Annotated in this window: 50 protein-coding genes (2 of these 50 running past the window's edge); 24 read left to right on the top strand and 26 right to left on the bottom strand. The window is 39.8% G+C overall.

Annotation, left to right across the window (positions count from 1 at the left end):
- From ACQK2H_RS06725 to ACQK2H_RS06655, 15 genes are all read right to left on the bottom strand, one after another.
- A protein-coding gene (locus ACQK2H_RS06725; protein ID WP_425390688.1) for an acyltransferase family protein crosses the window boundary here: on the bottom strand, nt 1–689 show its 5' portion. It extends 466 nt beyond the left edge of the window; only the first 689 of its 1155 coding nucleotides appear in the window; its start codon is at nt 687–689; its stop codon lies beyond the left edge, outside the window.
- Nucleotides 686–1849, bottom strand: coding sequence for a glycosyltransferase family 4 protein (locus tag ACQK2H_RS06720; protein WP_425390687.1), 1164 nt, complete (start codon nt 1847–1849; stop codon nt 686–688). Before ACQK2H_RS06720 ends, ACQK2H_RS06725 begins: the two co-directional genes overlap by 4 nt.
- Entirely contained in the window at nt 1846–3012 is a 1167-nt protein-coding gene (locus tag ACQK2H_RS06715; protein WP_425390686.1) for a glycosyltransferase, read from the bottom strand. The genes ACQK2H_RS06720 and ACQK2H_RS06715 overlap by 4 nt, the downstream gene beginning before the upstream one ends.
- Nucleotides 3009–3950 (bottom strand): sulfotransferase family protein, encoded by a 942-nt coding sequence (locus ACQK2H_RS06710; RefSeq protein ID WP_425390685.1) that lies wholly within the window; start codon nt 3948–3950, stop codon nt 3009–3011. Before ACQK2H_RS06710 ends, ACQK2H_RS06715 begins: the two co-directional genes overlap by 4 nt.
- Before the next feature lie 143 nt (nt 3951–4093).
- Nucleotides 4094–5389 (bottom strand): oligosaccharide flippase family protein, encoded by a 1296-nt coding sequence (locus ACQK2H_RS06705; protein WP_425390684.1) that lies wholly within the window; start codon nt 5387–5389, stop codon nt 4094–4096.
- Entirely contained in the window at nt 5382–6566 is a 1185-nt protein-coding gene (locus tag ACQK2H_RS06700) for a glycosyltransferase (protein ID WP_425390683.1), read from the bottom strand. The genes ACQK2H_RS06705 and ACQK2H_RS06700 overlap by 8 nt, the downstream gene beginning before the upstream one ends.
- 1 nt (nt 6567) lies before the next feature.
- Entirely contained in the window at nt 6568–8712 is a 2145-nt protein-coding gene (locus ACQK2H_RS06695; RefSeq protein WP_425390682.1) for a GumC family protein, read from the bottom strand.
- Nucleotides 8713–8719: 7 nt separating this feature from the next.
- The gene (locus tag ACQK2H_RS06690) at nt 8720–10381 is read right to left on the bottom strand and encodes a glycosyltransferase (RefSeq protein WP_425390681.1); all 1662 of its coding nucleotides are present in this window, start codon (nt 10379–10381) and stop codon (nt 8720–8722) included.
- A gap of 118 nt (nt 10382–10499) precedes the next feature.
- A complete protein-coding gene (locus tag ACQK2H_RS06685) occupies nt 10500–11681 on the bottom strand; it encodes a glycosyltransferase family 2 protein (RefSeq protein WP_425390680.1) in 1182 nt (393 codons plus the stop codon).
- Between the two features lie 4 nt (nt 11682–11685).
- Nucleotides 11686–13704 carry an LruC domain-containing protein gene (locus ACQK2H_RS06680; RefSeq protein WP_425390679.1) on the bottom strand — a complete coding sequence of 673 codons (2019 nt, stop codon included), beginning with the start codon at nt 13702–13704 and terminating at the stop codon, nt 11686–11688.
- Nucleotides 13705–13707: 3 nt separating this feature from the next.
- Nucleotides 13708–14466 carry a sugar transferase gene (locus ACQK2H_RS06675; RefSeq protein WP_425390678.1) on the bottom strand — a complete coding sequence of 253 codons (759 nt, stop codon included), beginning with the start codon at nt 14464–14466 and terminating at the stop codon, nt 13708–13710.
- A gap of 2 nt (nt 14467–14468) precedes the next feature.
- Nucleotides 14469–14867, bottom strand: coding sequence for a response regulator (locus ACQK2H_RS06670; RefSeq protein WP_425390677.1), 399 nt, complete (start codon nt 14865–14867; stop codon nt 14469–14471).
- 110 nt (nt 14868–14977) lie between these two features.
- Complete coding sequence (locus tag ACQK2H_RS06665) at nt 14978–17212, bottom strand: ATP-binding protein (protein WP_425390676.1); 2235 nt, start codon at nt 17210–17212, stop codon at nt 14978–14980.
- An 89-nt stretch (nt 17213–17301) separates the two neighbouring features.
- Nucleotides 17302–19125, bottom strand: a complete 1824-nt coding sequence (locus tag ACQK2H_RS06660; RefSeq protein WP_425390675.1) for a mechanosensitive ion channel domain-containing protein — start codon at nt 19123–19125, stop codon at nt 17302–17304.
- Nucleotides 19126–19247: 122 nt separating this feature from the next.
- The gene (locus tag ACQK2H_RS06655; RefSeq protein WP_425390674.1) at nt 19248–19673 is read right to left on the bottom strand and encodes an FKBP-type peptidyl-prolyl cis-trans isomerase; all 426 of its coding nucleotides are present in this window, start codon (nt 19671–19673) and stop codon (nt 19248–19250) included.
- Between the two features lie 145 nt (nt 19674–19818).
- On the opposite strand from ACQK2H_RS06655, the gene ACQK2H_RS06650 reads away from it, so the two are divergent.
- The 3 genes from ACQK2H_RS06650 to ACQK2H_RS06640 all read left to right on the top strand — a co-directional run bounded on the left by ACQK2H_RS06650 (nt 19819) and on the right by ACQK2H_RS06640 (nt 21804).
- Nucleotides 19819–20526, top strand: coding sequence for a pirin family protein (locus ACQK2H_RS06650; RefSeq protein ID WP_425390673.1), 708 nt, complete (start codon nt 19819–19821; stop codon nt 20524–20526).
- Nucleotides 20527–20528: 2 nt separating this feature from the next.
- Entirely contained in the window at nt 20529–21023 is a 495-nt protein-coding gene (locus tag ACQK2H_RS06645) for a VOC family protein (protein WP_425390672.1), read from the top strand.
- An 88-nt stretch (nt 21024–21111) separates the two neighbouring features.
- Entirely contained in the window at nt 21112–21804 is a 693-nt protein-coding gene (locus ACQK2H_RS06640) for a hypothetical protein (protein ID WP_425390671.1), read from the top strand.
- Nucleotides 21805–21848: 44 nt separating this feature from the next.
- Here ACQK2H_RS06640 and ACQK2H_RS06635 read toward each other — a convergent pair whose 3' ends face one another.
- From ACQK2H_RS06635 to ACQK2H_RS06615, 5 genes are all read right to left on the bottom strand, one after another.
- Nucleotides 21849–23216, bottom strand: coding sequence for a RagB/SusD family nutrient uptake outer membrane protein (locus ACQK2H_RS06635; RefSeq protein WP_425390670.1), 1368 nt, complete (start codon nt 23214–23216; stop codon nt 21849–21851).
- Nucleotides 23216–26173, bottom strand: coding sequence for a SusC/RagA family TonB-linked outer membrane protein (locus tag ACQK2H_RS06630; RefSeq protein ID WP_425390669.1), 2958 nt, complete (start codon nt 26171–26173; stop codon nt 23216–23218). Before ACQK2H_RS06630 ends, ACQK2H_RS06635 begins: the two co-directional genes overlap by 1 nt.
- 163 nt (nt 26174–26336) lie before the next feature.
- Entirely contained in the window at nt 26337–27311 is a 975-nt protein-coding gene (locus tag ACQK2H_RS06625) for an NADPH:quinone oxidoreductase family protein (protein ID WP_425390668.1), read from the bottom strand.
- A complete protein-coding gene (gene arsC / locus ACQK2H_RS06620; protein ID WP_425393129.1) occupies nt 27308–27655 on the bottom strand; it encodes an arsenate reductase (glutaredoxin) in 348 nt (115 codons plus the stop codon). The genes ACQK2H_RS06625 and arsC overlap by 4 nt, the downstream gene beginning before the upstream one ends.
- Nucleotides 27646–28644 carry an acetamidase/formamidase family protein gene (locus ACQK2H_RS06615; RefSeq protein WP_425390667.1) on the bottom strand — a complete coding sequence of 333 codons (999 nt, stop codon included), beginning with the start codon at nt 28642–28644 and terminating at the stop codon, nt 27646–27648. Before ACQK2H_RS06615 ends, arsC begins: the two co-directional genes overlap by 10 nt.
- A gap of 174 nt (nt 28645–28818) precedes the next feature.
- On the opposite strand from ACQK2H_RS06615, the gene ACQK2H_RS06610 reads away from it, so the two are divergent.
- Nucleotides 28819–31713 (top strand): WD40/YVTN/BNR-like repeat-containing protein, encoded by a 2895-nt coding sequence (locus ACQK2H_RS06610; RefSeq protein WP_425390666.1) that lies wholly within the window; start codon nt 28819–28821, stop codon nt 31711–31713.
- A 78-nt stretch (nt 31714–31791) separates the two neighbouring features.
- The gene (aac(6'), locus tag ACQK2H_RS06605) at nt 31792–32256 is read left to right on the top strand and encodes an aminoglycoside 6'-N-acetyltransferase (protein ID WP_425390665.1); all 465 of its coding nucleotides are present in this window, start codon (nt 31792–31794) and stop codon (nt 32254–32256) included.
- Here the strand turns inward: aac(6') and ACQK2H_RS06600 are convergent, their stop codons facing one another.
- Both ACQK2H_RS06600 and aroQ read right to left on the bottom strand, forming a co-directional pair.
- A complete protein-coding gene (locus tag ACQK2H_RS06600) occupies nt 32257–32799 on the bottom strand; it encodes an EF-hand domain-containing protein (protein WP_425390664.1) in 543 nt (180 codons plus the stop codon).
- Between the two features lie 83 nt (nt 32800–32882).
- Nucleotides 32883–33299: a type II 3-dehydroquinate dehydratase gene (aroQ, locus tag ACQK2H_RS06595; protein ID WP_425390663.1), complete on the bottom strand. Its 417-nt coding sequence runs from the start codon at nt 33297–33299 to the stop codon at nt 32883–32885.
- 277 nt (nt 33300–33576) lie between these two features.
- Here aroQ and xerD point away from each other — a divergent pair, with 277 nt between their 5' ends.
- The 15 genes from xerD (at nt 33577) to ACQK2H_RS06520 (ending at nt 46611) form a co-directional block, all read left to right on the top strand.
- A complete protein-coding gene (xerD, locus tag ACQK2H_RS06590) occupies nt 33577–34473 on the top strand; it encodes a site-specific tyrosine recombinase XerD (RefSeq protein ID WP_425390662.1) in 897 nt (298 codons plus the stop codon).
- The gene (locus ACQK2H_RS06585; protein ID WP_425390661.1) at nt 34473–35501 is read left to right on the top strand and encodes a quinone-dependent dihydroorotate dehydrogenase; all 1029 of its coding nucleotides are present in this window, start codon (nt 34473–34475) and stop codon (nt 35499–35501) included. Before xerD ends, ACQK2H_RS06585 begins: the two co-directional genes overlap by 1 nt.
- 10 nt (nt 35502–35511) lie before the next feature.
- Entirely contained in the window at nt 35512–35751 is a 240-nt protein-coding gene (locus ACQK2H_RS06580) for a hypothetical protein (protein ID WP_425390660.1), read from the top strand.
- A gap of 3 nt (nt 35752–35754) precedes the next feature.
- Entirely contained in the window at nt 35755–36045 is a 291-nt protein-coding gene (locus ACQK2H_RS06575; RefSeq protein WP_425390659.1) for a type II toxin-antitoxin system RelE/ParE family toxin, read from the top strand.
- A gap of 53 nt (nt 36046–36098) precedes the next feature.
- Nucleotides 36099–38645, top strand: a complete 2547-nt coding sequence (locus ACQK2H_RS06570; protein ID WP_425390658.1) for a DNA translocase FtsK 4TM domain-containing protein — start codon at nt 36099–36101, stop codon at nt 38643–38645.
- A gap of 18 nt (nt 38646–38663) precedes the next feature.
- Entirely contained in the window at nt 38664–39290 is a 627-nt protein-coding gene (locus ACQK2H_RS06565) for a LolA family protein (protein ID WP_425390657.1), read from the top strand.
- Nucleotides 39291–39368: 78 nt separating this feature from the next.
- Nucleotides 39369–39614: an RNA recognition motif domain-containing protein gene (locus ACQK2H_RS06560; protein ID WP_089357032.1), complete on the top strand. Its 246-nt coding sequence runs from the start codon at nt 39369–39371 to the stop codon at nt 39612–39614.
- A gap of 112 nt (nt 39615–39726) precedes the next feature.
- On the top strand, nt 39727–39942 hold the full coding sequence (locus tag ACQK2H_RS06555) for a hypothetical protein (protein ID WP_425390656.1): 216 nt from the start codon (nt 39727–39729) through the stop codon (nt 39940–39942).
- Nucleotides 39943–40048: 106 nt separating this feature from the next.
- Complete coding sequence (gene pyrF / locus ACQK2H_RS06550) at nt 40049–40864, top strand: orotidine-5'-phosphate decarboxylase (protein ID WP_425390655.1); 816 nt, start codon at nt 40049–40051, stop codon at nt 40862–40864.
- 30 nt (nt 40865–40894) lie between these two features.
- Nucleotides 40895–42163: a DUF2851 family protein gene (locus tag ACQK2H_RS06545; protein WP_425390654.1), complete on the top strand. Its 1269-nt coding sequence runs from the start codon at nt 40895–40897 to the stop codon at nt 42161–42163.
- 104 nt (nt 42164–42267) lie between these two features.
- Nucleotides 42268–43329, top strand: a complete 1062-nt coding sequence (locus ACQK2H_RS06540) for a hypothetical protein (protein WP_425390653.1) — start codon at nt 42268–42270, stop codon at nt 43327–43329.
- A 33-nt stretch (nt 43330–43362) separates the two neighbouring features.
- The gene (locus ACQK2H_RS06535; protein WP_425390652.1) at nt 43363–43998 is read left to right on the top strand and encodes an acetyltransferase; all 636 of its coding nucleotides are present in this window, start codon (nt 43363–43365) and stop codon (nt 43996–43998) included.
- Nucleotides 43999–44014: 16 nt separating this feature from the next.
- Nucleotides 44015–44632, top strand: coding sequence for a hypothetical protein (locus ACQK2H_RS06530; protein WP_425390651.1), 618 nt, complete (start codon nt 44015–44017; stop codon nt 44630–44632).
- A 76-nt stretch (nt 44633–44708) separates the two neighbouring features.
- Nucleotides 44709–45677 carry a rhodanese-related sulfurtransferase gene (locus tag ACQK2H_RS06525; RefSeq protein WP_425390650.1) on the top strand — a complete coding sequence of 323 codons (969 nt, stop codon included), beginning with the start codon at nt 44709–44711 and terminating at the stop codon, nt 45675–45677.
- Nucleotides 45678–45750: 73 nt separating this feature from the next.
- Nucleotides 45751–46611 carry a nucleoside phosphorylase gene (locus ACQK2H_RS06520; RefSeq protein WP_425390649.1) on the top strand — a complete coding sequence of 287 codons (861 nt, stop codon included), beginning with the start codon at nt 45751–45753 and terminating at the stop codon, nt 46609–46611.
- Between the two features lie 7 nt (nt 46612–46618).
- Here the strand turns inward: ACQK2H_RS06520 and ACQK2H_RS06515 are convergent, their stop codons facing one another.
- A complete protein-coding gene (locus tag ACQK2H_RS06515) occupies nt 46619–46888 on the bottom strand; it encodes a hypothetical protein (RefSeq protein WP_425390648.1) in 270 nt (89 codons plus the stop codon).
- Nucleotides 46889–46913: 25 nt separating this feature from the next.
- Nucleotides 46914–47924: a glycoside hydrolase family 113 gene (locus ACQK2H_RS06510; RefSeq protein WP_425390647.1), complete on the bottom strand. Its 1011-nt coding sequence runs from the start codon at nt 47922–47924 to the stop codon at nt 46914–46916.
- Between the two features lie 167 nt (nt 47925–48091).
- Here ACQK2H_RS06510 and ACQK2H_RS06505 point away from each other — a divergent pair, with 167 nt between their 5' ends.
- Nucleotides 48092–49402: a hypothetical protein gene (locus ACQK2H_RS06505; protein WP_425390646.1), complete on the top strand. Its 1311-nt coding sequence runs from the start codon at nt 48092–48094 to the stop codon at nt 49400–49402.
- A gap of 2 nt (nt 49403–49404) precedes the next feature.
- On the opposite strand, the gene ACQK2H_RS06500 is transcribed toward ACQK2H_RS06505, so the two are convergent.
- Nucleotides 49405–53442 (bottom strand): hypothetical protein, encoded by a 4038-nt coding sequence (locus tag ACQK2H_RS06500; protein ID WP_425390645.1) that lies wholly within the window; start codon nt 53440–53442, stop codon nt 49405–49407.
- 187 nt (nt 53443–53629) lie between these two features.
- Between ACQK2H_RS06500 and ACQK2H_RS06495 the strand changes: the two genes are divergently transcribed.
- Nucleotides 53630–55477, top strand: coding sequence for a serine hydrolase domain-containing protein (locus ACQK2H_RS06495; protein WP_425390644.1), 1848 nt, complete (start codon nt 53630–53632; stop codon nt 55475–55477).
- A gap of 12 nt (nt 55478–55489) precedes the next feature.
- Here ACQK2H_RS06495 and ACQK2H_RS06490 read toward each other — a convergent pair whose 3' ends face one another.
- Nucleotides 55490–56365: a diacylglycerol/lipid kinase family protein gene (locus ACQK2H_RS06490; RefSeq protein ID WP_425390643.1), complete on the bottom strand. Its 876-nt coding sequence runs from the start codon at nt 56363–56365 to the stop codon at nt 55490–55492.
- Here ACQK2H_RS06490 and ACQK2H_RS06485 point away from each other — a divergent pair.
- On the top strand, nt 56358–57449 hold the full coding sequence (locus ACQK2H_RS06485; protein WP_425390642.1) for an App1 family protein: 1092 nt from the start codon (nt 56358–56360) through the stop codon (nt 57447–57449). The genes ACQK2H_RS06490 and ACQK2H_RS06485 overlap by 8 nt on opposite strands.
- Before the next feature lie 101 nt (nt 57450–57550).
- On the top strand, nt 57551–57671 hold the 5' end (the start) of the coding sequence (locus tag ACQK2H_RS06480; RefSeq protein ID WP_425390641.1) for a class I SAM-dependent methyltransferase. It continues 773 nt past the right edge of the window; the window shows 121 of its 894 coding nt (coding positions 1–121); it begins with the start codon at nt 57551–57553; its stop codon lies beyond the right edge, outside the window.

Below are 57671 nucleotides of genomic sequence, written 5' to 3'. Positions count from 1 at the left end.
AATGCAGCTCCAAGTCCTCCGATGGCCATTTGTTCTACCGGGAAAAGCTTATATAGCTGGATGATCTGCAATAGCCGAACATTCTCATATTCCCGCGAGGCAATCACCAGACCCAGGTGGATCATTGATTTAATGACAATAAATAGTATCAAAAATGGAATGATATTTTTGATAAACCTTTTGACCAGCAGTGGCCAGAAAAGATAAAATTGCTCTTCGATCCCTACTGACCAAAGCTGATTGGCACCTAATAGATTAGGGAAGCCAAGTCTCAATAGATTGGGAAGGAAGAGTAACAAGCAAACAATCGCGGTGGTAGCGTGTAATGGATTTCGGAAGTTTTCAAATGCAAAACTCCCAAAAAGTGGCACCACAAAAAGGGCCAACGCTACTATCACAAAATACAAGGGCCAGATCCTTAGGATTCTTCTCCAATAGAACTTACCAATATTGATTTGACCGGTTTTTTCATTTTCCACTAACAGCAGATAGGTAATAAGAAATCCACTGAGCACGAAGAAGAATGATACCGGCTGATGGCCAAGCGCATCGATGACATTAGCACCCCAAACATTAGCATGCCCAGCCCATGATTTGTACTGCTCCAAGTGATGAAAGATTACAAACGTGGCTGCAAAAAACCGCAATGCGTGGAGCCCCGGAAAGTAGGTTTTTCTGGTCCCTATCATGAGGCCAAAGCACTTAGTGGCCGATCCAACACAATACTCTGTGATAGCATTGAGTGGTAGATTTCCATTGTCTGGTCCGCTGCACGACTCCAGGTAAACATGGTAGACCGGATCATTCCTGCAGCTACCATATCATTTCTAAGCTGATCTTCATCTGTAATCATCCTCATCCACTGTGCAATCTCTTCGGGCTTTGTAGGATCTACAAACCTGGCAGCTCCACCTCCTACCTCCGGCATAGATGAGGTCAAGGAAGTAATTACCGGTGCACCACACGCCATCGCTTCAATGATGGGTATCCCAAAACTTTCTCTTAATGACGGATACACAAATGCTTCTGAAAGCCTGTAAACAGCCGGCAACCATTCATGGGGCACATAGCCTGTCAGGTATATCGGAAGATTCGCTTCCTTTTGACCAATTTTGTCCAGCATCTCATTTACCTCCTTTTCGGAGCTTTCTGCTATTACCAATGAGTAAGGATTATTTGAATTATGGTAGTATTCAGCATACGCTTCAAGCATTCCTTTCATGTTCTTCTTTGGTGCAGTATTGCCTAGAAAAAAGAAATAATGATCCGGTAGGCCTAGCTCTTTTCTTACTTTCTTGAGAAATTTTGGATCCAGACCAATATCAAATTTTTTATCAACTCCATTGTAAATCACCGAGACCTTTCTATTTCTTCCAAAGTGGTTCTTGATCGCCTCCTTCTCAAAGTTTGAAACTGTCAGCACCTTTTTTGCTTTCTTGTAGACTATTGGCACAATCCACTTTCTGTAATAGTGCCCCAGCCTTTGATAAAGTGATCCTCCACTGAATGATTTATTGAGGTATATGATATCATGCAAGGTGAGCACCAATGGAATTCCAGAGAACAATGGAGCGGTGTTGCTTGTGCAATGCAGCACGTCCAAATTATATTTTGAGGCGGCCCTTGGCAAATGGATTTGCTCCCAGTCTGCATAGGTTAATCCACCTACTTCTACAATCGTGAAATTTTCTGTTTCTTCCAGACATACATCCTCTCCTTTTTTTACAAAGACGAAGTATTCATTGTCCAGATCTTCCTTTTGCAGGTGCCGTAAAAGCTGGAGGGCATAAATATCCATCCCATGCTTTTTTTTACGGAAAATTCGCTGTGCTTCTATACCAATCCTCATAGCTTCTGTTCTTTTAGTTGGTGAGGTGTATGCAGAAAATTGGTCTTGGCCATTTTGTAGCCGGCCACTGATTTCAACATTAGCACAAAAGACTTTGGAACGTGAGCAGCCACCTTGAAAAGGTCTTTTATCTTATACCAAGATGGAGTTGCTAAAATCAATGATAAGACATAGGCAAATAATGCAGTACCAAAGGCTATAGCCCAGCTGAAATCAATGAACAATGAGACGACACTAAGAATAGCAAGGAACCCAAGCAGTATGAGCCTCGGTGGCATTACAAACTGAAGTGCCTTATCGAAGTAGTCTACATTACCGGTTGATAATAGCTTCATAAAAGCATTTCCAAAGGACTTCATTCCGTAACGGATTTGAGCAGCAATCCATCGTGTTCTTTGCTTCTCAAAAACCTGATCATTGCTAACTTTCTCATCAAGGACAAATGCATCTTCGATGTAATGGATTTTGTGACCATTCTTTAAAAGTGCCAGTTCCAGCTCCTTATCAAATCCTCCAACCGCATCAATTTCTTTCATGTAGTTTCGGTAGAGCTTGAAATCAAAGGCCATTGCAGAACCAATCAGCGCACTCGATAAGCCGGAAGCAACATGTCCTTTTCTAAAGATATTGTTATTGATCCCTTCACTTATTCCGTCCAGAATAGCCATTGGGGTATCGTAGTTTTTAGCAATCCGCTGACCCTGCATCACACGGATACCTTTACAGTACTCATGGTTCACCTTCTTAAGGAAGTTTTTACCCATGATATTGTCTGCATCCAGGATAACAGTAATGTCGTAATCCTCTCTTAATTGACGGTATGCAGCATTAATTGCTTTTGCTTTGGTACTCTTCGGAAAAAAGAAGTTCATAACCCGGATGGGAAGACTCCTTAACTCCTTAATGGTAGCATCCTGCAGGGAGTCTGCTATCACTATTACATCATACCTATCTTTTGGGTATTCCTGCTCTAGTGAGCGTTTGGCTGTATCCAGGATGACTCCATCTTCCTTATATGCAGGAATAAACACAGCGATCCGATGATAGTGATCAGCTTTGTTAGAGGTAGTTTTCAATGGTCCCAAAGACCTCACACTAAAGTAGAGACAGTATAGTGTGCTAAAGGACAGGTAAATAAATATTATGGCTAGTAAGTAGTTCATGATAATTGATTTTTGATGGTTAACCAGTTAGTAAGATCCCTTCCTACTAACTGCTGTAATGCTTTGATTTCGCTTTGATAGACCTGCTTAATCAGTTTTTCTCTGGTGCTCTCAGATAGTGGTGCTTTTTCCAGATTCATTTTCCTGAATTTGTTCACCCACTTTTTGATGGAAGACTGAGATTGCACCCATCGCACTAACTGAGGGCTCATCTTGGAAAGTGTTGATTTCAAAACGCTTTGCTGTCCAATGAGCTTATCGAATGCTTGATTTTTGATTTTACCTGAAACATTGTATTCAGTTGAAAAATCTGGCAGGAACGTGTCATCCACCCCAATGAAACGATAGATATCCTTAATTACACGCTGTGGGTTGGATCTGAAATCTTCGTAGAAATAGACGCTGATTTGACTTTCATCAAACAGGTCGTAATATTTTTTTAAGTGGCTGTAATAGAATCCTTCCTGAACCAGGTCGTTGCGTCTCCACCAGATAGTTTCTCGTTTCAATGCATCTTCAAAGTTGTTGGTAGGCTGTCTGTTTTCTCTTACAAGATGCATATATCGTGAATACAATCGATCCACAGGATTACGCAGAATAGCTATCAACTTAACATTCGGAAGCTTTCTCTTGATATTGACAGCAGCTTTCTCAGAGTATAAATACATGGGAGAAACTTCTCCAACTGCTTTTTCGGTAGTCACCCCTTTAAACAAGTCTTCATAATCAGACCACTCGGTAATCGACCATGGATAATGATGCATCTGATCAGGATCGTCTTTAGCATCTTTTAGCTTCTCGCCTTCCAGGGCAAAAAAGTTGGTCTCTTTGACAGGACTCATATAAACCTCAGGATGCTCTAAGAGGTATTCGTATAGCGAGGTAGTACCAGACTTACCTGCGCCTATTATGATAAAATTTGGTGTGTTAGCTATCATATATAGTTCTTTGATAAGTACAAAAGTCAGGTGAGATCGAGTGGGAAATGTGAGTAATAAACTGACAATGAAAAACCAGTATTCCACTTAGTGTTTTAAGGGAAATACTTAGCGTTTATCACACCCGATTATGGAGCGTGATATCAGTAATTTTTAAGTCCCAGTGGTTGATTGATAATGATTCCGGCTGATCTCCATTTCAAGTTTCTAAGCAGTGTATGTCTCCATAATCCAAAGGAAATACCGAACAGGATATTGATTACCGTTACCATTGCAACTGCCCATAACTCACCTATCAATGAGATAGCCACTAAGTCACCAATCACATTCGTAGAAACCATGATCCAAACTTTAATGGCATTTACCCCGGGCCTATTGATACTATCGAAGGCTACACCCAGGAATTTATCCAGGGGAATAAGAACCATTGCGACAACAAAAATCTGAATCAGAATCTGACCGTCCAGGTATTTTTCTCCACCCAGCACGTAGATAGGTAGTGCAGGAAATATGAAAAAAAGTAGCCCAACCGGCAAAAACAAAAGCATTAACAACCCGGTAGATTTTACAAAGAGCCGTTTGAATGCCTCGAAATTTTCCTCATGATAAAACCTGGATAGTTTGGAGAAAGAAGTCATTGCAAATCCCCTTACCGGAATTTCTAAAACATCAATAACCTTCAATGGAATCGCATAAGTAGCCGCAGCTTGTGCCCCCATCAGCGACCCGATAATTAAGGAATCTGTACTCCTAAGCAAATTGGCACCAAGCATAGAAGCCAGGCTGTGCTTTCCAAACTGTAGCAAGTCCTTAATTTCCGACAGTTTCCCATGCGTAAGGGATTTTATACTCTTATGAACAACCTGACTAATGATAGATACTATCAGATTTGACAAAATCAGACTGAGCAAGTAATGCTCAAGGGAAAAATCTAGAAACAAACCTAAGCCGCACAGAAGTACAAAAACCGCATTTACTCCCACTCTCGCTGCAGCCATCTTTCCATAGTTTCGTTTAGCCTGAGCTATCCAGGTATCAAATAGCTGAGGAGTGGATGCTAGCAATAACCACGGATACCATTTTAGAAACACAAAGTAGTCTCCTAAAAGAGTGCTTAAATACATGGAAGCGATGGATATCACAGCAAACAAACCTGCGGTAAGCATCAACTGAATTAACATAGCCGACCCAATGATTTTTTGATGCTGATCCGGCTCACTTACTGTAACCTTTCTGACCATCGCTTGCCTGCCAAGGCCAGTTCTAAGAAGGTCAACCAATCCTACACATGCCATAAAAATGGCCCACTGACCAAACGACTCCTTGTCCAGCCCCCTGGTTAATAGCATGAAAGTACCAAGCCCTAACGTCGAAGCTGTCAGGTTTCCGAGCTGGACTTTGGAGTTGTCTGATCGTAAAATGTGGCCAATTTTATGCATGCACGGGATTACTTAAAGTATCTATAATGTCATTTACTTGTTTCACCCGCGTATTCCATGAGTTCGTTTTAGCAAGCTCCATCCTTGCCTCCATTCTTTCCACTGTATTAGAGGTAAGCTCTTTTTGAAGCATTTGAGAAAAGTCAACTGTAGAAGAAGCGATGGAAACGATCCCTTCAAAATCATGCAGATTAGCAAAATCGGTTGTTACCACCGGCTTGCCTGCTGCTAAATATTCATTGATTTTAAGTGGGTAAATATTTCTGGTAAATTCATTCTTAACGAATGGAATAACTCCCACATCAAACGTTTTGAGAAACTGGGGTAGCTGATCAGGTTGTTGGCTACCAAAAAACTGAACATTGTCAAATTGTTTTAGCCGCTGCTGACCTTCAGGATATGTGATTCTCCCGACGAAATGAAATTCGAATTCAGGGTGTTTACCAATAACATATTCTAAAAGATCATAATCCAGCCGGTCATCTACAGATCCAATGTAACCAACCGTTGGATGATTAATGTCAGCCTCAGAATCAAATGCTTTTTCAAACAGGTCAAAATCAACCCCGTTTTTCACAAGAAAGGTATTTGGGTTGAACTCCTTTTTTGTTTGCTGCAACCCTTCTGAAGTAGTAATGATACCATCTACCTTCTTCATGAAAGAAGCTTCTTTTCTTCCTCCATGTACCTTGCACCAATGAGCGGCTGCTATTTCATCATAACAGTAATAAAGCAAAAGGCTTTCATTAAACGCCCCCACCATTGAATCACCAATGATTGGATTGAAGGCATTGATGACGACCGGATTTTTCATGCCTAGCCTGTTCATTGCCTTTTTTACTGACCGGGCAATTTTACTTGTCTCACCTTTTATTTTTTGATCGAATTCTTGAGGGTCTTTAATCCAGTTTGTTGGCAATATGGGTGGTAAAGTGAGGTGAAAGACCTCATTGGACTTATAAGACACAGTTCTCAACCTTGGTTTCACACCCAGCATTCTTCCCAATGGAGCCTTACTCTTCCCTATTGAAACGAAAATTGCATCCTTGTAGGTAAAGGGGTAGTCCACAAATAAAACCCGATGATTGGATGCCAAACTACCCATCACATGAACGATGGTCTTCATGTAGTCCCCCTCCCAGGTGGTCATCGTAAAGCATATGATATCCTTTTTCATCTCAGGCGGTTTTAAATTGTGATGGGGTCAATTCGAAACGAACGATCTTTCTAATCCATCGTACCAGACCGACCCGTTTTAATGGCACCTCTCCAAGTAATTGATCGAGGTAATAAAGTTTCACTCCGTTTACCACCAGTAGCGGTTCTCGGTTTTTGCATACCTTTCGGTAATTCCTCAGCGCATTTTGATGTACGCGAGACCATACACGATCTCCCCGTCCTATCATGAATGAAATATCAGACTGATGGATGAATTCTGTAGGAATGAATCCCTCAGAGAAAGCCGGAAGCTCAAGAATCTTGTAAGTATATTCAACGGATTCTCCGATCAGTTCCTGAATGGTCTCTCTAGATTGTCTGAACTCAGTGTATGAAAACACATCATCTTCACTTGCCTCATTAGTCGCCGGTTTAATCATCATCACTTTTGATCCACGTTTTTTCAATTCATTGAAAAGCAAACCGGAAACGGTAGACTTGCCTTCTCCCGGAAGTGCACTAAAAATCGTAATCAATCGATTGGAGCTATCTTCTAAATCCAGATTACTGGCTAGCTGGCCGGCTAACTTTGGTAAAAGATCACTGTAATTGGCATTAAATTTCTCATTCAATACAGGTAAGGCACCCGCCACTTCCAAGCCTGTAATGGCTTCTGCTTTGGCCGGACTTCTTAGACTATGATCAAGCAAATCTGCTGCTATGATTATTGAAAGAGGTGCAATCAACCCAAACATGAATGAAGCAATCAACAAGATCATTCGTTTAGATGGAAGCGGATCAGTAGCCATAAGCGGCCAGTCTACTACCTCCAGATTGCTGGACATTTCAATGTTTTGCTGGCGTAGCTTGCTCATATTCAGCCCATGGAGTATTTCCAGGTATTCACGCTCGAAAACATTGATTTCACGCTCTAATCTTGCAATAGTAGAACCCATCGGTGCAAACCGATCATATTCAGAATCCAGATCCTCCAGACGATTTGAGTATAGGTCTACATATACTTTTTCTTTATTCAGCTGGATAATGTTATCCAACCATTCAGTAAGCAGCTGTCGACTGGGTAGTCCTTCTTTGGTATTACTGAATTGAAAAATCTCTTCTACTTTTCTTTGAATATTATCACGAACGCTTTCTATTTCATTGCTTTTTTGCATGATGAGGCTATCACTAGCATCGTGGGTTTCCAGCTTTGCCAAGTCACCGGTAAGTGATACCAGCCTGTTTTTCTCGTCCAGCAGTTCAGAGTTCTTTGCCAGCAGCTTATCCCTAATAGAAAGCTTGCTTTCAATCTCACCCAGGGCAGCTTCTGTTGCTTTGAGCTTCATCTTTTTGTTAGAGTACTCCTCCATCGCATTCTCTTTCTTAATTGCGATGGCTTTCGTTTGCTCACCATAGTTGATTACCTGGCTTTTAACCCTAAACTCTGTGAGTCTATCTTCTGCATCGTTGAGTTTATTTTTTGTTTTTCCTAATTCGGCTTCAAAGTATGCCACCACATCTCCGGTCTCCGCTTCTTTTACCTCCCTATACCTTCTGGAGAATACTTCGATCAGAAAAACCAATGATTGCTGACATATCCACGGGTCATTTGAGGTGTAATGCAAAATGAGCATGTCTGAAGACTTGTGACGTTTTGCATTGACAGCATTCAATGTCTTTACGCTGTATGGTGTTGTTTCTTTCCTTATTAACTGTGTGAGTAACTTGTCACCCTCAGCGTATCTAAGTCTCAACAAGTCGAACGTTTTCTTTTCATTTTCTGCCACATATTTATCTCTGGATGATTCGGGGAATTTCTGACTTAGCAAATAGGCTGTTTCTTCAGTTAGCCTGCTATCCTCTCCCAACTCGTGCAGGTGTTGCGCCAGTAACTTCAATCCAACTTCCTCAAGCGTATGACGGGATTTAATGATTGTGAGCAAGTTATCGAAAGCATTGTTGGTCGCATGATAGTCTACCTTATCACCTTCTCCCGATTCAATGTTGTAGCCGGAGGCAATACCCGTGTAAATCATGGATTCAGAAGCATACTCTTTGGGCAAGTTGTCAGTTAAGAAATAAACACTCACAGCCATCAGTACCGGTATTAGCACTAGTACTTTCAGGTTTCTATATATGAGTCGAAGGAAATCAAATAGTGTCATGGCCTTATTATTTTAATCCGAGTAGCACCTCGATTTCACTTTTCTTTTTTAGCGCCTCTATCCGCGCTTTTACAATGTCTTCTTCCATCAGATGAACCTGATTCTGTACCACCAGCAGCTGATCATATGTAGTAGTGCCGTTTTTAAACTCTACCTCCATCACTAAAGCATGTTGCTTGCGGGTATCCAGCGTGTTTTGCTTAATAGCTAAGCTTTCCAGGACAGACAGGTATTCATAGTATAGCTTGATAATCTCGATTTTCAGCCTCTGTCTGTGGTCATCCTGCAGACTACTGACACGATTTCTCTTGCTGGTGGAGAGACGAATTTCACTTTTCCTATTAACGAAAGTTGCAGGATCAACTGAAAGTGTTAAGCCCAGATTAGGAAGCAGACTAGTAGTTGTAACTGACTGGTTTTCTGTCCCTAATGTAGTGTTCGTAGAAAAAACATTTACACCCAGTCGAAATGCTGAAACCCAATTTCTACTTTTTTGAAGCATTTCTTCTTCATACATACTAACCTCATGATCCAAAGAGCGTATCAGACCGGAGTTTGCATACACTCTGTTTACCAATGAGTCAATGGTCTCAGGGTTATTCAGAAGTTTGCTGATCTTAAAAACCTCTCTGTCGATGGAAGTAGATTCCAAGGGTGCTTGCTGGCTGAAAAGACCAAAGTTGATTAACAGGAGCATCGCTGCACTACTTAGTGCTCTTTTTACTCCTGTTCCAAGAGGTCTCGCTTGGGAATTGCTCAATAAGCTATCATATCCACCTCCCAGCTGATGACTTCTTGTACCATGCGTTACATTCCACAAGGCTCCACTCAAAAATGCCTTGAATCGACCAAAAGACCCTGATATCAAGTAACTAAAGGTGTTTTTAGGGAATGCAACAAATGCGAAGAATAGCAGGAAAGCTAGTTTTCTCCAGCCCCTCACATTTCTTCGCATAAATAAGATTCTATTTCTAGTTTGAAAGTAGGTTTTTAGGTTAGAGAGCTTACCTACAGACATGGATTCTTTATGAAGGATGGAACACCCTCTGTTTACCAATATTTTATAGCCAGCTTCTTTAATTCGAGTGGCCCAATCAAGCTCTTCATAGTAAAGAAAATAGTTTTCAGGCATTGCGCCAGCAGCCTCAATTGCCTCTTTTCTTACCATCATTGCGGCACCATGAGCGTAGCTGGTTTCATCCACTTTTAGTGCCAATGGCATTTGCTTCATGTGTCCTACTGCCTGATTTCGACCCGTCAGGAAATTCAAGGGGGTGTAGCCAGCATATTGAACAACACTAGGATTATTGTAATAGTAAATGACAGGGCAGACAATGCCGGCTTCACTTCTTTGATCTAAGACATCACAAAGAGATGCTATTGTTCCTTGTGGTATTTCAGTGTCATTATTGACAAAGAAGAGGTATTCGCCTGATGCATGAGATATGCCCAGGTTATTGCCTCCGGCAAATCCAAGGTTTTGTTCACTTCTGATGGTTATTACATGTGGAAATTTTCGGGAAATTTCCTGAGATGGATCAGCCTGGGATCCATTATCAACTACGATGATTTCCAGGTCATCGAACTCTTGTTTTTCGACAGAATCCAACAACTCCAGAGTCACCTCTAGTTGGTTGTAATTGATGGTTATAATTGATACTTTTTTCATGCTAAAAACTTGTAACAAAGTTCCCGGCATAGGATGTGTTTTATTTCAGCATAAAAACGGAATTGAAAAAACACGCAAAATGCGTAGCATCTTGCGTGTTTCACTTAGTTATTAATTCTTAATTCTGTGCGACTACTCGTCGGTTGGCTTTTTCCCAGTTTACAGAATAGCTGCCAAGCATCAGCTTGATTAATCCCAGATATACACTGAGGTTCATAAACATGAAGTAAAAAGGGATAAAGAAGATTTTGAATCGAGTCTTAACTCGTTCGAAGTAATAGCCGCCCAATGCCGCGAGATAGAATAGCGCTTGAGCTCCAAAAAGCACCTCATAATACCAAACTCCGGTTTTAGCCAGTAAAAAGCTACATATGAATACGACAGGTAGTGCCAGTGGTGCTAGTGTCCATCTCAATACCCGATGCGATACATACTGAAAGTGGAGCATCTTGTACTTAAAAGGATTCAATAATGTCCGCAACATCCAAATAGCCTGTAAACCTCCGGCACTAATTCTCACCTTTCTCTTAAGCTCATCATCCAGAGAAGAGGAGGCATACTCTTTCGCCTTTGCATTTGGTTCGTAAGCTACACGATAGCCTTTTTGAGCAATTCTTAGTGTTGTTACAAAATCCTCAATTAGCGTATCCTTATCAGGAGTTTCATAAAGCTCTGTCCTTACTGCAAATAATTCACCGGCTGCCCCTACCACACTATGCAATTTGTAGTCTAGCTTTTTTAGGAATGACTCGTATTTCCAGTAGATCCCCTCTCCTGCTGCTGAGGCATCATCTTCTTCTTCAGATAAAACCACTTTCTCCCCTGCAACACCACCAACAGTATTGAATTGAAAGTGCTTCACCATCTCTTTTATTGCATTTACATTAAGCATGGCATTTGCATCAGAAAAGATAGTGATAGGGGATTTCACCTCCCCCATCACTCTGTTCACCGCCGCTAATTTGCCACTTCGCTCTTGCTTATGAAATAAAGAAATTTCTTTGTTGTTCTTTACAATATCTACTGTACCATCAGAGGAACCATCAGTTACAATTATTGTCCTGATTTTTTCTTTAGGATATGATAGTAACTGACAGTTATTAATCTTATCCTGAATAATATCCTCTTCATTATAGGCGGCAATAATATGCGTCACCTCCGGGAGATCCTCAACATCTAACGCTTGAATATTGCTTTGCTTCTTAAGCTTTACAAGTACCCAACAGATCAGTCCATATCCAATGTAGGTATAGAAAAGTATACCAAAGGATAGTATCAGAATAAGCTCTAATGTTTTCATTTCCTTATTTGTTATAGATTTTGGATGCTGTTCTATAGCCGGATTTTTGTTGATACCAATCCATAAAGCTGAAGCCATCGCTAAGAATCCACATATCGAAATTATTGTATGCGTCCCTGATGTTGGTTTTTTCATTGGGATAGTCAAAAGACTCTGGCAAGTTCATTCCCCATGGAAGCCCTTCCTTCGATTTGTAATAAATACCATTGCCTGGATCTGAAGCATCATTTCCTTCACCGAAATATGCACTATCAACTTTTTCAGTTGGAGTATAGCCAGGCAAGTGCACTTCTCTTCCTCTAGTCTTATTAATCACTAAAAATGGGTTAAATGGAGCTATACCCGCATCATTTAAATCCACGGGTGAAGAAAAAGTGGTATTAACTGTAATGGTATGAGGCTCTAGGTGAGGTTGATCAGGAAGCGTATTTACGAATCCATTAGTACCAAAACTCTGATGCACATTATCACTCACGGGAATGACTGCTTTTGACTGTCCGGCCTCAGTGCCATTCCCATCAAGAACAAACAGGTCATTTGATAGCTCACTTCCACTTACAGAACTGATCTGACTTGATGAAATATTTAGTTCAATCCCAAAACCATTCTGAAATCCTGCACCTATGGCTTTGATGACAAACTCAGACTCCAACTCAACCATTTGGTTGGTGCCGTTAGCAAGTTGTCTGTACTGATAATCAACAACAAGGTCATTGAAATCATAATCTCCAAACCCCGGCCACTGATCTTCGAATGCAAAAGAACCGTAGCTGTCTTCTCCAGGATAACTATAAACGTAAGCGTATCTGGCATCATTAGGAAATTCATCATATACATCACTTACTCCATCACCATCTGCATCAATTGGTTTGTCTACGGGATTAACATTTTCAAGGCTGATAGCCTGCACCGGATTAGCACTTAAATAAATGATTGCATCATTAAAATCATCATCTGATCCGGTCGACCTATTAAGGTCTTCGAACCCCATTAGGAACACTTCATTTTCATCATCCCAAAGCATGACATTATGCTGCTTTAAATCATCCTCGATTTCCGGGTTTAGATGCTTATGTGAAAATACTTGATGATGACCTCCGGTAATTTTATCTTGCCAGCCGTTTGCCAAAAGAACAAAACCAATACTAGTACCTGCTTCGAACCTTCCGAGCTTGACTTTATCTCCAGACTTAAGCTTACCTCCTTCTTTGTCGTAAGAGGCATTTGGAAACGCAACGTGAATGGTCTCTATGTCATTAACAGAATTTGGTGGATTCCCCGTTTCGTAAGTGTAAAAACCAAGTACATTTCTATATCCTGCGCCTTCATGTACAAACGTCATCCAAACATCTGCTTCATCGATAATATTTAGATTATTCTCTGTATCGTCCGACAAATAAGATGGGTGATATTGAGGTACCGGCTGTCCTTCAGGTAACGATGCATTAATATATTCTAAAAGTGTTTTAGAAATCTTGTCTCTTTTCTCCAGGTATTTTGGTTTTCCGTCCTTGTCGTATTCTCCAAGTGCCTGGAAGTTTGGCAATTCAGAAGTTCTTGCTCCGGAAGTATTCATCCTTCCCGCAGCTGATTGAGAACTGCTAGCATTCGATGCGTCTACCGTTTCATATTCATGATCTGTTCCATTAATAACTACTCCATCATTTAGGTCAGATACCGGTATCATTAAAAAATTTGGCATACCGATATACGAAATTTCCAACACTGCCTTTTCTAGCGTTGTGGGGAAATTATAATCAGCACTGATACTACCGTTGTTATCGGTAATAGCCTTATAAATAACATTACCTCCTTCAGATGGAGCTTTATCCCAAAGTTGAACTTTTACTTTTTGAAGGGGATCCTCGTCTTGCGTTTTAAGCTGAATGTGAATACCTGAGGTAGCAATGGTCTCATAGGCAAAGTCATCATTCAGCGTTGGGTTCTCCGGCCCCTTTACATCTTCGGATAAGACACAAGAAGAGAGCAGAACCGTGACAAATAATAAATGGTTTACTTTCATTTTTTAAACGTTTTGTTTCTGTATTGCCGCTAGTGGCGTTTTAATTAAAATTTTCATATCCATCCAGAAAGAATATTTTCTGGCGTAATCAATATCCAGTTGCTTTCTTGAATCCTTAGATGTCGCTTCTTTTCCTCGTTCGGTGACTTGCCACAATCCTGTGATCCCTGCTGGCGCCATGAATCTTCCTGTCCATCGGTCTTCAGTAAGCTTTTCCGCCTCATATAAAGGCAGGGGCCTGTTACCAACTACTGACATGTCCCCGATTAAAACATTCACAAGCTGAGGTAGCTCATCAATACTCGTGTTCCGGATGAACTTCCCAATTCGAGTAATCCTGGGATCATCCTGCACTTTGAAAAAAGAGTTATCATTCTCATTTTCAATTTTTTGCAGATACTCATTTTCCGAAAGCATCGAATCATCGCCAACAAGTAAAGTGGAATCATCCACAAGCGTTGTTTCACTTGTTGTCACAGATTTCTGGTAGTGGTTTTTGTCTTTAAGCTGATCAACCATCTGGTCAGCATTCACCTTCATGGAGCGAAACTTGTAGAACTTGAATATCTTGTAGTTTGTACCTACCCGAGGCTGCCAATAAAAGATTGGACCTTTGGATTCCAACTTTATAAGAATTGCAACTACAATAAAAAGTGGTGTTAACAGCAACAATAATGTACCTGAAAAGAGAATATCAAATGCTCTTTTCGAAAAAGGTATTTTCCTCGATTTTATGGTTTTGGTATCAGTTAGTTTGCCCATTTCTATGAAGCTTTTAATGGAGAAAATTTGCGCACACTCGCCAACGACTTGTCAATTCGGATCTTTAATTCTACCGGATTAAATGGCTTACTGATAAAGTCATCAGCACCATCTTTCAAACACTTGATCTTAACATCACTTTTTTGCTCTCCGGAGAGGAAGACCACAGGGATTAAGTCAAACTCTTGATTGGACCTGATTTTAGAAAGTACTTCATGTCCATTGCTCCCTTCAAGTCCATAGTCAAGCATTACCAGGTCCGGAACCATGTGAGATTCCATCGAATGCAATAATTTTTGACCTGAGTCAAATACGTACAATTCATAATCTGCCGAGAGAATGTTAACAAGAAATTCTCTCATCATTCGGTTGTCTTCTACGACATAAATAATCTGTTTCATTGCGTAGTTAGTTTTAATTCAAGTCCAAAATTCTTAATGCAAGACTTGATTTCTTTCAGCATAAAAACTGAAAAGAAAAAACACGAGAAATGCGTATATCAATAAGCATTTCACGTAGATCTTATGTTGGCTTCATCTCGAAGATCCAACAGCGCATGTGTGCATGCATCAATTACCGACTTTGATAGATTTTTTATCCGGATGAAGTTTGTTTTCTCATCAGCCAGGCATTCAATTTCCTGTAATTCATCCAAGATATTTATACCCAGAAGGTCAACAGAACTCTTCATATCATGAGCCACAGCCTTGATTCCTACATAATCAACTGAGATTAAACTCTCTCTTAGTGATTCGAGTGATTTTGGAATCTCCTGATTAAACAGCTGAATCATGTTATCGATAAAGCTTTCATCTCCACCTGAAAACATTTTCAGTTTAGTCAAGTCAAAAGAGCTTGTTTCTGATTCGATCTCTATACTTGAGTTATTTCCTTTGACCTTTCCAATCGTCTTTTCCTGAAGGCCTAAAACCTTTCCAATTGCATTGATGAGTTCTACATCTTCAAAAGGTTTAGGCACATACTCATTCATTCCGGCGGCCAGGTATTTTGTTCGTTCGCCTTTCAATGCATTGGCTGTCAGTGCAATGATTGGCACATCCATATTCAGCTTATTCCTGATGATATCGACAGCTTCCATTCCGCCCATTTCCGGCATTTGTCCATCCATCAGCACGATATCATATTCTTCTGATAAAAGCCTGTCAATTGCCACCTTACCATTATCAGCTACTTCTACCACTGCCTTTTCATTCTCAAGAATAGTGGTAGCATACACTTGATTTACAGGATTATCCTCTACCAATAGTATTCTTAAGTCTGTAAGTACATAATTGATGGTCGCTTCTTCTTTGTCTATCAGGCTATCTTTACTTCCTTCTTCAAATGGAATCTCGATATGGAAAGTAGTTCCCAAACCCACTTCACTTTCCACCTTGATTTCACCATCCATCAGCGATACAAGCTGCTTACAAATGGACAGTCCAAGGCCCGTTCCTCCGTATTTTCTAGTGGTATTATTGTCTGCCTGACGGAAGCTTTCGAATATCGTATCAATCTTATCTTCCGGTATCCCGATACCAGTATCTTTTACTGAAAACCTAATTTTATTTTGATTCCCTTTTACCTTTACAAGTTTCGTAACAATTCTTACCTCCCCTTCATCAGTAAACTTTATTGCATTACCTACAATATTGGTGAGTATCTGAGACAGTCGAACCGGATCCCCAAGAAGAATCTTTCCCTTCAATTGCTCATCCATTTCATTTACTATGTAGACGCTCTTTTCAGCAGTACTGTATTGTGCAGTGGTGGCCACATTATTAACAATTTCTGAAACGCGAAGGCCTGTTGACTCCAGCTCCATTTTGCCGGAATCAATTTTAGAAAGATCCAGCAAATCGTTTATAATAGACAATAAATGGGAAGCTGAATCTCTGATAGATCCAAGATATCCCTTGTCTTTCTTAGTTAATTTAGCTTTTGAGAGCAGCTTGCTCATACCCAGAATTCCATTGAGTGGAGTTCTTATTTCATGGCTCATATTGGCAAGAAACATCTCTTGAGTTTTTAAGGATACCTCAGCTTTCTCCTTCGCCTCCTTAAGCCTTTTTTCCATCTTCTTTCGATCTGTGACATCCCTTGCAACTGCATGAAACCCCCTGATCTTACCATCTACCTCTATGATTTTCACGTTTTGCCCTAGCCATATTTCATTTCCTTCTGAATCGAGAATAGGAAATTCAAAATATGAAATCGATTCGCCTGCAGCTAATTGATCCATGTAAAACTTGGCTGTACGGTCCTTCCAATCTGTACGAACAGGCAAAGTGAAATGCATGCCTTTAAACTCATCATCCTCTACCTTTAGGATTTTCTTGGCTCGTGGATTTAGATAGGTGAATTCACCTTTATTATTGGCCCAGTAAATAATATCATTGGCCTCCTCTACCAGGAGTTTGTATCTCGCTTCGCTCTCGCAAAGCGTCTTTTCTGCTTTTTTCTGCTCCGTAATATTGTTTGCATATACACTGATGTATCCCCTTTCGACCAAAGGATTGATCTGAAGCAAATAGGTAGAACCCTGGAGTTCAATTTCTTCAATGCGTGTTTTTGAAGTATCCTCAAAAAGGAATGGAGGGCATTCTCCACCTATGGTGCATCCACAATGATCAAAAAGTGGTTTGCATGCCGTATTAGCATATTGAATGATGCCATCTAACCCTACACGGAAGATTGGATTTGGGCTTTCTTCTATCAGATCTTGGAATTCAATACAGTCCATCATATGTCAATGTATTCTTTGATTCAATTTCAAAGGAAACATTCACACTATGACCGGATCGGAAATTTCGTTGAAATGCAGAATTTAAAGTATCATGTGCTTTTTGGGATAGTTGAGGGATTCCCATCCCTTACCGCTCTATAATGAGGAGACATAATCTCTATATCTGCCTCATTGAACTTATCCTGAATATTACTGTGTAACTCTGAGTATATACGTGGCATCTGCTCAGGCAAGTCGGTGTAGGCGTTTAGCTGATAGGCTACATACCAGTCGTCCAGGCTGGTTTGAAGCACAAACGGCTCCTTACTTATATTGACTCCATCAGTGGCCACAGCAGCCTCTATCAGTAGCTCATGCACTTTCCTCCAGGGAACATCATAACCTATTGTCACAGAAGTGTGCAGGATTAATCCAAGCTCTTTACTACTTGAAGTATAGTTAACCGTATGCCCTGTGAGAATAGAAGCATTTGGTACTGTAATGTCTTCATTCTTAGTCGTTCGAATGCGAGTAACCAACAACGTTTTTTCAACAACTTGCCCGGAAACTTCTCCTACCTTGACTCGATCACCCAATCGAAAAGGTCGCATATATGTGATAACTAACCCTGCGACTGCATTTGCTATCGCAGAGGATGATCCTAAAGAGAAAAGAATACCAAGGAACACAGATACACCTTTGAATATATCAGAATCAGACCCTGGTAAATAAGGGAAGATTACGACAAACATGAATGCGTAAATCAGAAACTTGACAATGTTGTAGGTAGGCATTGCCCAGTCTTCGTGAAACCCCGTAATCTTTAAGTGACCTGCCTCTATCTCGTGAGAAATAAATTTCAAAAAGCGTACAAGGTATTTAGTGATGACATAGATCACCGCGATGGTGAAGGCATTGGGTAAGTAATTCCAAAAAGAAAGTAAAATATCTTGCGCAGGACTTAATATCCAACCCAATAGTGTTTCTGCCCAATGTTTGGTAAATGGAAATAACCCAAAAATAATTGGCAATGAAAAATATAGAACGAGCGCGAAAAATCCCCATTTTAAAAACCCAACACCCCTAACAACAACGTCCAGTTGTCTGGTAGGAGGAAGGAACTCATAATTACCCAATCGAATGCCAGTGAAGTATTTCTTTTTGTTCATCACTAACCATCCCTGTATACCGGTAAAAAGTCTATTGAGGAAGTAAATGATCAATACAGCAATCCCTATGATAAGGAAGACAAGTCCAAAACGTGATGCGATATTTCTAACAGTACTTCTATTTCTTTCCTCAAGTACATAGGAGGCAATCTTGTCCTTATAGTCATTCGCAAGTGACTCCTTAGATTCAGTTTCAAACCATAAAGCATCCCAATCAGAAACACTGGTGACAATGAGGTTTTGGTACATGATATCAACTGTGCCCTCATGTTCTTCAGTATACAATGAATCTGAATGGAAATAATCGTCACGAATCAGTAAGTCAATTTTCTCAGAGACATTAGCGGCACGTTCTTCGGCCATTATCGGTCCAAGCTTCGTGTAAATGGTGAATAATGAATCACCATTGGGAGCCACTGAAAATCCTTTGGTTGTCTCTCTAAGCTTAAGGATTTTTGATTTTTGAGCTGCATTCCTCACTGAATCTCTGATTTCAATTTCCCGGATTTGTTCTCGCAGTGAAGCCTGACTAAACTTATCGCTTTCCTGCAATAACTGAATGCGCTTAAGCAGATCTATACGAGCTAGTGAATCCTGTGATCGCTGTATTTTGTTTTGTCTCAGCAACCTTTGATAAGTTTCAAGTTGTTGCGTGAGACTGTTCAACTTACGTTGAACACTGTCGGATGGCTGCTCGGTATTTTCTTGCCCTTTTGATCCAAATGAAATCAAAAAAATAAAGAGGACAAACAGGTAGTTTTTCATGTATAAATATTGGCGCTATGAACGCTGAATTTTAAGAAAGGTTTGGATGAAGATACGATAAAAATGGCATAAAAAAAGAGGCCTAAAATAAGGCCTCTTCAATTTTATTGATAATGAAATAATTATCCAATCTCTACCAACTTGATATCAAATACAAGATCTTTTCCTGCCAACTCATGGTTCGCATCCACTGTGATTGCCTGATCAGAAACAGCTGTTACAGAAACATATGTTTGATGTCCCAAATCATTTGTTGCAACTAGCTTCTGACCTACTTCCGGTTTCATTTCTTCAGGTAGTTGATCTTTAGGGACTTCCTGAATCAACTCATCTCTTCGATCACCATATGCCTCAGCTGATGGTATGGTAACCGTCTTTTTCTCGTTGATTTCCATTCCATTCACCGCTTCGTCAAATCCCTTTATCATTTGTCCGCCACCTACAGTAAACTCAAGTGGATCACGTCCCTCCGAAGAGTCAAATACTTCACCTGATGTGAGCTTGCCTGTATAATGAACTTTTACTTTGTCGTTAGCTTTAGCTTTCATAAAAAATTGTCCGTGTATAAAATAATTCTAAATGCAAAGGTACTAAAAATATAGAGGCATGGATTTCAATATCTAAATTTTATATGTAACTACATTTAATGTATTTACGTATACATTCGCATCTAAATAGAAACCTTGATTAGAAATGAAAAAAGTAATTCACAAAGCTGATACAAGAGGCGAGGCAAATTTTGGCTGGCTCAACAGTAGACACACCTTTAGTTTTGGCCAATATTACAATCCTGATCGCATTCAATTTGGTTTGCTGCGTGTATTGAATGATGACATTGTAATTGGCGGTGCTGGGTTTCCGACACATCCACATGATAACATGGAGATAATCTCCATCCCTTTAAAAGGAGCCCTTGCGCATAGAGATAGCACTGGTACTGAAAAGGTGATTAATACCGGAGAAGTACAAATAATGAGTGCCGGTAGCGGTCTAACGCATTCAGAGTACAATGCAAGTAAAAATGATGAGGTGAATTTTCTCCAAATCTGGGTATTCCCAAAAGAAAAGGATATCAAACCAAGATACGATCAAAAAGAGTTTCATGCCTCTGAGAGAAAGGATCGATTTCAGACTGTAGTTTCACCTTCAGATGACCATGCTTTATGGATAAATCAGGATGCCTATTTTTCTTTAGCTGATTTAGCAAGTGGTAATACGATTGAATATACTACGAACCAACATGGCAATGGGGTTTACATTTTTGTATTAGAAGGACAAATAGAAGTAGCTGACTCCACCCTTAGTAGACGAGATGCAATAGGTATATCAGACGCTGAATTGATTTCAATTTCTGCCGCTGAAGATACGGAATTGTTGGTGATAGAAGTACCAATGAACTAGTTATGGATAGCTTTAAAATTCCGGCAGAAACTCGTATTGGACATGTGCATTTAAAAGTGTCCAACATCCAGCAATCCTTGGATTTCTATTGTGGACTTTTGGGGTTTGAACTAATCACAACCTATGGTGATGATGCCGCTTTTATTTCGGCAGGTGGATATCATCATCACATAGGATTGAACACATGGATGAGTAAAGACGGAAGCCCTCCTCCCCGTCATACAACAGGTCTTTTTCATACGGCCATTTTACTTCCCACCAGAAAAGATCTGGCTATTTTATTGCATCGACTGAGAGATGCAAAATATCCAATAACCGGTGCTTCTGATCATGGTGTCTCAGAAGCGATTTACTTAAACGATCCGGACCAAAACGGGGTGGAACTTTATTGGGACAAGCCCAAAGAGGAATGGCCAAAAAAGGCAGATGGTTCACTGGATATGTATACCAGGCCATTGGATTTAGCCGGATTAATGGCTCAGATACAATCCAAATAACTATATGACCATTCGACAGAAGTAGCACGCATGGTTTAATCAATACCGTAAATCATGATATATTCCTATTATAATCACACTACTTCACATGAGATATACAAAAACTTGCATCATACTTATAATACCACTGTGTCTTCTTTCATATTCACACGCCCAAATCCCAACCTTTAACCCATTTTTCTTTGGGCAAAAGAAACAGCAAACGAATGTCACTCCAATTAATTTAACCTCGATTGGTAAATACTACGCAGATCGGAGTTGGAATGCCGGTAATATTTATCTGAATAATGGAGACTCACTCATTGCATATTACATGCGATATGATTTGATAAGAAATCATCTTGAAATCATTATCGATACCAAAATTATGGCTATTAACGGAAGTTTTATCGACCACTTTGAATGGTTTAGTATTAATAGGCTTCAACCTGAAAAGTTTGTTAACAAACAAAACTATGGAATGCCTGAATTATCAGAGGTGCCTGGTTTTCCCGAACTGATGGTTGACGGTGATGTGAAGCTTTTAAAGTGCAAGAAAGTATTCGCTCCTCGACAAGCTACTTCACCTACTCTTGTAAACGACACTGATGAAGAAATTCAAATCCTGGAACTTTATTACTATATAAAGAATGGAGAAATATTTGAGGTGGTGGGTAGTAAAAACAAAAACCTAAACTTTTTAGATCATGTTGGCCTTGAAGATTTCGTCAAAAAAGAAAACCTGAAATTTAATAACGAAAATGATTTGGTGAAGATTACAACCTTCATCAATGAGGAATAAAAAAAGGCGGTTAAAACCGCCTCTTTTTTGTAGTTATATTTAATTTATTGGTTTTCTGCAAAAGGAGTTGGAAACTCCGACAGAACAACATCTCCGGTACGATCAATCGGAAGTTCATCTAACCTATCGTACCTTCTCATATCCACCCATCGATGACCCTCACCGAAAAGTGAGTATCTTCTTTGAGTCAACATTTCGTCTTCCACTTCGGAATCAACTGCAACATTAGCTGAAGATGCACCAAGTCCTGCCGCTGCTCTCACAATATTTAATACTCTTAAAGCCTCAGCATTGTTAGTGCCAATATTCGCTTCAGCATAGATGAGCATCAACTCTTCATTTCTAATGATAGGCACAGGAGCAGTGTTACTAGAATAAAGTGTTACTTGTCTGCTGCCAGATAAGCCATCAAAAGTCACCGTTATAGGCCCTTCATCCGGATCATCTTCAGGGTCAAACAGACTCGTTTTTTCAGTAACTCGTGTATCACCTGCCTCAGCATCTGCCGAAAATGAAGGATGCGCCATGTATCTATCCTGATTAGGAATATAAAATAAAGGGTTAGCTATATCATTTCCTGTTAATCCAAATACATGTGCAGGCCCTACATCAAGTCCGGCATTTTCATCATAAAATGAGTCACCAAGGAAACTTAATGCCGCAGATTTATCATCTTGATAGATTGCCACTCTCGCTGATATTGCCCTGTTAAACTGAGCAAACGTAGATGGCGTATCAAATCCGGCAAAACCGCTGCTCAAAGGAAAATCAAACTCATCCTCACCAGCTGCAAACTCACTTGCAGCATTTAAAAGCTCTGTGTTTGCATCATTGAGCATTGTTCTAATAGCCGATAAAGCCTCTGAGTATGAAACGAAAGCTCCTAAATCATCTGGATCGTCTACATTGATTCGAATACCGTTAGTATACTGCCTGTTGGCTACCATCATCAATGCATAAGCTTTGAATGTTCTGGCGTATCCCCTGTAACCATCAAGTGCCTCTGCACTTAGTGAGGTTGCAGAGTTATCTACTGCAGTCAGCAATAAATTAGAAGTCTGAACCACTTTATACCATGCAGCATATGCACGAGTGGTAAGGAATCCATTGTTATCCAAAGGACCCTTTAGAATCTCACCGGTATATCTTGGATCAACCTGAGTCAAGTCATTATACTCTCTTCCAAGAATACTTACGGTTTGGTAATGGAAGCCTAAATCATTTCTAATTACAGCCTCAAGACCTGTTGTCAGCAACCTTAAATCTTGCTGGGTTGCACCTTGCTCAAAACTGGATACAGTTGGAGCATTCGGATTTTCTATTTCGTCCAAAGTACATGCTGAAAGCACACTAAGGACAAATATGAAAGTTATTTTATTGTATATAGATTTCATGTTATATGTCCTTTTCATTAAAATTTAATATCTAAGTGAAAGTTGATAAACTTACTGGCAGGATAAGGAGTTACCTCAACTGTATTAGCCAGTACATTATTACCAAAGTTTGATGCTTCAGGATCATAACTGTTGTAATCAAAGATATTTACCAGATTTCTTCCAGACATCCCCACTTTAACCTGAGATAGCTGTGGAATTAACGTTTTTGGTAATGTGTAAAACAATCCAATCTCTCTTAGTCTGATATATCCGGCATCTTCGATTAATGGTGCAGGATTAGCGAAAGCTTGACTTGCTCGATAATCACCATTACTAAGTGTTCCTGAAGGATCAAGCCCGGTATCATCATAATCCCAGGTTGTTCCTGCTAAGTCATAAAGCAAAGTGGTCAAGTTGATTGCATCACCACCATTCTTCCAGTGCCACAAGAAGGTCAAGTCAAAGTTTCCATAACTAACCGAATTAAACCATGACATTTGAAAATCAGGTTCTGCATTTCCATAAACAGCAAACCCATCACCGTCAGGATCACAATTGTCACAATCTGAAGCAATGTAAGTTCCAACGATTTGAGTTGCGCTTTCTCCTTCTTTAATTAGGTAAGTACCCAATGAAGCTGCGAATCCACCGGTAGTAAATGATGGAACATTTAACTTAGTTACCTCGGATTGATTTTTCCACCATCTGATTGTTGAATTCCAAGTGATATTGTCATTCTGAATAACAGTCGCATTTAATCCAATCTCGATACCTTTATTTTCTAATTCAGCACCATTAACTACTCGGTTAGTAAAACCTGAAGATGGCTCATTTTGAGCTTGAAGTAGTACATCTTTGATCTTCTTGTTATATAAGTTAACAGTCAAACCAATTCTGTTGTCCAGCAATCCAATATCAGCTCCAACTTCAAGTTCGGTCTGTCTTTCAGGCTCAACATTAACGTCTCCTAGCAAGTTACCAGGAGAAACACCTGCATTTCCACCAATGAATTGTGGATTCGTTAGAATAAACCGCTGATTAAATTGAGAGAATCTTCCAGCTTCACCATAAGCAATTCTAGGCTTTAGGTTATTAACTATACCAGAGCTCCAGAAATCAAATTCGTGAAGGTTAATAGCTAAACTAGCTTTTGGATAGTAGTATAGTTTATCAGCATCTCCATTGTTGGTAGATTTATCACCTCTTAATCCAACAGTACCAATAATTCGATCTTGGTAATTAACCTCTTCCTGAACGAAAAATCCTTGATCTTCCTGAGGGGTGATAATTTGCTGCACTCCAACATTTGCCGACTGACCAAGGTTAGTTTGAGATCCGTTAAGACCTGTAGCAGTAGTAATAACTGTGTTCTTATCAAAATTCTGCAAGAAGTACCCAGCTTGAGTCGTGAAACTCAATCCATTGTCAAGAAAGTATGAATGCACCAAAGAAGCAGTAAAATTAGAATTGGTATTCACTGTACTTCCTGAAATAGAAGCACCTCCAAGAGAAGAGGCTGGTCGGAAATATGAAATCGTTCCTGGGAATATACTTGTAGTTCTCAATGTATACTGATCAATACCTCCTTGTAGAACTAACTTTAGCTGATTATCATCTTGTGTCAGGATTTTAACATTGGTAGTGAGACCACCAATATATCTATTTACAGACTCCCTGTTAGTTGTAACATCTACAGTTTCTAACGCATTTGATCCCGCAGGTGCTGCCGGGTAAACACCGTTTACCGGACTTAAGTCCTGCCACGGATAAGTAAATGCAAGCGCATAACCTACCGTTCTGTTTTGGTTACCATTATTGAAGAATCCTTTATCTGTTTGCGAATTGATGTAGTTATTCGTTACATAGATATCAAGCCAGTCATTGAATTTGTGACCAACATTTAATCGAACGGATTCTTTTGCATATCCAGTATTTTTCACAAGACCAGGTTCATCCTTAACTGTAGCTCCAAAGAAGAAATCAGTCTTCTGATCTCCACCGGAAACTGAGAACCTGGAAGTTCTTGAAACCCTTACATTATCATATAGCTCAGCTTCATAATCCCTAAGACCTTCATTATTGAAAGTTGCAACTGCTGAAGCTCCACCAATCGCTTGTATCTCTGATTCATCCCAATCTCTTAGACCTAAAAGTCTTGTTGGAGATCTAAATCCGATGGTTTGTGAGAATGAAGTTTGTGATTTACCGCTTTTACCTCTCTTGGTAGTAATAATAACCACCCCTCCTGCAGCTCGCGAACCGTAGATAGCTGCTGCCGAAGCTCCTTTAAGAATCTCGATTGACTCAATGTCCTCAGGATCAATATCCGCAATCCTGTTAGTAGCGTCATCCTGGTTAGTAGAAGGGTTACCTCCACCTGCGGCTTCAGAAACAATATTGTTTCCAAGTGATGTTGTTGAGTTATCAACGTAAACACCATCGACAATAAATAATGGCTGCTGATCTCCGAAAATAGAGGTTACTCCACGCAATCTCATTGAGATACCTCCACCAGGCGCACCTGAGTTTGCACGGATATCTGCTCCTAAAAACTTACCGGACAAACCTCCGTCTAAAGTGGATTGATTTGTGATTCCTGTAAGGTTTTCAGAAGAGATTGAAGCTACTGAATTAGCCAAATTGGATCGCTTTACAGAGGTTGCAAGTCCTGTTACAACGACCTCATCCAAGTTTGTCACGTCAGTTCGCATCGCTACATCTCCAGCATCAGAAGCAGCAACTTCTTGACTTGAATAGCCAATAGAAGAGAATACTAATGTAGATCCCGAAGGGACTGACAACTCATATTCTCCATCGATTCCAGTAATAGTACCGTTTGTAGTCCCTTTAACCAGTACTGTTACACCCGGTAGCGGCTCACCATTGGAGGCGTCCGTGACCGTTCCGCTGACCCTCATATTTTGGGCCATCAAAAAACTAATGGGCAGCATCAATGCCAAAACCATTAGCTTTCTTTTTAAGTAGTTTTTCATCATAAGTAGAGTTTTTAACTTAAAAATTAATTTAACATATCGATAAAACTCACGAAATATTGGATGAATACCAAAAATTGGACGGTAAAATAGATTGTCAAAGCAACAACCATTTGTAAAGAATTACGTATTCAGAATAGCATTCTGAATTTTCAAAATCCACTTAGCATTTAAGAAGAATTTTTCCGATTACAGAGCGGTTCTCTATCCTTTCCAATGCACTTTTCGCATCTACTAAGTCATATACTGAATCAATAACAGGTGATACTTTTCCGCTTTCTACGATTTTGAAGAGTTCCTGTATATTGGATTTATTCTGTTCTGGAAAATTTCTAAAGAAATTGCCCCAAAACACACCTACCAATGAGGCACTTTTTAGTAGCGGGAGATTTAATGGAATTGAAGGGACATTTCCGGCTGCAAAACCTACAACTAAATACCTCCCCATTGATCCAATTCCTCTGAAAGCCTGCTCTGTGTAGTCTCCTCCAACCGCATCGAATATTACATTGGCACCTCTACCATCTGTTAAATCCTTTAAAGCTGATTTAATATTCTCGGGAGTATATTTATGCAGTACATCAGCCCCTAATTCTTTACACGATTTTAGCTTTTCATCAGAAGAGGCACATGCAATAACTCGCGCACCCATCAGCTTACCTAATTGAATAGCAGCAGTTCCTACACCCCCTGAAGCTCCCAGAATGGCTAACGTTTCTCCTTCCTTTAATCGAGCCCTGTCCTTAAGTGCATGAATCACTGTACCATGTGTCATTAACGTAGCTGCCGCATCCTTGAAACTAACATTATCAGGAAGGTGATATGTGTTTTCAGCAAAACCATGAACTTCTTCTGCAAAACCTCCCCATGATGTTCCTGACACCACCCGATCTCCTGCTTTAAACTCGTTTACATCCGGCCCCACTTCTTGAATCACTCCACCCACTTCTCCCCCGGGTGAAAAGGGTAAATCAGGCTGAAATTGATATTTTCCCCTAATGATTAAAGTGTCAGGGAAATTCACTCCGGCGTATTCAACCTTGATTTTTACTTTTCCGGCACCTGGATTTCCAATTTCATGATCTCGGTAAACCAGTTTATCAGGACCACCAAGCTTTTCCACTAAAACTGCTTTCATAATATTGAGAGAACATTTTCAGGTGGCCGACCCAAAACTGCCTTATCACCATCAACCACTATTGGTCGTTCAATCAATTTCGGATAGTTGACCATGGCTTCCACCCACTCATCATCAGATAAGTCTTTGCCTTTGAAGTTTTCTTTAAAATCTGCTTCACCTTTCCTGATTAGATCAACAGGCTTAATTCCTAACAGATTAATGACTTCTTTCAGTTCTTCTTTTGATGGAGGTGTTTTTAGATACTCCTTTACAATGAAGTCCCTTCCTTTTTCTTCAATAAGCCCGAGCGTTTGTCTACTCTTGCTGCAGCGTGGATTATGATAAATCGTCATCATTTGGATAATACTTCTTTATTTATAGACATGGTAACTAACATGTGAGGAACGTCTACTACTTCTGCAATTTTAAGATCACCTGCAAGTGAACACAGCATGTAGGCATCATTCCGGCTCAAATTATGATTAGAAGTTAGGTAATCTATCATATATCTGGTGGCTTTCTTCGCCGCTTCATCAATGGTGGTTGCGTAGGCCGTCACAGCATAAACATCATCGTTTTCATATTGTGGTTCTTGAATAGAGGTGCCCTTAAGCAACTCGATCTCAACTAAAAATTTCATCGGGGCTTCTATTGCGGTTCCACATACCTCACCCAGACCCTGAGCTGCATGAGCATCACCAATTGAAAAAAGTGCTCCCTCTACAAAGACAGGTAAATAAACGGTCGTGCCCTCTACAATATTTGGATCATCCATATTACCACCATTTGCACGTGGAGGTATGGTTGATAAAAGACTATCTGTATCAGGTGCTACTCCCAAAACACCGGGAAATGGTTTTAATGGTATATTAATTCCATCTGCAAACCGTACATTGTTCTTTCCGGCTAGTTCAAATGTTTTTAAATGTGGTTCGGTGAATTCATCCGCCAAAAACCCAAACCCTGGTAAAATTGCAGTCCAACCCCAGTCCCCTATTTCTATTTTATGCAAGGTAACCGCCAGAACATCTCCCGGTTGCGCTTCATTTACATAGATAGGGCCTGTCAAAGGATGAATCGGATCAAAGCTTATATTCATGAGGTCTGAAGTATCCGAGTTTAGCGTCAACTGACCATCCGTTGCTTCTTCTGTGCTTACCTCTACTACTTCTCCGGAATTAATAGTGAGCACCGGCTCAATTGACCTACTCCATTTGTTATGCGTTTGATCTGAAGTAAGTGTATGGTCTGCTAGAGGAACTACCGCATCCGTCAGATCCTCCGTACTACTTTCAACATTCATGGTACAGCTGAAAGCTGCTACCACTAATATCCAGATAAGGTGCTTCATAAGATTTAGGGTTGGTTTCACAATCATTAAGTTTTATACTTACTAACTTATTAAAAAATCTAACCTCATGAAATGAGCATGATGAATAAAACATCTGCAAAGAATGAATAATAATCATGCGAATTTCCCGGCGGGGAACCGCATATGTCCTATAAAAAAGCAAAACATATCCACATGAAAATCATTTATCTACTTCTCTTCATGAGTATGGTAATCACCGTGCCTGCTCAGCGCAAGAAAAAAACAACCGGCAACCCTTCAGCTACACCCGCGGAACAGCGATGGGATGGCTACCAAAAACGTTTGCAACTGGAGCAAAACTCGCTGGTAAAGAATGTACCATTCAAAAATGTGGGCCCTACTGTCATGAGTGGACGAGTAGTCGATCTTGCAGTAGATCCCGGTGATCCATCTCACTTCTATGTGGCCTACGCTTCCGGCTCCCTCTGGGAAACGAACAATAACGGCACCTCTTTCGAACCAATCTTTGACAATCAAATTGTAATGACAATAGGTGATATAGCGGTCGATTGGAACAATGATGTCATTTACGTAGGTTCCGGAGAAAACAATGCCAGTCGGTCCTCTTACTCCGGATATGGCATTTTCAAGTCTGATAACAACGGTGAAAGTTGGGAGAATGTAGGGTTAACCGAAACACATCATATTGGACGTATCATCATTCATCCTGAGGATCCAAATACAATTTGGGTCGCAGCTTTGGGTCATCTTTATTCTGAAAACCCTGAACGAGGCATTTATAAATCCACTGATGCCGGAAAGACCTGGAGTAAAACTTTGTTTGTAAATAACAGAACAGGGATTGTGGAATTAATCATGCATCCTGAAAACCCGGACCTGCTCATCGCAGCAGCATGGGAGAAGGATAGGAAAGCCTGGAACTTCACGGAAGCCGGACCTGGGACAGCCATTTACAGATCAGAAGATGGTGGCAATACATGGAATGAAATATCAGACGATTCAGGATTCCCTGATACTAATGGAACCGGTCGAATAGGCCTTGCTTTTGCTCCCTCAAACCCAAACATTGTATATGCCATACTTGATAATCAGGATCGCAGACCAAAAGAAGGTGATGAAGATGCAGGTCTAACCAAGGATCAATTACGCTCTATGAGCAATCAGCAGTTTCTCGCTCTTGATAATAGTGACCTTAATACGTTTTTAGATGATAATGGATTCCCTAGAGAATACAATGCAGTGGATATCAAAAAAGATGTGGAAGCCGGCAAAGTAAAGCCCATTGACCTGGTGACCTACACCGAGGATGCCAATTCGCTTCTTTTTGATACCCCGGTAAAGGGCGGCGAGATGTATCGATCTGATGATGCCAGTAAAACCTGGACTAAAACACACGAGGGTTACATTGAAAGTATGATCTATTCGTATGGATACTATTTTGGACAAGTGCGTGTAGATGCCCAAAATCCGGATGTTATTTACACGATGGGGGTACCGATTGTTCGTTCTGATGATGGTGGAAAGACCTTTAAAAGCATCAATGAAGATAATGTACATGTAGATCATCATGCGCTTTGGATCAATCCAAATGATCCAAGACATCTGATACTCGGTAATGACGGAGGTGTATATGTTAGCTATGATACAGGCGAAACCTGGATTAACTGTAATTCACCTTCCGTGGGTCAATTCTATTCCATTGCTGTAGATATGGCTAAGCCTTACAATGTTTATGGTGGGCTTCAGGACAATGGGGTGTGGAAAGGCCCCAGCACCTATGAATATTCCAGAAGTTGGTACCAGGAAGGCAGATACCCATACGAACGTTTAATGGGTGGTGATGGTATGCAGGTAGCAGTAGACACCCGTGATAATACGACAGTCTATACTGGATATCAATTCGGAAATTATTTCAGAATCGATACAGAAACCGGTGATCGAAAATACATTACGCCCCGTCATCAGCTAGGTGATGCACCATACCGATGGAATTGGGAAGCACCGATAACCCTATCAAGTCACAATCAGGATATTGTCTATTTCGGAAGCAATCGATTTCACCGCTCCATGGACAAAGGAGATAATTTTGAAACACTAAGCGATGATCTTACCAATGGTGGCAAAAAAGGAGATGTAAGCTATGGGACGCTTACAACCATATCTGAATCCCCAACTCGATTCGGATTAATTTATGTAGGTAGTGATGATGGTTTGATACATCGATCGAATGATGTGGGTGAGACTTGGACAAAGATCACAAACGGTCTTCCATCTGATTTTTGGGTAAGCACTGTCGTTGCTTCTGCTCACAAGGAAGGACGCGTTTACGCCTCTCTGAATGGTTACCGCTGGGATAACTTCAAGCCTATGGTTTTTGTAAGTGAGGATTATGGCAACAACTGGAAGAATATCTCATCCGAACTACCAATGGAGCCTGTGAATGTAGTAAAAGAAGACCCTGTAAATGAAAATATCATTTATGTAGGGACGGATCATGGGGTCTATGTTTCTTTAGATCGAGGCAAAAGCTACCAGGCTTTTGTAAAAGAACTACCAAATACACCTGTACATGATTTAATCGTTCACCCCAGAGAAAATGATCTGGTGCTAGGCACACATGGAAGAGGCATTTACATTGGAGATGTCTCACTGGTACAGCAGCTGGATGAACAGATTCTAGCTAAAGAGCTTCACTCTTTCCCAATTGATGAGTTGACGCATAGCTCTCGTTGGGGTAGAAAATCCTGGGCTTGGGGAGAAGTGATGGAACCGACAATTGATGTGGCCTTCTATTCTGGAAACAATGAAGAAGGAAAGATTGAAATTATCTATAATGATCAGGTAGTTGCCTCTTTGGCCATCTCCGCAGACAAGGGATTAAACATCATCGAAATGCCATTGGAAACCGATGAATCTTTCAAAGACTTGCTAGACGAAGAACAAAAGGAGGATTATAAGGTGGCAGAGAATGAAAAGTATTACCTAGCTATCGGAGAATACACTGTTCGTATCACAGTAGGTGGCACCAACGTAGAAACACCATTGACAATAAAAAAACCAAGGGAGAGACCGGGTAGAAAGGAATAAGGAATAATAACTAATGGTAAAGAGGCCACCTTTTTCAAGGTGGCTTTTTTTATTCTACAATAGCCAATTTGTATCTTTATGAAAGCATCACCAAGTTTCCAGAGTATGACTATTGAAGAAATTTCCAAAGACAATGTCTCTGATTTGGCTCAATTAGTTCTCTACCTATGGCCGGAATGCAACTATAAGGAAGAATTTCAAAATGGACTCAAGATTTTAAAGTCAAAGAATGAAACAGCTTTCATTGCAAAAAATCACGGCATTTATCTTGGTTTTATTCAGTTATCACTGCGTCATGAATATGTAGAGGGCACATCATCGTCTCCGGTGTTATACATGGAAGGCATTTATGTAGACCCCAGTCATCGAAAAGAAGGGATAGCTAAGAAACTCGTTGAAAAGGCACAATTGTGGGGCAAAACAAATGGGTGTACTGAGATGGCATCAGATTCATTCATCTCTAATAAGAATAGCATTGATTTCCATCAATCAGTAGGGTTTGAAGAAGTAAGCCGTCTGGTCACATTCAAGAAAAAGATTTGATCACCCCCTCCTCCAGTCTCCAAAAATCCAATTTCCAGGTGCACCCTCATCAGAAGAGAGAAAATAGTCTTCAAAAGCTTTAACCAATTCTCCTCCACTTATTCTGCCGTCCCCATTGAAATCTAATAAATCGAAAGCCTTTTTGGCAACAGACATATAAAGACCGTATGCCTTGAACATATCCAGATATTCTCGTTCATCTATATGACCATCCATGTCCTGATCAAACAAGGAAAAAAGATAGGTGGCGGACTGATTAATGTAGTCATTCGGTTTATTCAAGACCACTTCATCAAAAAACTTCAGCCACTCATCCAAAGTGAGTTCAGCTTCATGCTTGTCAACATCTTTAAGAATCTGAACGAATAATCGATGTGAACGAAGCTTTAAATCCAGCCGCTCCACTGAATTATCTTCATGTCCGACAATGTCACTGATATACTCGCCTACTTGCTCAAAATCATCGGATTCTAATACACCATTGCCATTATGATCCAATACATTGAAAAAATGAGTCAGCTTCTGATTTTGTAGTTCTGTCATTACTGATATTTCAAGGAAAGATACTACTAGATGAGCATTTTTTTACCCTTGTTTCGAGCAGTCAAGGAGTTTTCTCTATGATATTATTCAGTAAGGGCATCAATGGCCACAGCATAGCCTTCCAATCCCATACCGTTTATAGAACCTACACAAACCTCTTTGATATAACTGATTTGACGAAAGTCTTCTCGTTTAGCCAGGTTAGAAATGTGCACCTCAAATACCGGTGTTTCAATACCTGAAATGGCATCCCGCAATGCAATACTGGTGTGAGTATAAGCTCCGGGATTAAAAACCACTCCATCATAGCTAAACCCTACCTCATGCAGTTTGTCAATTAACGAACCTTCATGATTTGATTGAAAGTACTCCAATTCATGTGAAGGGAATTGTTCTTGCAGTTCAATAAAATATTCCTCAAATGTCTGACTTCCATAGATTTCAGGCTCACGTCTACCAAGAAGGTTCAGATTGGGTCCATTTAGAATCAAAATTTTCAATTTTGCTTTGTTATTAGTGAATTAGTTTAGTCCGAATTATGCTTTAATGCATAATTTGGGTTCAATGCCGTTTAGTTAAGAAAATTTTTCAGCAATTTGATTAAAAACCCTGATCCCTAAAGGGGAAATGACTTAAACCAGTAGGTCATCCCTTAAGGACTGAGGGTAAGGAAGTCTTAACTAAGCTGCATTGAATTTGGGTTTAGTTCAATCAAAGCTCAATTTACTGATGCTAATTGACTAATCACTAATTAACTGGCTAACTCATAACCCAAAAATGTGGTCAACTTATACGAAACAATTCAAAAGTTACCTAAAGCTGGAACGCTCTTTAGCTGCCAACTCGGTAGACGCATACCTTGCTGATATTGCTAAGCTTCAACAGTTCTTCGAGATCAAAGAACGAGAGGTGCTTCCAACCAAGGTGGTTCAGCAAGACCTCATTGACTTTTTGGAATTCATCAATGAACTAGGAATGTCTGCTTACACACAAGCACGCATGGTTTCAGGGCTTAAAGCCTTCTTCCGATTTTTAGTTTATGAAGAAGTAATCACAAAAGACCCATCTGAGCTAATAGAAGCACCCAAGCTCGGCAGAAAATTACCAGATACCCTCGATTTACCTGAAATCGAAGAGTTATTCAGCGCGATTGATATGTCAACGAATGAAGGTCAACGTAATCGAGCCATGTTAGAAACACTATATAGCTCAGGCTTACGTGTTTCTGAATTGATAAATCTAAAGATCAGCAACATCCACGATGATATAGGTTTCCTTCGGATTATTGGGAAAGGAAGTAAAGAACGATTAGTACCTATTGGAAGATCAGCGTTGAAACACATCAAAATCTTCAGAGATGAAGTCAGAGTACATATTGATGTCAAACAAGGATTTGAAGACCATCTTTTTGTAACCAAAAGAGGAAAGGCTATCAGTCGTGTAATGGTATTTATGATCATTAAAGACCTGGCAGCTAAAATTGGATTGAAGAAAAACATTAGTCCCCACACTTTTCGTCATAGTTTTGCAACACACCTGATTGAAGGAGGAGCAGATTTGCGTGCAGTGCAAGAGATGCTTGGGCACGAATCAATTACCACAACGGAGATCTATACACACCTTGATCGGGATTATTTGAAACAGGTTATTACGCAATTCCATCCAAGAAGCTGATGTATCAACTTTTAAAACCGATTCTATTTTTATTCTCGCCTGAAAGAGCTCATAAAATCACAACAAGACTACTCCATTTTGTTCTCAGATTGCCTCTTGGCAAATCACTTGTAAAATCATTGTTTGATTTCCAGGATCCTAGACTGGAACGAGAGGTATTCGGATTAAAATTCAAGAACCCAGTTGGGTTAGCTGCCGGGTTTGATAAAAACGCAGAACTAATCGATGATTTCTCCAACCTTGGCTTTGGCTTTATCGAGATAGGTACGCTTACACCAAAAGGCCAGCCCGGAAATCCTCAACCTCGTTTATTCAGACTCCCACAAGATGAGGCTTTAATAAACAGAATGGGGTTTAACAATGACGGTGTGGACGCTGCTGTTGAGCGACTAAAGAATCGAAAATCGAATGTAATTGTAGGAGGTAACATAGGAAAGAATAAGGTTACCCCAAATGAAAATGCACTTGACGATTACCTCATTTGTTTTGAAAAACTATACGAGCATGTAGATTATTTCGTGGTTAATGTCAGTTCTCCCAACACACCGGGTCTTCGAGACTTACAGGAAAAGGAGCCCCTGATGAAGTTGCTAAAAGCTTTACAGGATGAGAACAAAAAGAAAGAAGCTCAAAAACCGATTTTATTAAAAATTGCTCCGGACCTGACCGAATCCCAGCTAGATGACATTATTGAGATTACACAAAAGCTGGATTTAGATGGCCTCATTATCTCTAATACAACCATCGATCGTTCCGGGTTAAAAACTGAACAAAAAGAAGTTGATAAAATTGGAGCGGGTGGTTTAAGCGGAAAACCAGTTTTTAACAAATCAAACGAAGTACTAACGTATATCAGAAGACATCTTCCACTCGTTCATATCATTGCAGTTGGAGGGATTCACTCTGCACAAGATGCGGTAGAGAAAATTAAAGCAGGAGCCAATTTGGTACAGATCTACACCGGGCTGGTTTATGAGGGGCCGGCACTGATCAAGCGTATCAATAAGGAGCTTTTAAAAATTAGTTAACTTTAATATCATGGATATTCAAGCTCAAAAAGATGATTTAATTAAATGGCTTTCGGATTTAAAAGATCCGAAGACCATTGACTTGCTTTCGTCAATTAAGTTATCAAGTGTAAATGAAAAAAAAGTAGCAATATCAAAGGAACAGGAGGAAGCAATTAAGGAGGGTTTGCAATCAATAAAGAGCGGGAGAACAAAAAGCCATAAAGAAGCTCAGAAAGACACCCACACCAAGTACCCAAACCTTTTCTAGTTTATGCTGCCAATTGTATGGTCGGAAGATGCTATTCAAGATTATCATCAAAATATAGATTTCATTTTATCGCGCTGGTCAGAAGAGACCGCTAAAAGATTCATAGAAGAAGTGGAATTAATACTTTCCTTAATTCAGGAACATCCTCTACTCTACCCAATGGTCAATTTTGAAAATGTAAGAAAAGCAGTAATAAGAAAACAGATTTCGCTCTTCTACCTCGTACAAGAAGATCAAATAACACTCGTTAGGTTTTGGAATAATTTTCAAGATCAGGAAAACTTAGACTTATAATAATCATGTTTGATCCACGCTGAAAACTCCATTATTTTTGGAAGCAATAACCTATGGCAACAAATACCTACAAGAAGAAGAGCGAAAAGAAGCAGAAGAAAGCAAGCCTTAAATTCAATTTCGTCACAGATCGGAAATTCCACTTATTTATTGGATTTACTCTGTTATTGATTTCGATATTTCTGGGAGTATCTTTCATTTCGTATCTGAATACCGGACAAGCAGATCAAAGTGTTGTAGAGGCTTACACAAATACAGACGTTAAAGAATCCGGAGCTGAGGTTCAGAATGCGTTTGGCTTGATTGGAGCTATCGCAGCACATTATTTCATTTTTCTCTGGTTTGGGATAGCAGCTATTCTAATCCCTCCTTTCCTTTTCATTGTGGCTTACAGAATCATTTGGTTTCGGGCATTGCTTCCAATAACCAAATCTTTCAATTTCGTTGTTTTTTACCTGATTTGGATCAGCATGGTAATGGGCTATTTCCTGATAGCCCAGGAAGAAACTACCATGTGGGGATTCCTCAGCGGAGGAATTGGCTATGAGCTTGCCGTTATTGCCCAGAGTTTGATGGGCTGGGGAGCGGTCTTGTTCATCATTTTTCTTTTCGTGGTGTTCAATATGTTCTTTTTTGACATCACACGTATTCCAGCGTTTAGTGGGGTTGTTCCTTCATTCGAGAACCTTGTAAATCAGATCAAGTCATTGATCCCTGAGAAAAAACCAAAAGAGAAAAAACCAGACATCACTTCAGTTTTAGATCAAATCAAAAAAGAGGTGGAGGATGAAGAAGCAAATAAAGATGAATCAGAAACATGGGTAGTTAAAAAGATTCCATCTAAACCATCCGTATCAAAAGATAAATCTGACCCTGAATTCACTATTGATTTACCTGAATTCAAAGAAGAAACTTCGTTACCAAAAGAAGTAGAAGAAAAAGTATTTGCCCCAAAAGAAGAAGAACAGACTCCCCCACCTCCACAACCCAAAGAAGAGGCTCCTGAAGTTAAAAATGAGGAGCTCGAAGATCTGTCTTTTGAAGTAGAGCAAAAGCAATTTGAAGAAGAAGTAACAGAGGAAGCAGTCAATTACGACCCCATGCTTGACTTGCCAAGGTATAAATTTCCGACCCCAGGTTTATTAATTGAATATCCTGAAAAGGAGATGAAGGTGACCAAGGACGAGCTTGAAGCCAATAAAGATCGAATTATTGAGACTCTGGTCAATTTCAAAATTGGTATTTCTAGCATCAAAGCAACCATAGGGCCTACAGTTACCCTTTATGAAATAGTACCTGAGGCTGGTGTTAAAATTTCCAAGATCAAAAACCTTGAAGATGATATTGCATTAAGCCTGGCCGCATTAGGCATACGAATTATTGCCCCCATACCCGGGAAAGGTACGATTGGTATTGAAGTGCCAAACAAGAACCGAGAGATGGTAGATGCTCGCTCGGTAATTACCACCAGCAAATTCATGGAAAGTAAGATGGAGCTGCCTGTTGTATTAGGTAAAACCATTTCCAATGAAGTATTCGTAACCGATCTTAGCAAGATGCCTCACTTGCTTATGGCAGGTGCTACCGGACAAGGAAAGTCAGTAGGTTTGAATATTATCTTGACCTCACTACTCTATAAAAAACATCCTTCTCAATTGAAGTTCGTGCTTGTAGATCCCAAGAAGGTAGAACTGACACTATTCAATAAAATCGAAAAGCACTTTCTTGCCAAACTTCCTGATAGTGACGAACCTATCATCACGGATACTTCCAAGGTGGTGAATACACTCAATTCATTGTGCATCGAAATGGATAACCGATACGATCTGCTAAAGAGTGCTGCCTGCCGAAACCTCAAGGAATACAACAAGAAATTCACCGAGCGGAAGCTTAACCCAAATAAAGGTCATCGATTTTTACCTTATATCGTCTTAGTCATAGATGAGCTGGCAGATTTAATGATGACTGCCGGTAAAGAGGTAGAAACGCCGATTGCCCGATTGGCTCAGTTGGCTCGTGCAATTGGCATACACTTGATCGTAGCTACTCAGCGTCCGTCAGTAAACGTAATTACGGGTATTATAAAGGCAAACTTCCCAGCAAGATTATCCTTTAGAGTAACCTCTAAGATTGACTCACGAACCATTCTTGATGCCGGAGGTGCTGATCAGCTTATTGGGATGGGTGATATGTTGCTCTCGATGGGGTCCGACATGACACGATTACAATGTGCTTTTGTTGACACGCCTGAAGTCGAAAAAATATGTGACTTTATAGGAGACCAACGTGGTTATGATGATGCCTACATTCTACCTGAATATGCCGGGGAAGAAGAAACCGGAATTGGTGAAGTTGATCTTTCAGATAGAGACGCACTTTTTGCAGATGCTGCGCGTTTGATCGTCATGCATCAGCAAGGATCTACTTCACTTATCCAAAGAAAAATGAAGCTGGGATATAACAGGGCCGGACGATTGATTGATCAACTTGAAGCTGCAGGAATCGTTGGGCCTTTTGAGGGTAGCAAGGCTCGCGAAGTACTAATACCAGATGATCATAGTTTGGAACAGTTATTGTCTGAAATAGAAATCAAATACTAAGAACCTGAAATTCATAAGATGAAAAAGATATTAATAGCCATATTCTCTGTAGCAATGGTAGCACAAACCATGGCTCAATATGATCCGGAAGCTTTAGCGGTTTTGGATGCCATGAGTAGCAAATACAAGAAAGTTGATGCATTTAAGGCTTCATTCTCCCAAAAACTGACCAATGAAAGTGCTGGACTTGATGAAACCATTTCCGGAGATATCGCTGTAAAAGGTGATATGTACGTATTGGAAGTGGCAGGTCAGAAGATATACAACGATGGCACAGACATATATACCTTCAATGAGGAAATTAATGAAGTGACTATTAGCACTTATGATCCGGAAGAGTCCGAAATCACGCTTAGCAATGTGTACGACCTGTATAAAGATGGCTTCAAATATGCTTTGATTGAGAAAAAAGGAAACGGAGATCGTGTAGTTGAGCTTGACCCGGAAAGCAGAGATAAAAGCTATTTTAAGATCAGAATGACCATAAACGCTAAGGATGAGCTAAAATCCTTCACTGTGTTTGAGCGAACAGGTAATAAATACGTCTACTCTATCGACTCATTTACCCCAGCTAACTTGAATGACAGCTATTTCACATTTGATACCTCAAAATATCCGAATGTTGAGGTCATCGATTTTAGATAATATAGAATCTCAAGAAAAAGCATACCTTTGTGACGTTCAGAACAAGTCTGAACGCTTTTTTAATTTTTATTTTTTTTAATGAACATTTTTGTAGCTAAGCTTAACTATGCAACTTCAGAAGACGCATTGAGACAAGCATTCGAAGAATTCGGAACAGTTGATTCCGCTAAAGTTATCATGGACAGAGACACTCAGAGATCGAAAGGTTTCGGTTTCGTTGAAATGCCAAATGATGACGAAGGTAACCAGGCAATTTCAAGCCTTAATGACACAGAATTAGATGGTAGAACCATCGTTGTAAAAAAAGCTAACCCTAGAGGTTAAGCACTGAAACAGATTCTAAAGTTTTTTGAATTTTATATAATTGCTCGTGTGGAAACTTTTCTACACGAGCATTGTTTTATATAATTGATACGTACACTAAAATTTAATTGATTTGGCTAGACCTGCAACTACTCCGGTAAAACTCAAAGACGGATACTACATAGAACTCCGACACAAAGGTGAAAGAAAAGGAATCAAACTAAGAAGCGATAGTGTTCCTGAATTACACCAGTCGATCAAAAAATACGAGAAACTTTACGACGTTCACTTTTATGGTGAAGTAAAAAAAGGAAAAGTCGTAAACGACAAGCTTCCTGAGCTTAAATAAGCCCCATCATTTTATTGGATTTATACCTCCTGCGTTTTAGCAGGAACGGAAGAAGTATGTCCGGGAAATTTATTTCTAAATTAGCCGAAAAATCACCTACTGATCAATGACACGTCAAGCGCTTTTCGAGCAGATTAAGAAAAAGGAATCATTTCTTTGTGTTGGTCTAGACACAGATATTAAAAAAATTCCGCAACATCTCCTTTCATCTGAAGACCCCATCTTCGAATTCAACAAACAAATCATTGATGCCACATACCAAAATGCAGTGGCATATAAGCCAAATACAGCTTTCTATGAAGCTCAGGGTGCCAAAGGTTGGGAGTCACTACAGAAAACACTTGAGTACATCCCTGATGACATTTTTACCATTGCGGATGCAAAGAGAGCTGATATTGGGAATACATCTTCCATGTATGCTCGAGCCTTCTTTGAAAACATGCATTTTGACTCAGTGACTGTAGCTCCATATATGGGATCAGATTCAGTAAAGCCATTCTTAGATTTCGAAGGAAAATGGGCAATCATTCTTGCTGCAACCAGCAATCCGGGAGGGTTGGATTTTCAGAACCTTCCAGTAAGTGAAAAAAATGAAAAACTTTATGAGCGTGTTATCCGGAAAAGCTCAGAGTGGGGCACATCTGATAACATCATGTATGTGGTGGGCGCCACACGTCCGGAGGCGCTGAAAGAAATACGAAAGCTTGTACCTGACCACTTCTTACTTATTCCAGGAGTTGGGGCACAAGGAGGTGATCTGAATGCGGTGTGTCAGAATGGTATGAATAAGCACTGTGGACTACTCGTCAACTCTTCTCGCGGTATCATTTATACTGATTCATCAGAGAATTTTACGTCTTCAGCAGGAAAAGCAGCGCAGGAAATTCAGCTAGAAATGGCACATATTCTTCAACGATTATAGCAGAAAACGTATCTTAGGCTATTAATCGACATGGACGAGCACTTTCTCCATTACATCTGGAAATACCAAAAATTTACCTCAGGAGATCTCTCCCTGGCAAATGGTTCTGGTCTCACCGTTTTTTATCCCGGAAACCATAACATGGATTCTGGACCTGATTTTGAAGAGGCCAGAATAAAAATTGACAATATCGAATGGGCCGGGCAAGTTGAAATTCATTTGCGATCTTCCGATTGGTATCACCACAACCATCAGAATGATTCTGCTTATGAAAATGTCATTCTCCATGTGGTGTGGGAGCATGATAAAGAAGTAAAAATCCTAAAGGAACCAATCCCAACACTCGAACTAAAACACATTGTTGATCCCCATTTAACAAAAAAATACAAGCATTACCTTCAAAATAATGATGAAATACTTTGCATCAATCAGATACAAAAAGTATCTCCATTGACCCTGAGAAGCATGCAAGACCGTGTGCTGATTGAGAGGTTAGAAGAAAAAGCCAATAGCATTTTAGAAAAACTAAAAGTCAACAATAACGATTGGGAAGAAACCACCTATTCAACACTTGCGGAGAACTTTGGATTTTCTACCAACAAAGAATCCTTTTCCAGATTAACACAAATTCTCCCATTTCGGATTTTAAAAAAAGTATTAAATAGCCATGACCAAACAGAAGCATTACTATTTGGACAGACAGGATTTTTAAGTACAGATAGAGATGAATATCAATGCTCACTTCGAACAGAGCATGCATACCTAAGCAAAAAATATCAGTTAAGTGAACCAATGGTTAAAGCTCAATGGAAGTTTGGAAAGATGAGACCTGCCAATTTTCCAACCGTTCGCATCGCACAATTTGCTTCAATGCTTTCTCATAATCCAAAGCTCTTTTCAACCCTGATTGAAACAACTGATATAAAGCAGCTCAAAAAACAGTTATTAACCCCAGTTAGTGACTATTGGCAAAATCATTATGATTTTGGAAAAGACCGAAATCGTCCATCCAAAACCATTGGTAACGGTTCTTTTGTGAATATTTTAATAAATACCGTTGCTCCACTTTTTGCAGCATACTCGAAATATTCCGCGAATCAGGAATACATGGATAGAGCTGTGGAATTGCTAGAATCGCTTCCGGCGGAAAGCAATCGAATCACGAAGAAATGGGCTTCCACCAATATTAAAATCAATTCCGCATTCGAATCGCAAGCACATATTCAGCTATTCAAGCATTATTGTCAGAAAAGGAGATGTCTTCATTGTAATATTGGTGTAGAAATACTTAATAGGTGATAAACTGGATAGGCCATATTGCATTTTTAAGTCTCCTGGCCTTTTTGGGTGCTAGATTCATAAAATCACTGCTGCCAACGTGGGTCTTTTGGATCGGGTTAATTTTGAAATTAACAGCCGGTATTGTGCTGGGACTTATTTTCTATGAATACTATGGCGCAGGGGATACCATCAATTTTTTTGAAGATGTAAAATCAATGAAGCCCAATAATGGGAGTGAGCCAAGAACACAGTTTTTTCTATTCATACTCAAACCTGTGGTACAATTCTCAAATGGATCTTACTGGATCACTTCTCTTTATTTTTCATTCTTAAGCTTCATAAGCTTCTGGTATGGTGTTGGCCTATTGATCCGACTTTTCCCTCAACTTAAATGGCTCATTGCCATTTCTTTTTTAATGATTCCTTCCATTGTATTCTGGTCATCAGGAATTATAAAAGACAGCCTGGCAAGCGCTTCGCTTATCATATTTATCTCTACATCCGTATTCTTTTATCATAAGCATAAAATCAATATTGTTGGTTTATTCTTAATGGTGATTAGTGCATTCGTACTGTTGAAAATCAAACATTACATATTAATCTCCGGGATCTTATTTATCGCTATCCTATTTTGCCTTACGCTTTTCAAACAAATGGGACTGAAATGGAAAGTAGCTTCCATAGTGATTTTTATGGGTGCTTTAAGCTTGACCCAGATTATCCACCCTTACTTAAAACTTGATCGCATACCCTGGACATTGCATCAAAACAATCAAGCAATACTGGATAAGTCAGACGTTGAAGATCAGCTAAACATTGAGTTAACTGAATCAAGTTGGAATGAGGTACTTAAGAATGTTCCCAAAGCATTACATGCCGGCTTATTTCGGCCTTCGATTATGGATAAGACACCAATCTGGGGATGGATACATCGGGGAGAAAATATAGTGCTCACAACCCTCATTATGATGTCCATCATATTGGCTATAAAATTGAAGCCCACTGTTGATTGGCCTCTCCTATTGGCAAGTATCTGCTGCATTCTTCTTCTTGCCATCATGCTTCCACTTTCTACACCAAATTTCGGAACCTTGGTAAGGTATAAGAATGCATATATGCCCTATCTCTTTTTAATCAGCAGCATTCTTCCATATCGATACCTTACTTCTCAAACGAAGGAATAATCGCTAATTTTGCGCCTTCAAAACAAGAAGGACATGGAAAAACCGGTAATCATTTTTGGATCAACAGGAATAGCTAAAGCAGCTTTAGAAATCTTCAATTCAAATAACATTGTTGTATATGGATTTTTGGATGATGATGAAAAAACCCATAACACAGAAATCAATGAAGTAACAGTGCTTGGAGCTACGGATGATCATGGATTCACCAAACTTCTTGGACAAAAATGTGAGGCTTTTGTTGCTACTGATGACAATTCACTACGAAAGGAATATGTCGACTATTTGATCGAAACACGTAAGGTAATGCCAATGAATGCCGTCCATCAAAAAGCAACGATTTCGGATTCCTTCAGCATAGGTCATGGCAATTTTGTGAACGCCGGAGCAGTACTTTCAAATGATTCTAAAATGGGTAATCACAATGTGATCAACTCTAAAGCAATTATTGAGCAGGATGTAGAGATTGGTGATTTTGTTCAAATTGGAGCCGGATCTGTTATAAACACCAAAGTGAAAATCGAAAATGAGGTATTCATCGGGTCAGGTGTGACTGTGGTAGCTGGTGTGAAAATCGAAAAAGGCGCAAGAATAGGAGCCGGATCGGTAGTGGTTGGTGATGTGAAAAAAGGACAAACCCTTTTCGGTAACCCGGCCGTGGAAGTGAAGTAATGCGTATCTTCTGCGCATGAAGTCAAAACTCCTGATAATTGCTCTCCTTTTCTTACTTACCAGCTGTGTTCCTGAAGGTCTGATGCGTACATGGAGCACCACTGAAGAATATGATAAGAAGTTCAACAGTATACTTATCATGGGCCTCATCAACAACGTAAACCTTCGTAATGAAGTAGAGAATGAGGTGGTTTACACAGGAAGAAAATTTGACTTGCGCTGCATTAACGGCATGTCTATGTTTCCTCCGGAGCTTGGTAAACCATTTGAAGATGTGGAGCGTGCAAAAGAACGAATGCGGCAGAACGGACATGATGGGGTCATTACAGTGGCTCTTGTGGACATCAATGAACCCCGATATGTGCCGTCAGATTTAGAGTATGCTCCACTTGTTTATTATAATCGATTCGGCAACTATTTCTTCCGAACATATGATCTTGTTTACCGACCCGGATACTTTACACGGGATACCAAATACTTTATTGAAACCAACTTTTACGAATTGAAAGTCGGCAAATTGATATGGTCTGGTCGATCAACCATTTTTACTCCTGAAGAATTGGATCGCTACCTGCCTACTTATTCGAAAGGGCTAGTCAAAGAATTGAAATTACAGCGAATAATTCAAGATTGATCTCATTCTCTGTTTTCCAAAGAAACCTTAATTTTGCGCCCGTATTAACACCCTGCTGAAACAGGGCTTGGTTATTATGGAAAAACATTACGTATTACTTTATTACTGCTACAGTAAGATTGAAGATCCTGAACAGTTCAGGGAAGAACATCATAAGCTTTGTTTAGAGTTAGACCTTAGAGGACGTATTATCGTGGCTTCTGAAGGTTTAAACGGTACCGTTTCTGGTACTCAGGATGCATGTGAAAAATACATGGATGCTGTGACCAGCGATCCTCGATTCGCTCATACCGAATTCAAAGTTGACACCAACGATCAACCAGCATTTGAAAAAATGCATGTCAGGGTAAAACCAGAAATTGTTCATAGCTCTCTGCGAGAAATTGATCCTACCAAAAAGACAGGGGGTTATGTTGAGCCTGAGGAATTCAGAAAGATATTAAAAGAACAGCCTGAAGACACCATCATCCTCGATGTTCGCTCCAACTATGAGCACATGATTGGCAAATTCAAGAATGCGCTCACCCTCGATATTGACAACTTTAGAGATTTTCCTGAAAAAATCGAAGAGTTAAAAAAGTTCAAGGACAAGAAAATTGTTACTTACTGCACAGGTGGAATCAAATGTGAAAAGGCAAGTGCCTACCTACTTGAGCAAGGCTTTGAAAATGTTCATCAATTGCATGGAGGGATAATAAAGTACGGATTGGAAGCAGAAGGTGAAGACTTTGAAGGTAAATGCTATGTCTTTGATAATCGCATCGTCAAGGATGTCAACAAAGTAAACCCTAAGGTCATCTCACGATGCTATGTAACAGATGAGCCCTGTGACCGAATGGTGAATTGTGCTAACCCACACTGCAACATGCACATCCCGATGAGCGAAAAGGGCGCTGAAATTTATAAAGGTTGTTGCTCAGAAGAATGCATGAACAACCCGGACAGAAGACCTTATGATGGAACAGGCTTTTATCAGAAAAAAATGAATGGGTACAACCCGTACAAAGGCTTAAAACGCAAGTCCGTCACGCAGGATTCAAATTAACTTTTAGTAATTTGGGGGTTATAAAGTGGTTTCCTGTTTACTTTTAGGAACACCATAGAAATCTGAGCTAGCTATGCCTCATACGTTTTCGGAGACTGACCTTATTCTCAACCCCGACGGAAGTGTTTATCACTTGAGCCTTAGACCCAAGGATGTCTCTGATAAAATCATTGTTGTTGGCGATCCTGGACGTGTGCATCGGGTTTCTCGTCATTTTGATTCGGTGGAATTTGAGATGAATAAAAGGGAATTCATCACCCACACCGGAACATACAAGGGAAAACGACTTACGGTCATAAGCTCAGGCATGGGAACCGATAATGTGGAAATACTCATGCATGAGCTTGATGCATTGTTCAATATCGATTTGGTACATCGAGAGCCAAAGCCCAGACGTAAGAAACTTCAGATCATACGAATCGGGACATCCGGTACTATTCGCGATGAGATAAAAGTAGGCAGCCACCTGGCAACTGAATACGCAATCGGTATGGACCCGCTGATCCACTTTTATGAATTCAAGCACAAAGGAAAGGAACGAAGAATCGTTGAGAAATTCCAGGAAGAAATAGGCATTCCTTATCAGCCCTACTGTTTTAAGGGCTCCACATCATTGTTAGAAAGATTCAAAGACTGCACCATTATTGGAAATACTGTGACTTGTCCCGGATTTTACGCACCTCAAGGACGTCAACTCCGTGTGCCAATTCGATTCAAAGATATCATTGAAAAGATGCAGTATTTTCATGAAGAAGATGTGTGGCTTACTAATCTTGAAATGGAGACTGCCGGATATTATGCGTTTGGTAAGCTAATGGGACATGAAATGCTAAGCTTGAATGCTATTATGGCTAACCGGGTAAAAACACAATTCGCAAAAGATCCGAACAAGGTGATTGATAGCTTAATTAAAAAGGTTTTGGATCGAATATAAGAGCGGTCTAGCTCTTAAAAAACACACCTATTGCCTTATTAATTGCCGCAGCTGCTTCATTCATGTGCTCGCGCGCTTCCACCCATTTTTCGTTTGACTTGGCAGATCGGCTATTTACCTGATCCTCAAGTTTTTCTTTTTGAGCCTTCAGTTTTACTATTTGCTCTTCCATCTCTTCAGAAACTTTGCTTCCGGCACTTTTCGTTTCCTCGACCAGATGATCAATCTTCTTACCTAGTTCGGCAAGGATATCTTCTACTTTTCTCTTTTCACTCATACGCTTAAATGGTTGGATTGGAAAATTAATGCATTTTGTCGTACCATTTGGCTATCACTTTTTCAGCAGGCTTGTGCTGAGGTGTCCACTCGGTCCCTCGCCAATGTCCATGACGTGAGGTAAAATGCCACTTCCACAAAAAGCCACCAGCAAACCAATCTTCGCTTGTTAAAGCCATGTAAGTCGCTTCATATGCATCAGCCTGAAGTTGATGATTGGCATTCTCTTCAGATTTATCGGTCTCCCAATGTTTGCCTGCTGCACCATTCGCACTTTGAAAACCATACTCGGTGAATAAGATTTTTTTATCCCATTTTTCTGCAAAGCTTGCTAAATCATTTTTTATTGGCTCCCACCCGCTTTCTATTTCATTGATGGTAGGATGATTGCCATCAGCCAATGGAAAATAAGCGTCAATCCCTATGTAATCCACTGCATCCCACCAACTAATATTTTCATAGTTATCCCAATTGGCAGCATAGGTAAGCTTCCCGTTGTAAATCTTTCTTACATCAACAATCAACCTTCGCCAAAATTCCGGACGCTCTTTGGCCGGTATTCGATACTCTGTACCAATACATAAGATTTCAACGTTCATTGAATCAGCAACAGTGGCATGATTAAGAATATAAGCAGAGAAGTCTTGCTCCCATTTTTTCCATTGTTCCTCTGAGGACAAATTAAAGTCTCCTGTCCACCCTTCTCCCCGAACCCAAACATGTGGTTTCAGCATTACTTTCAGTTGATGTGCTTTTGCATATTCTATGAGGGTGCATGTACCATCTGTTTGCTCGCCCCACCATTGACGTTCATGATCAAACGTCACAGCCGGTTCTCCTGCTCTGGAAAATCCATAGGGAATTACTGCTACCCATCCGGCATTGATCCGCTTTACCTCACCCATCTTCTCCGGTGTTATCTTCCTCGGAGGATTAACCAGACTTACACCATTGATCATAGGTTCTTTTCCTGCAGGCAGCAATACCATTGCCGCTACTCCCAAAGAGAGAAAAAGAAAGATCACAAACAAACGCATAAGGAAAGATACGTTTAGATTTTATTAGAAGTTGATAAATACGATTCAATAAGTATAAACTAGCTTGGTGAAGGTTGATAGAGCCTTACCGAATTCAACTTACTACACTAAATATCTATATTTTAGCCAGCTAAATCATTCTATCACTAAACACGCTATACTACTCCATGAATGTATTTTTACGAATGACATGCGCTATGCTGTCATTGTGCCTCCTTATTTTTCTTAATTCTTGTTCAAAAACTGAAGTACCGACTCCTGAACTTGATTTCACTATCGAATCAACTCCGGGATTCGAGGTAGAATCTACCTACGAAAACGGATGGATTAAAGAGGCTTATCAATATGATGATAACATTGGGGTAAAAATGGCCGAATTTGAATACCATGAAAATGGTTATATCAAACATTGTAAGAGTTATACTTTTAGCAATGGTCAATATTCGGTAGCATCTCATTACCTCGCAATGGAAGTTACCCGGGATGAAAGTAACCTACCTATTCAGTCAATCTACTACAACCCGGATGACTCAAAACGAGCAGAAATTATTTATGAAAAAGGATTAATAACGGAGAAGAAAATCTACGATGATGATCAAACCATTATTTGCTCCTATGAAAATGGAAGAATTGAAACCGTGACCAGTAATCTGAATGAAGGAGTAGTCCAGATTACGTATCATCATTTCAACGAAACAAAAACCATTTCCATAACAAAAGAAGGTGAATCAATATTCGAAGCTGATATTCCGATTTTTTCTAAAGTGGGAGAAGGCCTGAGTAAGATCGATCATCATCCACGAGCCAATAGATTATCTGAGGAAACAACCACGGAAAACATACTAAATAGTACGTTTTCATCAAGTATAACCTATAAAAGTGTATTTGAGCCGTACAGAATTATGCCGGTTCCAATCATTTACGGCCAGAGTAGTTTTTCTGACTTACTCGATGGCTATTTTTCCAGGGATTTTGATTTATTCAGAATGATTGTTGAGGAGTTTCCGTATTTCGAAGATGGATTTCTTCACAGTGGTTTTAATATTCTGAGCGATGAAATTACCATTATCCCAAGTATTGCCACTTCTGAGGCTGTCAAAGTGGAAATGAATGAGGATGTAACATCATTTCAATTGAAATATGGTGATGAGTTTTTGAGGAAAAGAATTTTCGGAAAATATGGATTTACAATTGGAACGCTTCGCAATCTACCGAGCGATCCTTCACTTAGAGAACAACTAAAAGATCTTGCTAATAAGAAAACAAATTATATCCTCAACAATAGCGAAGCGCTTACAATAGAAGAAGAAACGCTATTGAGTAATATATTCTTCGAGTTGAAAATGCACAGTCCTGTTTTGGGCATTCATGGCATGGTCTTGTCCTCTCAATCAGACTATTTAAGTGCCATCTCTCAAATTGAAAACAACGACAATTACGTGATTCAGAAAATATTTAAAGGGTACGATCTTCTTTAAGCTTACTCCGTCTGACGCTCAAATTTCTTTTCTGCTTTATCCGATTTATGAACACCTATGCTGCTTACTGCTCCACTTAACAGCGCTTTCCCCCAATAATTAAATATGGCTCGTGAGGTGTCTCGCTCATGAAAAATCGTTCCTTTTCTTAGAAACAACAGGTAGCTAGGGTTCTTACTTTTCACCACGAATGTATTAGCAAAGAAGGTTTTGATACCCTGACCAAACCCCTTCGTGTCATGCGTTTTCACATTGAGTATCTGAACTTTTAAATCATCATACCTGAATCGCATTTCTCCTCGTGCCAATTCATCGTTTGCATTGAAATTAAAATAAAGGTCCTTAGCAAAGCCACTTTTAATGTTCACATTGGCTACAGGCCCCAACATTCGATTCATTGAATCTAAAGGGAAATCTGTAACCCTCCCATTCAAGGAGAATGTTTCATCCGGAGCTTTCATATTAAATGCTCCATCTACTTCAAACCTTCCGGCCCCCATCAGTTTACCGTTCGCCGATAATAGCATCATTTCATTGGAATTGATTTCGGCATTCCCAACATTGACCAATTGAGCGTTTAGCTCATCAAATGATATTTCACCATGAGTGAAATAGTTTTCGGGCTTTTCCTGATAGCGAATGGTTCCTTTCAAATTAATGGTATCAACTTGAAAAAGCTGCACCATTTCTCTGATGGATTGCTGAGGTAATGGCTTCACCTGATCTTCAGGAAACGGCACACCTTTATCCCTATAGATAAGTGCATCCAATCCATTGATAGCTACTTTTTCCGTTGCATACCTTGTCCCTGAAATCAATGCGTCCAGGTCAACTTTGTAGACATAAACACTTTCAATCGCGACATCAAACCAATCCGACTGCTCAGAAATCATATTGGAATACTCCTCATAAGTGTACGCCGACTGAAGACTCAACCCTTCCAACGCCAATGTATTCTCCGGGTAGTCAAATTGATAATGATCCAGTGAAAATGTATAATCATCGGGAAGTGGCAATTCTAGTGGTCCAGCTTCAATTGTTAATCGATCTACTTTATCAGCTAAATCAGCGACATCAAGTGTATCATTAGACAGAAATTTATCCATTGAAATGCTACCATTCTGCAAATGATAATCTTGATGTTTTATTGAATCAATAAAATGCCAGTCAATACCATCTAAAGATACATGACCGATTGAGATGGGGGTAACTATTGGATTTCCTTCTCCTTTTGGTTCGGTAGGATAACTATAACCTGTTGGGTTTCGAATGATTAAGGAATCCATATGGATGTTTCCAGGCTCGTAAAGTGATTGCACGTCAAATGACTTGAATTGAATGGAGGGCGCTTTAATAGCAATGTTCTTAAACGCAGATAAAAAGTAGACTGAATCCAATTCAAGGTTCTTGTTCGTAGAGGAATACTGTACATCGCCAACGCTCACAGAATCACCAGACGCCAGAATTGGATTGATCGATTTTGAAGAAAATAAAATTGAATCAGAATAAAATGAGCCTTTTTCAAAAGCTTTATCCAACGGAAACTCTAGTCCATAAATCAGTGCGTCGATTCCGGAAATTGAAAGTGATTGAAGTGATTTACTTTGGTTTAGATTTAATGAAACCTCGCCTGTATCAATTCTAATTAGCTGAACAGCCATAGTAAATGAATCTTTGCCTCTTACCGAATCAGCTGCGTCTTTTTTTGCTGCAGGTTTGACCCGAATTAAAGGATTGGAGAGGTGAATTAAATTCGCATATAGATGATTCTCATCAAAAAAATGAGCTTGTTCAAAGTCTGTTAAACGCAAAAAGGGAATAGCGGCATCCAGTTGTATAATGGAAGAATCCGACCGATCAAGCGGCTCTATTTTCAAATCATCAAATTCCATTTGACCTTGCAGGGTGTCATACTTCCATTTTGCAATATTTACCAGATGATTGTGTTTATCAGACCTTATTAGAATGTTTTCTATGCCTGCACTTCTGAATGCTGTGCTATCACCAATAAACACATCGGCATCTAATCCATCCATGCTTAAAAGCATTGAATCTAAGCTTCCTCTCAGCCTTCCTCCACTAATGATTACTTCCTTTTCTTTACCCAAGTCAAACCCATTGCTTTTCTTTTTTGATTGTATGTCAAATTCTATATTCGGATTGATGAGCATAGCACGGGTAAATGCTGTGTAATTTCCAACGATCAGACTGTCGATGATCACTCCACTGATTTGCAGGGAGTCGAACTGTGCATTTACTTGTTGATTGTCTTTTTTAATAGCAATATCCCAGTCCAGCAGCTGAAACGAAGACATACTTTCGCTTACAGAAAGCCTTGATCCCCCAACCTGAATGCTATCTCTATCAAATGAAAAGCCGGTAACCTGTAAATCTGATTGTTGAATGAGTCGTTGAAAATTTCTTGTGGCTTTATTAATGTGGAAGTCCTTTACATTAAGATCAATATCATCAATTTCAATTCCTTTGGGCAGCTTTAGCTCAAAATCGTCAAAACTTAGTTGATCGATGGAAATCTCCCTGAAGTATGGAGCCAAAGCCTGATATAAGCGCTGGACGGTCATGGCCTCTTTTTCAGTAGCGCTCCCTGTATTCTTCACTTCAAGAAGCGCATTGGGTACTTTAAAGCTGCCTACATTAAGTACCTTGTCAGCAATTGCTCGCTGAAAATCGATGTTTTTTAGAAGAAATAATGGAAGTTTTACGTCAACCAATACCTTGGCCTCATTACCTGCTCGCTCATGACTAACCGTTAAGTTTTCGAATCGCAATTCCGAATCGAAAGAACTAATTCGAAGCAATTCAAAATATGCGGTATGCACACTATCCGGTAGTAGGTAGGTGTAATTATGGATATCGAGCTCTATGTCCTCGAAATACCTAAATCGATGATCAAATCGATAATTGCTGGTATCCAAATGAATATTGTAGAATACCATATTGGATTCATCCACTTTAAATCGCTGATATTTCTCCACTCCATCTATTTTCAAATCTACCTGAGCATCATTGATGGTAAGCTTTCCTACATCTAGTGATCCGAAAATTTGGAATATAAGAGCGAGCAGGGAGTTTTTATCATCTCTGCTACTTCCTGCGGAGTGTGATTCATCGTCCACAAAAACAGTGGGCTCATCCAAAATTAACTCATCAATAATCAGGTGGTTTTTTTGGTAAGCTGCCACATAATCAATCCCTTTCAAGCTAAGAGTAGGGACATGGATGTCATAGACATTGAAATCATTATTGCCTTTAAAAGTTACACCTGTGGATGCTTTCGGGTTAACGCGAAGATTTTCAAAAGTCAGAATGGAATCGGACGTTGATAGTAGAAATCTATCAAAGGAGATTTCGTGAATACTATCTGGTAGGTGAAATAGCTGATTTTTGATTTCAAGCTCAATTTGTTCAGAATAGAAAACCTGGTTTTTTCTGGAAACAGAATCCATCAAAAGATTCTTTACGATGAAATTGATTTCTCCTAGTGCAAATTGATCTTCATCATATTTAAGCTCCCCATCCTGAATCCTGAAATAGTCAATCTTCAAAACTTTGAGGTAGTCCGAAATTGCCTGATACATATTGCCAGCTTCGAAGCTAAATTTTGTCTGCCTATCTGTCTTTAAGCTGATCATATCAATATTTGGATCCACGACACGCACACTTTTAATGATCAGCTCTTTTTCCAGGTATAGCGCATAAATGGATTCCAGATCTATGATCAATTCATCCAGTTGAATTTCGTAGATGTTATTTAAACCAAGGCTGGCAAAGTCTTTTGTAGAGTCAGCCTTCAATCGCAGGCCTTTTACATTGATTCTATTTTCGAACAGATCGAGATCGAGAGACTCGAAATTCAATTCATAAAATCCTTTCGTCTCTCTTTTGATAACCTCATTGAGAATATCTGCCGCGTAGTATTTTCCAATAAAAAACACCCCAAAACCAACACCTACAAGGAAGGTCACTACTCCCGTGTAAATCAGGATTTTTTTTGAACGGAAATTAGATCGGTTAGGCATATTTCGATTAGCCAATCAGCTATTTATGTAAAATAACTAAAGAATAGGAGATCACAGATAATGTATGAAAGTGAGTATGTAATCATCCAGTCTTTCAACGAATAATTAGTCATTTAGAATAACTCAAATAGCTAGATAGATATTGGTTAATTTAGAAAGTTGACATTTGTATTGAAATAGAAGACCTATGAAAAAAATCTTGTTTAGCCTGCTTTTATCTTGTTGCTTTTTACAAGGATCAGCACAAGAAACAAATCAAAATGAAGGACTACAGGAATTGATTAGGAAAATTGATTCGATGGTAGCTGAATCTTCGGTTCCGGCAGCCTCAGTATCCATTGTTAAAGGCGATAGCATATTATTAACAACGGCATTTGGCGTAAGAGACTTAAAAACCAAGGAAAAAGCGACAGATGAAACGCTTTTTAGAATAGGATCTATTTCAAAAATGTTTGTCGCCCTTTCAGTCCTAAAGCTTCAGGAAGAAGGAAAAATATCCCTAAAGGATCATTTGAAAGATCTGGCACCAGAAATCAGCTATGAAAATCCTTGGGAGGAGTCCAACCCAATCCTAGTTGAACACTTATTGGAACACACTACCGGCTGGGATGATATTCACCTGGCAGAGTATGCCCATAATGAGTCCGATCCTATTGCATTAAAAGATGCATTGGACTTTCATCCCCATTCCAGAACTTCCAGATGGGTACCCGGAACTCGCTATTCATACTGCAATTCGGGCCCTCCGGTAGCCGCCTACATTGTAGAAAAAATTACGGGTCAGGATTTTGAAGATTATGTGCAGGAAAATTTCTTCGATCCATTGAATATGGAGACAGCCACATACTTCCTTAATGATAATTACTTGAACAGCGGCGTGACTTTATACAAAGGAACCCAGCCTCAAGAATACTGGAATATTATCATGAGGCCTTCCGGATCAATCAATGCAAGCGCTGCTGATATGGCTAAAATGGTTCGGCTTTTCATTATGGATGGAAATGCTGATTCGGTCTCCATTATCAGTGAGGAATCATTAACACGAATGGAAACACCAAGCACAACCGTTGGCGCTAAGGCTGGAGTTGAAGCCGGTTATGGTTTAAATAATTATTCAAGCATCATTGACAATTTTCCATTTCAAGGACACAATGGTGGGGTCAATGGAGGCTCCAGTGAATTGGTATACAACAGAGACTATGACATTGGATTTGTAGTGATGGTCAATTCCACCGATAGTGAAATTCGCAATAAAATCTCAAAAGAAATTGCAAAGTTTCTTACTGAAAATATTGAATCTCCGATAAAACAAGTCAACCCTATTGCCACTCAGGCTTTTGATGGCTACTACTACTCCATCAATCCCAGACAAGAGATGAATTACTTTACAAGCAGGCTATTTCAAATAAAAAAAATTTGGTCTGACGATAGTCTGATCTATTTATCAAATTACCCATCAGGTAGCGCTAGCAAGTTCCGTCCGGTTAATGATAGCATGGCATACGGACAAATGAATAAAATAGCTTTAGCAGTAACAGAAGATCCAATAAAAGGAAAAGTAGTAGCAACAGGATGGGGAGTTTATGCTCCGACTTCATTGGTTACTATTTGGTCTTCATGGATATTTACCGGTCTTTGGATAATCGGCCTGTTGGTAAGTGGAGTGTGGATACTGATTACTATTATTAGGTTATTGATAGGAAGTGAAAAGCTCAACTTTGTCCATCTGATACAATCCGGCCCTGTATTAATTGGTACCTGTCTTATCTTATTTTTTCTCTTTTTGGCTTATGGTGGCAATAAAGATCCTTTTATGCTATTAGGTAAGCCTTCCGGAGTTTCGCTTACCATCTATTATGCTTCCTTGCTTTTAGGACTTGTTTCATTTTTATCAGTTGGTATCAGCATATACGCTTACCGCAAAGTCAATCGAAACTTTACCTTTTGGTTCCATGTCATACTCGCTTTTATGAGCCTGATTGCAACGCTATACTTCTGGGATCATGGAATTATTGGACTAAAAACCTGGGCGTGATTTCTAAAGACATTACAGTATTATCTCCAAAGCTCCTTTCAGCACCTCAGCTTCTACCGTTTCGGTTTTGCCGATCACCTCTCCGTCTACCTGAAGCGTCCTCCCTTTTTTTGACTCTATGGTGAGGTGCTTGCCCTGGTGAATCGCATAATATGCCGATTCCTCCAACCTACCAATAAAGCTATGCCATGTCAGATGAAAGAGCTTATACCAGGGAAGTGGCATAAAGATGCAAACCTCGAATAGTCCATCCTGCATGTCGCATCTTGAGTTCACCACTGCCCCCGTTCCGTAGCTGGATGCATTTGCAATGACAATCATTTCAGCGTCGTATGAATAGACTTCATCATCAACAGTGATTTGATATTTCTCTTTCTTTCTTTTCCCTAACTGCTTAAAAAAAGAAAGCGCATAGCCAATTTTCCCTCTGGTCCCCTCCTCTTCAAACTCTTTGATAAGCTCTGCATTAAACCCAATATCACTTAGATGAAGACATAACTCGCCATTCACCCGGATAGCGTCTAATGTTTTTGTACGCTCACGTTTTAGCAAATCAAGATTAGAACTCCATTCCTCAGGAATTTCTAACTCTGTAGCTAATCCATTGGCAGATCCAAGAGGAAGTATTGAGAGCTTAATCGAAGTATCAAGAAGCTCTTCAGCCACTAGCTTTACTGTACCGTCCCCACCTCCGGAAACAACTACATCAGGCTCAAATGATTTGATGCTATCTCTTATTAATTCTGCATCATTATTTCCTGTTGTTTTTACTAGCTGATGATTGAATTCTTCTCTTTCACAGAACTTATCTATCAGCTGATAAAGCCCGGCTTTATTTGTCCCACCAGAGATTGGATTGATCACGAAAAGAACTTTCTTTTTGCTCACCTGTTATTCTATAGGTATATTTTTAGTTAGTAACCAAACCAACTTAAGTATCGCAATATTCAAAAAAATTCGGATTCGATTTTTCCTTTGGCTGAAAAAAAAGTTAGGAATCATCCGGCCACCAATCGTTATTCCGTATCGTGGGTATGCCAATGATCAGGAGATCTTTGTTGCCGGTCATGTACTGGAAAACAGACCTGAGTTTCTGGCTGAAGAAGGTGATAAGAAGAGAAAGAATTTCAGAAATATGATTGCTCGTTATATGAGCACCTCCCTTCCTGATACTCATGTAAACATTCAGGTGCTTGGCCAATCGTTTACTGTTGTTACTGATGAACTTGGCTACTTCTCCAAAACACTTGAAGTAAATGAGCCACTAAAACCGGGATGGTTTGAAATCAATTACGCTATAAATGATGATAATGGCGAAGAATGCTTCAAAGCTACAGGAGATATCCTCGTACATAATCACAAAGCTTCATTCGGGGTGATCTCCGACATTGACGATACTGTGCTCATTTCTCACGCAACCCAGCTATTCAGAAAACTACGATTGATCCTAACAAAGAATGCCAAAACGCGACTCCCATTTGCAGGTGTACGAGACTTTTATTGTGCACTGGCCGGTGATGACTCCATCAATCCGATTTTTTATGTGAGCAGCAGCGAATGGAATCTATATGACTTTCTAGTCGACTTTTTTGAAACAAGAGGACTGCCTAAGGGTCCCTTTTTACTGCAGCAATTCAAAGAAGGTTTGAACGAGCTGATCAAATCTGGAGGTGGGACACACATGCACAAACAAGAGAAAATTGAAACATTGATGACATTCTATCCTCATTTATCGTTTGTGCTTATCGGAGACAGTGGCCAGCGAGACCCTGAAATTTATGCCGAGATCGTCAAGAAATATCCTGGTCGAGTAAAAGCCATTTACATCAGAGCTATAGGAAAGGATAAAAAGCTAGATCAACAGGTTTTGGATATTATAAAAAATGCTGATGTTCCGATTCTATTACTAGCCCATACAGGCGAAGCTTATAAGCATGCCAGGTCAATTGGACTTTTATCAAATAGTTTTTAAAAGCTAACGGAAAGTAGCCGAAACATTGATCAATTTTTTAAATCTAATTGATCATTGTAGTTTACGCTTAATTAGAAATTAATGATGTACCTAGCTTAAAAATGAAAATCAATCTAAAGCGTCAACTAAGAAAAATACCTTACGCTAACAGGATTGCAAGACACTTTGCCGGACTACATGTTCCTCCTGGTCATTATTACTCTCCTATCATTTCTAAGGAAG

The organism is Ekhidna sp., assembly GCF_965228795.1.
Taxonomy (GTDB): domain Bacteria; phylum Bacteroidota; class Bacteroidia; order Cytophagales; family Cyclobacteriaceae; genus Ekhidna.
This window is presented reverse-complemented; position numbering and strand designations above follow the sequence as displayed.

Excerpts from the sequence above, each read along its gene's own strand:
- ACQK2H_RS06720 (WP_425390687.1), bottom strand. The coding sequence starts at position 1,849 with ATGAGGATTGGTATAGAAGCACAGCGAATTTTCCGTAAAAAAAAGCAT.
- ACQK2H_RS06715 (WP_425390686.1), bottom strand. The coding sequence starts at position 3,012 with ATGAACTACTTACTAGCCATAATATTTATTTACCTGTCCTTTAGCACA.
- ACQK2H_RS06710 (WP_425390685.1), bottom strand. The coding sequence starts at position 3,950 with ATGATAGCTAACACACCAAATTTTATCATAATAGGCGCAGGTAAGTCT.
- ACQK2H_RS06705 (WP_425390684.1), bottom strand. The coding sequence starts at position 5,389 with ATGCATAAAATTGGCCACATTTTACGATCAGACAACTCCAAAGTCCAG.
- ACQK2H_RS06700 (WP_425390683.1), bottom strand. The coding sequence starts at position 6,566 with ATGAAAAAGGATATCATATGCTTTACGATGACCACCTGGGAGGGGGAC.
- ACQK2H_RS06695 (WP_425390682.1), bottom strand. The coding sequence starts at position 8,712 with ATGACACTATTTGATTTCCTTCGACTCATATATAGAAACCTGAAAGTA.
- ACQK2H_RS06690 (WP_425390681.1), bottom strand. The coding sequence starts at position 10,381 with ATGAAAAAAGTATCAATTATAACCATCAATTACAACCAACTAGAGGTG.
- ACQK2H_RS06685 (WP_425390680.1), bottom strand. The coding sequence starts at position 11,681 with ATGAAAACATTAGAGCTTATTCTGATACTATCCTTTGGTATACTTTTC.
- ACQK2H_RS06680 (WP_425390679.1), bottom strand. The coding sequence starts at position 13,704 with ATGAAAGTAAACCATTTATTATTTGTCACGGTTCTGCTCTCTTCTTGT.
- ACQK2H_RS06675 (WP_425390678.1), bottom strand. The coding sequence starts at position 14,466 with ATGGGCAAACTAACTGATACCAAAACCATAAAATCGAGGAAAATACCT.
- ACQK2H_RS06670 (WP_425390677.1), bottom strand. The coding sequence starts at position 14,867 with ATGAAACAGATTATTTATGTCGTAGAAGACAACCGAATGATGAGAGAA.
- ACQK2H_RS06665 (WP_425390676.1), bottom strand. The coding sequence starts at position 17,212 with ATGATGGACTGTATTGAATTCCAAGATCTGATAGAAGAAAGCCCAAAT.
- ACQK2H_RS06660 (WP_425390675.1), bottom strand. The coding sequence starts at position 19,125 with ATGAAAAACTACCTGTTTGTCCTCTTTATTTTTTTGATTTCATTTGGA.
- ACQK2H_RS06655 (WP_425390674.1), bottom strand. The coding sequence starts at position 19,673 with ATGAAAGCTAAAGCTAACGACAAAGTAAAAGTTCATTATACAGGCAAG.
- ACQK2H_RS06650 (WP_425390673.1), top strand. The coding sequence starts at position 19,819 with ATGAAAAAAGTAATTCACAAAGCTGATACAAGAGGCGAGGCAAATTTT.
- ACQK2H_RS06645 (WP_425390672.1), top strand. The coding sequence starts at position 20,529 with ATGGATAGCTTTAAAATTCCGGCAGAAACTCGTATTGGACATGTGCAT.
- ACQK2H_RS06640 (WP_425390671.1), top strand. The coding sequence starts at position 21,112 with ATGAGATATACAAAAACTTGCATCATACTTATAATACCACTGTGTCTT.
- ACQK2H_RS06635 (WP_425390670.1), bottom strand. The coding sequence starts at position 23,216 with ATGAAAAGGACATATAACATGAAATCTATATACAATAAAATAACTTTC.
- ACQK2H_RS06630 (WP_425390669.1), bottom strand. The coding sequence starts at position 26,173 with ATGAAAAACTACTTAAAAAGAAAGCTAATGGTTTTGGCATTGATGCTG.
- ACQK2H_RS06625 (WP_425390668.1), bottom strand. The coding sequence starts at position 27,311 with ATGAAAGCAGTTTTAGTGGAAAAGCTTGGTGGTCCTGATAAACTGGTT.
- ACQK2H_RS06615 (WP_425390667.1), bottom strand. The coding sequence starts at position 28,644 with ATGAAGCACCTTATCTGGATATTAGTGGTAGCAGCTTTCAGCTGTACC.
- ACQK2H_RS06610 (WP_425390666.1), top strand. The coding sequence starts at position 28,819 with ATGAAAATCATTTATCTACTTCTCTTCATGAGTATGGTAATCACCGTG.
- ACQK2H_RS06600 (WP_425390664.1), bottom strand. The coding sequence starts at position 32,799 with ATGACAGAACTACAAAATCAGAAGCTGACTCATTTTTTCAATGTATTG.
- xerD (WP_425390662.1), top strand. The coding sequence starts at position 33,577 with ATGTGGTCAACTTATACGAAACAATTCAAAAGTTACCTAAAGCTGGAA.
- ACQK2H_RS06585 (WP_425390661.1), top strand. The coding sequence starts at position 34,473 with ATGTATCAACTTTTAAAACCGATTCTATTTTTATTCTCGCCTGAAAGA.
- ACQK2H_RS06580 (WP_425390660.1), top strand. The coding sequence starts at position 35,512 with ATGGATATTCAAGCTCAAAAAGATGATTTAATTAAATGGCTTTCGGAT.
- ACQK2H_RS06575 (WP_425390659.1), top strand. The coding sequence starts at position 35,755 with ATGCTGCCAATTGTATGGTCGGAAGATGCTATTCAAGATTATCATCAA.
- ACQK2H_RS06570 (WP_425390658.1), top strand. The coding sequence starts at position 36,099 with ATGGCAACAAATACCTACAAGAAGAAGAGCGAAAAGAAGCAGAAGAAA.
- ACQK2H_RS06565 (WP_425390657.1), top strand. The coding sequence starts at position 38,664 with ATGAAAAAGATATTAATAGCCATATTCTCTGTAGCAATGGTAGCACAA.
- ACQK2H_RS06560 (WP_089357032.1), top strand. The coding sequence starts at position 39,369 with ATGAACATTTTTGTAGCTAAGCTTAACTATGCAACTTCAGAAGACGCA.
- pyrF (WP_425390655.1), top strand. The coding sequence starts at position 40,049 with ATGACACGTCAAGCGCTTTTCGAGCAGATTAAGAAAAAGGAATCATTT.
- ACQK2H_RS06545 (WP_425390654.1), top strand. The coding sequence starts at position 40,895 with ATGGACGAGCACTTTCTCCATTACATCTGGAAATACCAAAAATTTACC.
- ACQK2H_RS06535 (WP_425390652.1), top strand. The coding sequence starts at position 43,363 with ATGGAAAAACCGGTAATCATTTTTGGATCAACAGGAATAGCTAAAGCA.
- ACQK2H_RS06530 (WP_425390651.1), top strand. The coding sequence starts at position 44,015 with ATGAAGTCAAAACTCCTGATAATTGCTCTCCTTTTCTTACTTACCAGC.
- ACQK2H_RS06525 (WP_425390650.1), top strand. The coding sequence starts at position 44,709 with ATGGAAAAACATTACGTATTACTTTATTACTGCTACAGTAAGATTGAA.
- ACQK2H_RS06520 (WP_425390649.1), top strand. The coding sequence starts at position 45,751 with ATGCCTCATACGTTTTCGGAGACTGACCTTATTCTCAACCCCGACGGA.
- ACQK2H_RS06515 (WP_425390648.1), bottom strand. The coding sequence starts at position 46,888 with ATGAGTGAAAAGAGAAAAGTAGAAGATATCCTTGCCGAACTAGGTAAG.
- ACQK2H_RS06510 (WP_425390647.1), bottom strand. The coding sequence starts at position 47,924 with ATGCGTTTGTTTGTGATCTTTCTTTTTCTCTCTTTGGGAGTAGCGGCA.
- ACQK2H_RS06505 (WP_425390646.1), top strand. The coding sequence starts at position 48,092 with ATGAATGTATTTTTACGAATGACATGCGCTATGCTGTCATTGTGCCTC.
- ACQK2H_RS06500 (WP_425390645.1), bottom strand. The coding sequence starts at position 53,442 with ATGCCTAACCGATCTAATTTCCGTTCAAAAAAAATCCTGATTTACACG.
- ACQK2H_RS06495 (WP_425390644.1), top strand. The coding sequence starts at position 53,630 with ATGAAAAAAATCTTGTTTAGCCTGCTTTTATCTTGTTGCTTTTTACAA.